This is a genomic window from Actibacterium sp. (genome assembly GCF_055134745.1).
The window spans coordinates 1-48,982 of record NZ_JBSRVX010000003.1; the positions used below are offsets into that span (position 1 = coordinate 1).

The following is a 48,982-nucleotide window of genomic DNA, read 5'->3' on the forward strand; positions in this document are numbered from 1 at the left end:
CCGATGGCGAGAGACAGGAAGTGGAAGCCGTGCTGGGACAGTCGGTGATGCGCGCCGCTGTGGACAACAACATTCCCGGAATCGACGCCGATTGTGGCGGCATGTGCGCCTGCGCCACCTGCCACATCGCCGTTGACGAGGCCTGGCTGGCAAAAACCGGCAACCGCTCCGAGGCGGAAGAGTCGATGCTGACTTTTTTGCCCGAGGTTGATTTTCGCGGTCGGCTGGGATGCCAGATCGAGATGACCGAGGCCCTGGACGGGCTGGTCGTTCATCTTCCGATCGAGCAATTCTAGGCGACCATCTAGAATTATTTTCTAGGCGACCATCAGAATTCTTTGGGAGGAGAATAAAATGGCCCAATCTGCACTGCATGACAGCTCTATCAACGATATCCCGCTGAGCGAGCTTGACCCATCCGTACAACAGCGTTTCGTGGACGAAACCCAATGGCAGGTCTTCGATCGTTTTCGCGCCGAAGCGCCGATCTATTACCACACCAAGTCGCAATACGGCCCCTATTGGTCGATCACGCGATACAAGGACATCATGGATGTGGAAATGAACCACAAGGTATTTTCCAACGATGCCTCGGTCGGGGGCATCTGGATCAAGGAAATGCCGCAGGATGTCATCCGCAAAAGCTTTATCACGGCTGATCCGCCGGTGCATGACGAACAGCGCAAGGTGGTCAACCCCATCGTGTCGCCGTTCAACCTCAAGCGGCTGGAAGAAGAAATCCGCCACGAGATCTGCGAGGTTCTGGACGGGCTGCCGATCGACGAGGAATTCGATCTTGTGCCGCGGGTTTCGGTGGAAGTCACAGGCCGGGTTCTTGCCAGACTGATGGATTTCCCGATGGAAGACCGCCTTCTGCTGACCGAGTGGAGCGACCTTGTGAACCTTGATCTGGCCAGCCAGACCGAGATCAAGGACGAATATGACAAGCTCGCGCGAATGAAACCCTGCATCGAGTATTTCAAACGTCTGTATGACGAACGCAAGAACCTACCGCCGCAGCACGACCTGATTTCCATGCTGGCCCATTCACCGGCCACCTCCGATATGGAACCCCAGCAGTTCTTCGGCATGATGGTCTTGCTGATGGTGGGCGGTAATGACACCACGCGCAATTCGATCTCGGGCGGGGTGGCCGCGCTGAACGAATTCCCCGAGGAATACGCAAAGCTGCGCGCCAATCCCGAACTGGTCGACAAGATGGTGCCGGAAATCATCCGCTGGGTGACGCCGGTGGCCCATATGCGCCGCACTGCGGTCGCCGATATCAACTTCAAGGGGCACGACATCAAGAAGGGTGACAAGGTGATCCTGTGGTATCTGTCGGGCAACCGCGACGAAGACATGATCCCCGAGCCGTATCATTTCCGGGTTGACCGCGATAACCCGCGCCAGCATGTCGCCTTTGGCTTTGGCATTCACCGTTGTCTGGGCAATCGTCTGGCCGAGATGCAGCTGCGCATCCTGTGGCAGGAACTTCTGTCGCGCGGGCTGACGGTTGAATCACTGTCGCGTCCGGTGCGCCGGTTTTCGAACTTCGTTGTGGGGATCGACAGCCTGCCGGTGATTTTGCGCCGCACCTGAGCGCTTGGTTCATGACCTGAAGGAATGGCGCGGCGGTGCAGATCGTCGCGCCGTTTCTTTATGGCGTGTCCGTGAAGAGATATTCGCGATGCCTTATGGGGTATTTTAATACCATTATTTTAATGCATTGAAATCAAACAATTTATTAAAGGCGATGGCGCTTGACTGTGCCGCGGAAATGCTTAGAACCGGCGCATCAAAGTTTGCGGGCGGCCGTGGTGCCGTTTCGATCACAACCCCGATAGGTCCAAGATATGAAAACCTTTACCGCTACCCCGGCGGATATCGACAAGAAATGGATCCTGATCGACGCCGAGGGCGTCGTTCTGGGCCGTCTTGCCTCGATCGTCGCCATGCGCCTGCGCGGCAAGCACAAGCCGTCTTTCACGCCCCATATGGATATGGGCGATAATGTCATCATCATCAACGCCGACAAGGTGCAGATGACTGGCAAGAAGCGTGATGACAAGAAATACTTCTGGCACACCGGCCATCCGGGCGGCATCAAGCACCGCACCGCGCGCCAGGTTCTGGAAGGCGCCCATCCCGAGCGCGTCGTGACCAAGGCCGTGCAGCGGATGCTGCCGGGCAACAAGCTGTCGCGCCAGGTTATGACCAATCTGCGCGTCTATGCCGGAGCGGAACATCCGCATGAGGCCCAGCAGCCCGAAGTGCTGGACGTCAAATCCATGAACCCGAAAAACACGCGGAGCGCATGATGACCGAGCAAATGAATTCGCTGCAGGATCTGGCCGCCGTGTCAGGCGATGTCGCCCCGGCCGTTGAAGCCCCCCGTGAACCGGTCCGCGATGCGCTGGGCCGCTCCTATGCCACCGGCAAGCGCAAGGATGCGGTCGCCCGCGTCTGGATCAAGCCCGGTTCGGGCAAGGTTGTCGTCAACGACAAGGAAATGGCCGTCTATTTCGCCCGCCCGGTGTTGCAGATGATCCTGCGTCAGCCGTTCCAGGTGGCCGGTGTCGATGGTCAGTTCGACGTTCATGCCACCGTCAAGGGCGGCGGTCTGTCCGGCCAGGCCGGTGCGGTCAAGCACGGCATCTCGAAGGCCCTGCAACTCTATAACCCCGAACTGCGCGCCGCGCTGAAGGCCGCCGGTTTCCTGACCCGCGACAGCCGCGTGGTGGAACGCAAGAAGTTCGGCAAGGCCAAGGCCCGCAAAAGCTTCCAGTTCTCCAAGCGCTGAGGGCAGCCAAAGTCATGCGAAAGGCCCGCCATTGCGCGGGCCTTTTTCATATGGTCAGGATTCTTTCGGCCTAAGCCGCAGTTCCGAAAGAACCGCCTTGCCGATCAGCCGCGCACCTTCGGGGGCGAGATGCCCGTAATCGGTCAACAGCACATGCCCGTCCAGCATCGGGAAGCATTTCGGCCGGTCACCGCACAGGATGGGGGCAATCGGGATCACGCGGACATTGGCGGGCAGGTCGATCTGCGCGACAGACTGGTTGAACGCCTCTGCCGCGGACATGTCCAGCCGCAGGGCAGGGGCCATGTCGGGCCCCAGGAACGGATAGATCCTGTGCAGTTCCGGAAATTCCGGCATCGGCCCCATCAGGATGACATGGTCATAGCGCTTGGCCCAGTCGTTCACGACCGCCTGGATATAGGCGGGCGTGCGCTCGCCCCCCAGATAGCGGTTGCCAAGGATCACCATTGTTTCGCCATCGGCCGGAACACGCTGCGGCACAACCCGGTGAAAACCGGCCAGCAATTGGCGGCAGTCATGTGAAATCCAGAAATCTGCCAGCATCGAACAGCCATTGCCGGTCATCTGGCCCACGTCAAAACCAGCCATGCGCAGCGCATAGGCAAGGTTGGCGGCGTGGCTGTCACCGAAGACCACGATGTTCAGATCAGGCAGCGCCGGGTCGCGCCTTCCCAGGCAGGCCCAGTTTTCCATGAAAGGCCCGATGCGCTGATATTTCCCGCGTCCAGTGAAATGGCATTCACCGTCACGCAGGATCGCGGTGCGGTCTTCCTCCATCTTTATCAATTCGGCGAAGCGGTCCATCACGGCGGGCGGCAACCGGCCAGGTGCGGCTGGCGCCAGGCTGAACCAGATACCGATTGCGATCATTGCCGCCCCTGCGACGCCCGACGCGGCAAAGACACTTGCCCGGCGCGCAAAAAACGGCGCGGGCTTGGTCCGAAACGGCTGTTCGACAAAGCGCCAGCTGAACCAGGCCAGAACCAGGGCTGCGGCTGCCAGTGACATCATCAGCGCCATCGACGGTTCGCCGAATGTGCGAATACGCGCGAAGGCGAACAGCGGCTGATGCCACAGATAGGCCGAATAGCTGATCAGCCCCAAGCCGACGAAGGCGCGCAGCGACAAAAGGCGCGCCACCAGGGTTCCCGGCCCGGCAAACAGGATGATCAGCGCAGTGCCGCCCACCGGCGCCAGGGCATAAAGTGACGGAAAAGGTGTGCGTTCGTCATAGGCGAAGATCGCGAGCAGGATAAGCCCAAGACCGGCCAGCGACAGCATGTTACCGGCGCGCTGGGGGCGGCCGACCGACAGAAAGGCGCAGGCCGACCCGGCCAGCAATTCCCAGGCGCGGGTGGGCGGCAGAAAGAAATTGGCAACCTTGTAGGCGCGCGCGGCATATTCCGACAATCCCAGGCTAAGCACGGCAATCACCGCCACCGCCACGAAGACCCGCCGCCGCCCCAGGCGCCACAACAGCAGCAGGAACAGCGGGAACAACAGGTAATATTGTTCCTCGACCGCCAGTGACCAAGTGTGCAACAGCGGCTTTTCTGCGGCCGCACCATCGAAATATCCACTTTGCGACCAGAACAGGATATTCGATCCGAACAATGCCACGGCGACCAAGCTGTTGCCGAATTGCGAAAACTGCCAGGGCGTCATCCAGGCCCAGGCAAATGGTATGCAGCAAGCCATGACGACAAACAGCGCCGGCAGGATGCGCCGGGCGCGGCGTTCATAAAACCGCAGGATCGAGAAATCGTGGCGCTCCAGCTCGGCGATCAGGATCGCGGTGATCAGATAACCCGAGATGACAAAGAATACATCGACCCCGACATAGCCGCCGCTGAAAACGTTCAACCCGGCATGGAACAGGATCACCGGCAGCACCGCCACCGCGCGCAGACCGTCTATCTCGCGTCTGTATCGCATATTGCTTCCAGATATCTTCGCCCCGCCCGGGCAGATTGACCCACCTGTGCGCGAAGGCAAGTTTGGCATGATCCGCCACGCGAATTGATCTGCCGGGCCAGACAATCGCCAGCAGGATATGCGATTGTTCGGGCTGTCGGTCAGTTTTCAGGCAGCCCGGGAAACTGGTCCGCAGGCAGGATATCAGACAGTGCCGCGGCGATTTTCGGCCCCATCATCCGCGCGCCGGCCTGCGACAGGTGGCTGTGGTCCTGCAACAGGGTCTGGCCATTCAGGATCGGGTCGCAATCGGGGCGGGTGCCGCAAAACAGGGCCAGCGTATCAATGATCGTGACATTGGCCGGGATACGAAGCTGCGGCACCAGCCGCGCGAAGCTGTCTGCCGATGTCAGATCGCGCCGGATAAAGCGGCCAACCTTCGGGCCCATACGCGCATAGATGGTGGGATAATCGGGGAATTCGGGCATGGGTGAAAACCAGATCACGCGCGCATATCGGGCCGCCCAGTCATCCAGAACCGCCTGCAGATAGGGCAGGCTCAGTTCGGGGCCATCCAGCGCGTTGGCGATCAGCACCGTGGTCGCCCCCAGCGCGGCCATCCGGTCGTGAAACTCGCCCAGCAGGCGGCGGCAAGCATTATCGGTATCGCGCATGGCCAGCAACGGGCAGCTGTTGCCGGTCATCTGCCCGACATCAATACCGACCGAATGCAGGGCAAACACCTTGTCGGCGGCATGGCTGTCGCCGAACACCATGACGCGTGAGGGGCGCAGCGCCGACTCATCATCGGCAAGGCAGTACCAATGCGCCAGAAACGGACCGATCGTTGTATAGGTGCCATTCCCGCTAAAATGGCACTCGCCGTCACGGATCAGGGTATCGCGGGTACGATGCAGCTTCTTGATCTCGGCGGTGCGGGCATTCACCGCCTCGGGCACACGAAACTTCAGCCCCTCGCCCAGATGCACCCAGATCGCCACCGCGCCCAACACCGCCGCCACCGCGCCCGCCGATGCGAAAAGCGGGCCGCGCCGGGGCAGCAATCGGGCCGGTCTGCCGCGAAAGGGCTGTTCGACAAAACGCCACGTCCCCCAGGCCAGAACCAGCGCCGCAGCCGCCAGCGCGGTCATCACGCCGCGCCCGGGGTCGTATATCGAATGAATACGCGCAAAGGCGAACAGCGGCTGATGCCACAGATAGGCCGAATAGCTGATCAGCCCCAAGCCGACGAAGGCGCGCAGCGACAAAAGGCGCGTGGACCAGGTTTCGGGGCCGGAAAACAGGATGATCAGGGCTGTGCCCCCCACGGGCGCCAGCGCATAAAGCGACGGAAACGGCGTGGTGTCGTCAAAGGCGAAGATCGCATACAGGATCAACCCCAGCCCCGCCAGCGACAGCACCTGATGCCCGCGCGGCGCGCGCCCCGCCAGCACAAAGGCGCAGGCCGATCCGGCCAGCAATTCCCATGCGCGGCTTGAGATCAGAAAGAAGTTCGCCCCCGACCATTGCCGCCAGCCATATTCGGCGATGATCAGGCTGAGGGCGCCCAATGCGGCGGTGGCCCAGAAAGCCCGCTTGCGCCCAAAGCGCCAGATCAGGGCCAGAAACAGCGGGAACAGCAGATAATACTGCTCTTCGACGGCCAAAGACCAGGTATGCAACAGTGGCTTGAGATCGGCGGCCTGATCGAAATAGCCGCTTTGCAGCCAGAATATGACGTTCGACACGAAGAACAGAACCGCGATCAGGCTTTGCGCGAACTGGTCGAACTGCCAGGGCGCCATCCAGGCCCAGCCAAAGGGCAGGCTGCAGGCCAGAACGGTGAAAAGCGCGGGCAGGATGCGCCGCGCCCGGCGTTCATAAAAGCGCAGGACAGAGAAATCGCCGCGCTCCAGTTCGGCAATCAGGATCGAGGTGATCAGATAGCCGGAGATGACGAAGAACACGTCGACGCCGACATAACCGCCGCCAAACACCTGAAATCCGGCATGAAAAAGAATAACGGGGATGACGGCAATGGCCCTCAGCCCGTCAATTTCGCGCCTGTATTGCATGATATCGATTCTGTTTCGTTCCGGCCTGGCGATGGTTGTGTCAGTTTGCCCGGCGGACAAGGCGATAATTTGACAGAACCCCGCCTGACTGCGTCAATCCGCCGGAATTTGCCAAGCCATACAGCGCAAAGGCGCGGCCCGCGTGACTTGACTTGAAAGGCAGAGGGGGCATTATCGGGGCTGTAGCGCGAATTGCTGTGCCGCAATTTCAGGGCCGGGCGGGCTTTGCCGACCATGCGCAAGGGGTATGGGGCCTGTTGGCTGTATTGTTCGACAAATCATTCGGGGGATGACCATGACCGATATCACACACCCAACCCGGCTACGGGCGCCGTTCAGGCTGATCGGCCGTATCGCATCGGCCGCCGCGCTGATCCTTTCGGCGGCCGCATCGGGGGCCAGCGCCCAACAGGCCGATGAAATGCCGCTGCGCACGGCGGATGGGCGCATCATCGTGTTCTCGAATTTCTATAACCCCAAGGTTCAGGATCAGAACCTTTATAATTACAGGGTCGGCCGCCTTGCCGCGCTGAGCGCCCTGAGCGGCAATGCCGAGATCCTCAAACAGGATAATGTCGCGGTCAGCGCGCTGTCATTGTTCGAGCCGCAGCAAATCCGCGATATCGTCTATTCCAGCGCGGATAATCTGAACCAGTATATCACACGCAATCTGGACAATAATCCCTTGCAGGCGGCGATGGGCAATCAGTTGTTCAGTCAGCTGACCCCGTTCCAGGCCCGGCGGGTGGGCGACAAGGTGCGTGCCGGGCTGCCCAAGATCATCGAAAGCGAGGGCAGCACCGGTGAACTGGCCGTGCGCGTCTATTGCCAGATCCCGCTGGGTGTCTACGATTTCACTCAAGAGGCCTATCCGCTGTCGGGCAATCCGAACTATACCCAACAGGTTTGCGCCAATCCCTCGATCGGGATGCCGCTGACGGTTCAGGGCACGATCCGTGCCCAGCTTGCGCCGTTTCCCGCCGTTCTGAAAATGCCCCCCGAGAAGGCCGAAGCCCTGCTGACCGCACTGAACAACCAGCCCAATGTCATCGTCGGCTATGATGCAACGATCAGCCCAAGCTGGAACACACAGAATCCGCAATATCCCAGTGTCGAATTCAGGCTGACCGGGCAGGGGCCATACCGCCTGTTTACCCCCGACGATCTGATGAGCGAACAGTTCACCGTGCCCGTATCGGGGCAATAGCACATCGCGCGCCCGCCACATCGCACCGGTTCTGCGGGCGCGCAATTTTCCATTTGCACTTGCCGCGATTTGGGTGAAATCATCCGGCTGGAAACGGGGATCGGGGCGATGGGGTCTGATGGCTGAACTGGGCGGCAGACTTGGGCGTTGGCGCAGGGGCGACGCGGCCAGTGGCTATCTTTTGATCAGCCCGCCGCTGATCTACACGTTTGCCCTGCTGGCGGTGCCATTGGCGACGATCGCCTTGTTCAGCTTCTGGACGCAGGATTACCTGACCATCATCAAGACCCCGACGCTGGCCAATTACCGCGAGGCGCTGACCGATCCGCTGTATCGCGAATTGATGCTGCGCTCGTTGTTGATCTCGGGATCGGTGACGGTGGCCACGGTGCTGCTGGCCTTTCCGATTGCCTATTTCGTGTCGTTTCACGTGCCGCCCGCGCGCAAATCGCTGTGGATCTTCCTGATCACCATCCCGTTCTGGACATCCTATCTGATCCGAGTATTCCTGTGGAAGGTGATCCTTGGCTATAACGGCGTGCTGAACACCACGCTGCAAGGCGTTGGATTGATTGACGAACCACTGACGGTGATCCTGTATAACGCCAATGCGGTCGTCATAACGCTGGCCCATGCCTATGCGCCCTTTGCCATCCTGCCGATCTTCGTTGCGCTGGAAAAGATCGACCGCTCGCTGCTGGAGGCCTCGCTTGATCTGGGTGAAAACCGGGTGACCACCTTCCTGCGGGTGACGTTGCCGCTGGCGATGCCGGGCGTGGTGGCGTCGGTGCTGATCGTGTTCATCCCGACTATCGGCGATTATGTCACGCCGCGACTGGTGGGCGGGCCGGGCGGGCTGATGATTTCCAACATGATCCAGACCCAGTTCCTGAAACTGAACAACGCCCCAATGGGGGCGACGCTGGCCATTCTGGCGATGCTGATCGTGGGGGCCATCGCGCTGATCTTCGTCGCGCTGAACCGCCGGTTTCTGCGAGGTGCCCGATGAAGGGCGGCTGGCTGCGGTTCTATGCCGTCTTTTATCTGCTGTTTTTATATGCGCCGATCCTGCTTTTGCCGGTTTTTGCGTTCAACAGTTCAACCATCATCGCTTTCCCGCTGTCGGGATTCACGCTGGACTGGTTCGCGCAACTGGCCGAAATCCCGGCCCTGCATGCCGCCGTTCTGAACAGCCTGGCTATCGCGGTGACCACTGCGATTCTGGCGACCGTGCTGGGCATCTGCGCCGCACGGGCCGGCGCGCGCTATGAATTTCCCGGCAAGAAGGGCATCACCGGCCTGATCATGCTGCCGCTGGTCATGCCCGAGATCATCGTGGCCGTGTCGCTGCTGGTGGTGCTGACCAAGGTTCTGGGCATCAACCCGTCAAGCTGGACAATCATTGCCGGGCATGTGCTGATGTGCACGCCCTTTTCCATCGCGATCCTGAATTCGGCCTTCCAGAACCTGGACCGGTCGCTGGAAGAGGCCGCCATAGACCTGGGTGAAACCCCGTGGAGCACGTTTCGCCTGATCACGCTGCCGCTGGTCATGCCGGGGATCGTGTCGTCGCTGCTGATTTCCTTTACCATCAGCCTGGACGAGTTCATCATCGCCTTTTTTCTGTCGGGCAGCGAGCCGACCTTGCCGGTCTATATCTGGAGCCAGCTGCGCTTTCCCCAGAAGCTGCCGGTGATCATGGCCCTTGGCACCATTCTGGTGGCCTTGTCGGTGATCCTGCTGACAGCTGCGGAATATTACCGGCGCCGGGGCGTCAAACGAACGGGCGGCCAGGATACAGGGGGCTTCTTGTGAAAAGACCGATGATCGAGCTGCGCGACGTGCAGAAATATTATGGCGACTATCACGCGCTGCGCGGCATCAATGCCACCATCAGAGCGGGCGAGTTTTTCTCGCTGTTGGGGCCGTCGGGCTGTGGCAAGACCACGCTGTTGCGGGTGATCGCCGGGTTCGAGGCCGTGTCGGAAGGTGTCGTGCTGATCGACGGGCGGGATATGGCGACCGTGCCGGCCAACCAGCGCCCGACCAATATGGTGTTTCAGTCCTATGCGATCTTTCCGCATCTGAGCGTGGCGCAGAATGTGGGGTTCGGGTTGCGGCGCGAACCGGGCACCGCGGCCGAGAAAGCCGCGCGTGTGGCCGAGGCGCTGGATATGGTCGGGCTGGGGGGGTATGGCGCGCGCGCGGCCCATGCCCTGTCGGGCGGGCAGCGCCAGCGGGTCGCGCTGGCCCGCGCGCTGATCCTGAAACCCAAGGTGCTGTTGCTGGACGAGCCGCTTTCGGCGCTGGACAAGAAAATGCGCGAACAGATGCAGGTCGAACTGATCAAGCTGCAGCGCCATGTCGGGATCACCTTCATTCTGGTGACTCATGATCAGGAAGAGGCGCTGGTGATGTCGGACCGGATCGCGGTGATGTTCGACGGCCAGATCGCCCAGATGGACGACCCCGAGGTGCTGTATCGCCGCCCCAATTCACGCCGGGTGGCCGATTTCATCGGGGTGATGAACTTTCTGCCTTCACAGGTAGTGTCGCAGACCGGCGACCAGTTCGAGGTCGAGGTGGGCGGGCTTGGCCGTTGCACGATTCCCGCCGCGCAGGCCGCCGCCGCCATTGCCGGGGGCGAGGCCAGCGTTGGCTTTCGCCCTGAAACGCTGACCTTGCTGTTCGAGGGCCAGAAGGGCACGGCCCGCGAAACCCCGGGCGTGGTCGAAGAGGTCGTCTATTACGGCGACATGACCTATTACGATGTGCGGCTGGACGGGGTGGCGCGGCCGGTGCGGATTTCGATGCGCAATGTGATCGGGCGCGATGTTCTGGCGGTGGGCGCACGCACCCGTGTGGGCTGGGATGAACGCGCGCTGGTGCTGTTCCGCTAACATGGATCGGCGAAGAATTTTCTCGAAAATTCTTCCATGCGAAAAATCTTCGGGAAGATTTTTCCGCCCGTCTCAGGCGTCGGGCGCGATCAGGCCCAGCCCGCGCAGATAGATCCCGATGCCGGTTTCCAGCAATTCCTCGGGTGGAAAGGGCGTGCGCGCGCCAGGTGTGCCGCGGGCGTATAGTTCGACGACGCCGTGGCTCATCGCCCAGATATGGGCCGAAAACATTGCCGCCGGTGGGCGTTTTTCAGGGGGGATATGTTTGGTCAGATCGCCGGCCGCCCGTTCCAGAATGCCGTTGGCGCGCATCGCGACCCGCGCCAGTTCGGGGTTGGTGTTGACCGATATCCCGCTTTCGAACATCGCCATGTAATGGCCGGGATATTTGCGGGCAAAGGCCAGATAGGCGCGTCCGGTGGCCTCGAAGCTGGCCAGGGCCGATGGCTGGCCTTTCTCATAGGCGTATTCCATCAGATCGGCAAAAATTTCATATCCTTGCCGTGCCGCTTCGGCGATCAGGTCTTCACGGCCCTGAAAATGGCGATAGACCGCCGCCGGGGTCACGCCGGCCACCTTGGCGGCCTCTGACAGGGTAAAGCCTTGCGGGCCCTTTTCCTCGATCAGCGACAGTGCTGCATCGACAAGGGCCTGCCGCAGATTTCCGTGATGATAGCCGCGCTTAGACATCCCAGATATCGGGGCCTCCGACGATGGCGGGGTCGGGCGCGTGAACGACCTTGTGCGATTTTCCGGGATAGTCGAACCCGTGCAGCACAAACCGGATCGCCTCGACCCGGGCGCGGCGCTGATCGTCGGCGCGCACGATGGTCCAGGGGGCCTGATCGGTATGGCTGCGCTCGAATGTTTCCCGGATCGCGGCGGAATAGGCATCCCATCTTTTCAGCCCGTCAATGTCGATCTGCGACAGTTTCCATTGTTTCAGCGGGTCTGATTCACGTTCCAGAAAGCGTTTGAGCTGTTCGGCGCGCCCGACATTGAGCCACAGCTTGACCAGATGCAGGCCTTCCTCGACCAGCATGCCTTCGAAGTCGGGCAACTGGCAAAAGAAGTGTTCGCGCTGTGTGGGGGTGCAAAAGCCGAAGACATGTTCGACCACCGCCCGGTTATACCAGCTGCGGTCGAAAAACGCGATTTCACCCGCACTGGGCAATTGCGCGACATAGCGCTGGAAATACCATTGCCCGGCCTCGCGATCGGTTGGCTTGGACAGGGCCACGATACGGGCGACACGAGGATTAAGATTTTCGCTGAACCGCTTGATCGTGCTTCCTTTTCCTGCTGCATCACGGCCTTCGAACACGATCACGACACGCTGGCCGGTTTTCTGGACATGGGCCTGGAACTTGGCCAGTTCGATCTGCAGATCGTCGAGCTGGTCCTGATAGTCATCCTTGTCCATGACCTTGTCATAGGGATAGCTGTCGGACAGGATATCTTTCTTGCCGCCGTCCCGCAGGGCCTTGCGGATCTCCTTGGGGGCCTCGTGTTCGGCAAAGGCGCTGATGGCGCCGTCAAAGGGCAGTGTCATGGCCGCGCTCCCTCATCTTGTTTGTGCCAGTATGAACGCCGTTGCATGGCGCGGCAATCCACCCTCAGGTGCCGATCAGCGACGGATCGAACGGGGTCGACTGGTAGATCTCGTTGATCCAGTTGCCATACAGAAGATGTGCATGGCTGCGCCAGCGGTTCAGCGGCGGGCGGCTGGGGTCGTCATCAGGATAGTAATTCTGCGGCACGTTGATCGGGGTGCCATTGGCGATGTCGCGGTCGTATTCCTGTTTCAGGGTGTCGCTGTCATATTCAAAATGATTGAATATATACAATGCCCTGTGCGCCGTATCTTCCACAAGGCAGGGGCCGGCCTGCTCGCTGCCCAGCAGGGTGACAAGGCCCGCAACCGCGTCGATCTCTTCCTGGCGCATCTCGGTCCAGCGACTGACCGGTATCACGAAATCATCCGAAAACCCGCGCAGATAGGGGCTGGATGGGGCCAGGTTGGTATGGCGGAAACAACCGAACAGCTTGTGATCCAGCAGGTGCTTCTTGACTCCGTGGAAATGGTTGATCATCGCCATCCCCCCCCAGCAGACGCCAAAGGTTGAATGAACATGCGTCTGCGTCCAGTCGAATACCTGCTTCAACTCATCCCAATAAGTTACTTGATCGAAAGGCAAATGCTCTATCGGGGCACCGGTGATGATCAGCCCGTCGAATTTCTCGCCGCTGGCCAGAACGTCGCAAAACGGACGATAAAAGGTTTCCATATGTTCTGCGGCGGTATTGCGGGCCTGATGTTCCGACATGCGGATCAGCGATAGTTCGATCTGCAACGGCGTGGCCCCGATCAAGCGGGCGAACTGGGTTTCGGTCTGAATTTTTCGGGGCATCAGGTTCAAAAGCCCGATCCGCAGTGGCCGGATTTCCTGTTCGGCCGCGCGCCCTTCCTCCATCACCATGACCCCTTCGCGTGTCAGCACGTCGAAGGCGGGCAGGGATGAGGGCAGCTTTATGGGCATCGGACGATCCTGAATTATGCGAAAGCATCAGTTATGTGGTTTTGGCGCTGGCCTCAAGGGATCGGGAAATCAATGCCGTAAAGTCATCTTGTGTGGTGACTTTGGCCACATCATGCGCGCTGATGCGTATGCCCCAGTGATCGGCCATCGCACGATAGCGCGGCGCGCGGTGGGCTAGGGCGCGCGCATAGGTCCAGCGCACGAAGGCATCGGGGTCAACCTGGGCTTCCGTCTGGCCGTGTCGGGCAAGATAGTCCTGCCAGCACTGCACCAGGAATTCGGGCTGGTAATACATCGGCTTTGGCGCGCGATCAAAGCGGCGGATCAGGGCGTCGGTATGGGCCTCGTCGCCCTCGATCCAGACCAGCAACAGGTTTTTGGCCAGCGTTGTCAGAACCGGGTCGGCGGGGTCGTCGGGGTCGACCACCTCGCAGATTGATCCGCCGCTGTCGCAGATGAAATTGTCATAACCATACAGATCCTGCGCGCGGTCGATGAAATGCGGCGTGTCCAGCAGCGCGTTAATTTCAGCAACGCGGTGCTGTTCCTGGCGTTTCTGGTATTCGGCAAAGCGCAGCCCGCCCTTGGCCGGATCGCCCGGCTTGCCCAGATAGGTGGACAACGGCGCCAGATTGTCGAAGGTGATGTTGGACTGGATGAACACGCTGTCGGTCATCAGCAGATCGCGCAACAGCGGCACGCGCATCGCTTCGCGTTTGAAATTGTCGGCGATATGTTCGCCCATGTATCGGGTGCCGATCCGGTAATCGATCGAATAATGGAACCAGCCCCCCGCATCGCGCAGCAGGGTTGACAGATGGGTTTTGCCCAAGCCCGACATGCCGAACAGCAGCACCCGCTTGCGGTCTGCCGCCTGCCAGTCTTTTGCCGATTGGTAAAGCATCGCCTGATCCCGTTTCTGCCCCGGCCCATGTGGTAGCCATCAGGCGCAAGCCGGTCAATGGCGCGGGATCATTCCCATTCGATCGTGCCCGGCGGTTTGGAGGTGATATCATAGGTCACGCGGTTGATGCCCTTGACCTCGTTGATGATCCGCGTCGCGGTTTCACCCAGAAAATCATGGGTGAAGGGATAGTAATCCGCCGTCATCCCGTCCACCGATGTCACCGCGCGCAGGGCGCAGGCGAAATCATAGGTCCGCCCGTCGCCCATCACGCCCACGGTGCGCACCGGCAGGATGGCGACAAAGGCCTGCCAGATGTCATCATACAGCCCATGGCGGCGGATCTGGTCGATATAAACCGCGTCGGCCTTGCGCAGGATTTCCAGCTTTTCGCGGGTGATCTCGCCCGGGCAACGGATCGCGAGGCCGGGGCCGGGAAACGGATGGCGGCCGATGAAGCTGGCGGGCAGGCCCAGTTCGTGGCCCAAGGCGCGGACCTCGTCCTTGAACAGCTCGCGCAGCGGTTCGACCAGTTTCAGGCCCATCTTTTCGGGCAATCCGCCGACATTGTGATGCGATTTGATGGTGACCGACGGGCCGCCGCTGAAGGACACAGATTCGATCACATCAGGGTAAAGCGTGCCCTGGGCCAGGAATTTCGCGCCGCCGACCTCGGCCGCGTGTTTCTGGAACACGTCGATGAACAGCTTGCCGATGGTCTTGCGTTTTGTTTCCGGGTCGGAAACGCCATCCAGCGCCGACAGAAACAATTCCTGCTCATCGGCATGGATAAGCGGCATGTTGTAATGGTCGCGGAACATTTTCACGACCTCTTCGGCCTCGCCCTGCCGCAACAGCCCGTGATCGACGAAAACGCAGGTCAGTTGATCGCCGATGGCTTCGTGGATCAGCACGGCGGCCACCGATGAATCGACCCCGCCCGACAGCCCGCAGATCACCTTGGCATCGCCGACCTGTTCGCGAATCTTTCGGATCGCCTCGTCCTTGTAGGCATCCATCGTCCAGTCGCCGGTAAAGCCCGCCAGCCGGATGAAATTCTCGTACAACGTCTTGCCATTCGGGGTGTGATGCACCTCGGGATGGAATTGCACGGCATAAAAATTGCGCGACAGATCGGCGGTTACCGCAAAGGGTGCATTGGGCGAGGTGCCGTAAACCGCAAAGCCGGGCGCGATGGCCGATACGTGGTCGCCATGGCTCATCCAGACCTGTTCGCGCCCTTCCAGAAACCAGCCGGTCAGCAGGTCTATCCGTTCATCCGCGGGGGTGACATAGGCGCGGCCAAATTCGGCGGTGCCATGGCCGCGCTCGACCTTGCCGCCCAGCATCTGCATCATCACCTGCTGGCCATAGCAGATGCCAAGGATCGGCACGCCCAGATCAAAGACCGAGGCCGGCGGGCGCGGCGATCCGGCGTCGATCACGCTGGCCGGGCCGCCCGACAGGATCACCGCCTTGGGTCCGAAATCGGCCAGAAAGGCATCTGTGACCTTCTGGAAGGGGTGAATTTCGCAATAGACGTTCAGCTCGCGCAGGCGGCGCGCGATCAGCTGCGTCACCTGGCTGCCAAAGTCGATGATCAGAAGGCGGTCATGCGATGGATTTGTCATGCAGGGCTGATAATGCGCAGCCCTGCAAAGCGCAAGTAGGACCGGCTAGCCAGGGCCGGTATCAAGCCTCGTTCTGGTGCTGGGGCTGCGGGATCAGCCGCGCTTCGGCCATCATCGCGATCAACAGGTCGATATGATGCGCGATGCAATAGCTCGACTGGCCCGCCCGGCGCGATTGTTCGATCTGCTCCTCCTGCTCCAGCAAAACGCCCAGCGCCTGTCGCGGCGGCAGCAACCGGGACGGCCGCACAAGCCGCGTCAGGTCACGCTCTCGCCGGTATTCGGCCAGACCGCAGCGGGCGGCGCGGATCAAAAGCCGTGGGCGGCGCAGATTGCTCAAAAGGGTTATCGGATCGGTCATCTTTGTCTCCTGCGACTGCTGAGACATGCATGGTTATACAACTTTGGGTGGTGTTGCGTTTTGCGGCTTGTCTGCGTTCGCACCGATCAGAAAAGTTTATCATTTTATAACAATTGTAACTGCAGGGCCCGGCATTAACACCTTGGTAACAAAAACAACCATAGCGTGCATATTGCCGGTTTATCGCAGGTCGTCCGGACGGGCGGATATCATGGGGGCGTCGCAAGGGTGAAAATGCGTCAGATGGCAAAATGCGGGGCGGACTCGCCGGCATGGGTGCCGGCCCCGGCGCTGTGGTATCTGTCGCATACAACCGCCCGATGTTCGATCCGGGCGCTGGCGCGGCAGGAAAACCGCCATGCCTCGACGATCCTGCGCCACGTCCGGCGGCTGGAACAGCGCCGGGACGATCCCCTGATCGACACCGGCCTCGAAAGGCTGGGCCGGGTTCTGTTTTCCGAAATATCAGACAAGGATTGCATAGAGATGACGGCACAAACGCGTTCTTCGGCCCGGCTTGCAGATGAAACCACGATCGAACGCGAGGCCCGGCGCATCTTGCGCCGCCTGTCGGAACCGGGCGTCTTTCTGGCAATCGCCCCCGATCTGGAAAATGCGGTTCTGTTGCGCGATATCCCCGGCGGCGACCCCGCGCGCCTTGCGGTTCTGACGCGCAATATCGCCGAGGCTTTCGCGTTGAAAGACTGGATCGCTTGCGCGCGCCCCGGTCGCGTGGCCACCTATCGGATCACGCAGGCCGGGCGCGCCGCGCTCAAGCGTCTGCTGGCCGCCGACCCGGCGCAACAGCATGGCTTTGCCGAGGCCCCGGCGCCCTTTGCCGACCAGCATCGCGACTGGGACAGCCGCCAGATGACCGCCCCCGACGAGGATCAGCCGCGCCGGATGCGCTATAACGCGGCGGAATCGCCGCTGGCCCTTCTGGCGCGCCGCCGCGACAGGGATGGCACCCCTTTCCTGAGCCCCGAGATGGTCAGCGCCGGCGAGCGCCTGCGCGAGGATTTCGAACTGGCGCAGATGGGGCCGCGCGTGGCCCAGAATTGGGACAGATTCCTGACCGGCGCGGATCGTGGGGCCTTCAATCCGGCATCCGGCCCCGCTCGCGGCCCGCAGGGCGCGCGCGACCGGGTGGCGGCGGCACTGCGCGATCTGGGTCCCGGCCTGGGCGATGTCGTGCTGCGCTGCTGTTGTTTTCTGGAAGGAATGGAAGCGGCCGAAAAACGCATGGGCTGGTCGGCGCGCTCGGGCAAGATCGTGCTGCGCATCGCGCTGATCCGCCTGGCGCGCCATTACCGGGAACTGGCCGGATCGGATGCCGATCTGATCGGCTGAGGGCAAGGGGGCAGGGACGTTATCGCGTCTCGCCCGTTTTTGCGGCCCGCCGTGAGGCGCGGGAATTGCGGCAATGCGCAAATCGCTGGTTACATTTGCGCCGCGGGCGGTTACTTATTGGCCAACCAAGAGGCCCGTCATGCGTGATCTGAAAATTCCCGGCCAGCGCCACCCCGAAAAGGCGCATCGCGCCGATACCGCCCGCCTGCCCAAACCCGACTGGATCAGGGTCAAGGCGCCGACCTCGGCCGGATATCGCGAAACCCGCGACATCATGCGCGAACACAAGCTGACAACTGTCTGCGAAGAGGCCGGCTGCCCCAATGTCGGCGAATGCTGGAGCCAGGGCCACGCCACCATGATGATCATGGGCGAGATATGCACCCGCGGCTGCACCTTTTGCAACGTGGCCACCGGCCGGCCCGATGCGCTGGACGTGTTCGAGCCGGGCCGTGTGGCCGATGCCGTCAAGAAGCTGGGCCTGAATCATGTGGTGATCACAAGCGTGGACCGCGATGATGTGGCCGATGGCGGGGCCGAACATTTCGCCCAGACCATTCGCGCGGTCCGCCGCCAGGCCCCCGGCACCACCATCGAGATCCTGACGCCCGATTTCCTCAAATGCGGACCCGAGGCGCTGGAAACGGTGGTGGCGGCCAAACCGGATGTATTCAATCATAACCTGGAAACCGTGCCGGGCCTCTATCCGCAGGTCCGACCGGGCGCGCGCTATTTCCATTCGCTGCGACTGTTGCAGCGTGTCAAGGAACTTGACCCGACCATGTTCACCAAATCGGGCATAATGGTCGGTCTGGGCGAGGACCGGCAGGCCGTGCAGCAGGTGATGGATGACATGCGCGCCGCCGATATCGACTTTCTGACCATCGGCCAGTATCTGCAGCCGACATCCAAACACCATGCGGTGCATCGCTTCGTCACGCCCGAAGAATTCGCCGCCTATGAAAAGGCCGCCTTCGGCAAGGGGTTCCTTATGGTGTCGGCCACGCCGCTGACCCGGTCGAGCTATCACGCCGGCGATGATTTTGCCCGCCTGCGCGCTGCCCGGCTGGCAAAGCTGGGCCTGGCCTGATTCAGCGTCAAGACATCCGTCTGTGCAGGCAGGGGTTCAGTCGCGCTCCGCGCGGGGGTATTTGCACCAAGAATAAGCCCCATGTTTATTCTTGGCAAAAATACCCATTCATCTGTGCCGGGGTCGCTGCATCAGCGCGGGGGCGCCAGGGCCTTCAGATAGGCGGCCAGCGCCGCGCGGTCAGTGGCGGGCAGATGCGCCATGTTTTCGACCACGGCCGCCATATGGCCGCCGACGGTATCGAATTCGGGGGTAAAGCCGGTTTCGAGGTAATAGGCGATCTCGGCTTGCGACCAGTCCAGCGCGCCGGGGGTAATGTCGGGGATGGTGCCGCTGCCATTGGGGTTGGGCGCGCCTGACAGCCAGCTGTCGCGGCGCAGCCCGCCCAGGGCGTTGCGCGGCGTGTGGCATTCGCCGCAATGGGCCAGGGCTTCGGCCAGATATCTTCCACGGCTTTCTTCGGCGGTCAGATCGCCCGACACCACCGGACCCGGGCGCAGGAACAGCAGTTTCCAGCCGCCCAGGCTGCGGCGGATATTGAAGGGAAAGCCCACCTTGTGCGGCTGGCTGGCGGTGGCGTCCGGCGGCAGGGTTGCCAGATAGGCATGGAGATCAGAGATATCCTGCGGCGTGGCATTGATATAGGCGGTATAAGGCAGCACCGGATAAAGATGTGCGCCATCGGGCCTTAGCCCGCGTTGCAGCGCGTTGCCCAGATCAAGCACCGACCACGCGCCGATCCCGTGGATCGGGTCGGACGAGATATTGGGCGCCACGAAGGTGCCAAAGGGGCTTTGAAAGTGCTGCCCGCCGCTGAGGATCAGCTTGTCGGGGCCTGTGGCCCCTTCGGCGGCGTGGCACGAAGCACAGCCGCCCGCCCAGAACACCTGTTCGCCGCGCTGCGCTTCGCCGGTCAGGCCGGCATAGGTGTCGGCGGGCAGGGGGCGCGGGCGGGTGACGGCCCAGCCGGTGACAAGGCCGATCACGGCCAGCAGGGCAAAAACGCGGGCTATCCGTCGCATCGCTTGTCCCCCGGTTGGGATGATCCGGACGGCCGGATACGACCGGCCGGATCAAGGATCATTCCGGCGCGCGATAGGCCTTGTGGCAGGCGCCACAGGCCTGACCGACCGGGCCAAGGGCGGCCTGCAGTGCGGCCAGATCGGTGGTGGCGGCCGTTTCAAGGGCTGCGGCGGCCTCCGCCAGATCCCTGGCCATCTTGCCGACATCGCTGCCTGCTTCCCAGATGGCGGGCAGGGCGCGGGTATTGTCAGCCGACATGTTATCCGACCCCGGCAGCCAATAGGCCATGCCGTTCAGTGTGGTCAGTTTGGCCAGGTTTCCGGCCGCCGCCCCGGCCTGTGCCGCGTCATAGGGAATTTCACCCTTGGCCATGGCCCCCAAGGCGCCAAGATTGAAGGCGTAAAGATCCATCTGGGCCTGGCGCGCCTTGATCGCGGCCTGAATGGCCTTTTCGTCAGCACTTTGGCCGATTGCGGCCCCGGCCAGCAGGCCAAGCCCAATACCGGCGGCAAGAAGGGTGCGGAAAACAGTCATACCAGTCTCCTGACAAAAAGTTGTGTATGACCAAAACTGTAGCTGTGCGAATAGAAAATAACAGTCGTCAATAATGCAGTGCGGATGTGTGAAAATGCGCAAGGACAACTGGGATGATCTGCGATTTGTGCTGGCGGTGGCCGAAAATGGCACGGTCAGCGCGGCGGCGCGCGAACTGGGGGTGAACCATGCCACGGTTCTGCGCCGTGTGGCCGCCTTCGAGGAACGCCACGGTGCGCCGGTCTTTGATCGCACCGCGCAGGGCTATGCCATTCGTCCCGACCGGCTGCGGCTGATCGAGGCGGCGCGGGGGGTGGAAACGGCCGTTCTGTCGGTGGCCCGGATGATCGGTGGGGATGACACGCCGGTGGCCGGTGATGTGCGGGTGACATCGACCGATACCTTCTGTCTGTCGGTATTGCCCGGCATGCTGGCCGCCATCCAGGGGCAGTTCAGCGGATTGCGGGTGTCGTTGCTGTGTTCCAACGATCATCTTGATCTGTCGCGCATGCATGCCGATATCGCCGTGCGCCCGGCCGAGCGCCTGCCGGACGGGGTATTGGGCGAGGTGGCCGCGCAACTGGGGTTTGGCATCTATGCCGCACCTGGGATCGGCGAGAGCTGGCTGGGCATCAGCGGTGCGCCGGGGCGTGCGCCGGTGGGGCGCTGGCTGGCCGCGCATCTGGACGGGCGGCCGGTGGCCGGGATGTCGGACAGTTTTCCGGTGCTGCGCGAAATGGCGGCACGTGGCCTGGGGCGGGCGGTGTTGCCGCGCTGCCTGGGGGACGGCGATGACCGGCTGCAGCGGGTGATGCCGCAGACAGATCTGCCTGCGGTGAACATCTGGGTGGCCAGCCATGCCGATCTGGCTGATGTGCCGCGCATCGCCGCATTGCGCCGCGCCCTGACCGGGGCGCTGCAGGCGGCGGCGCCGCAACTGGCCGGTGCGGACTGATCAGCGCCCGTGAAACACCGGTGCGCGTTTTTCGACAAAGGCGGTCATGCCTTCGCGGGCGTCGTCCATTTCGATGCAGATGTTCTGGACCAGCGTTTCGCGGTCCAGCGCGGCCTGCAGGCTGGGCGCATCGACGCATTCGCGCAGGCTTTGCTTGGCAAAGCGGATCGCCATTGGCGGCCCGGCAGCGATACGTTCGGCCAGCGCCATGACGGTTTCCATCAGATCGGCGGCGGGCAGAACCCGCGATACCAGACCTATGCGAAGGGCCTCGTCGGCGTCGATCAGGTCGCCGGTGAAGATCAGTTCGGCAGCCTTGGCATGGCCGACGATACGCGGCAGGAAATAGCTGGCCCCGAAATCGGGATGCACGCCGCGTTTGACGAAAGCCTGTGAAAAACTGGCCGTATCGGCGGCATAGCGGATATCGGCCGCCAGTGCGAGGCTCATCCCTGCACCGGCAGCCGCGCCGTTGACGGCGGCGATCACCGGTTTGGTGCTGTCATGAATGGCGTGCACCATCCGGTCGCGGATGGGGGCGTATTTTTCGATGAAGGGGCGCGGGGTGCCTGCCGCAAAATCGCGGGCGAAATCCTTGACATCGCCGCCTGCGCAAAACCCGGCACCCGCGCCGGTCAGAACGATGACCCGCACGGCATCATCCGCCTCGGCCCTGGCAAAGGCGTCGATGAAATCCTGCCGCAGCGTGCCGCCAAGGGCGTTGCGCCGGTCGGGGCGGTTCATGGTCAGCACGGCGACATGGCCGCGCAGCTCGTATATCAGGTTTTCAAAGCTCATCTTGGTCTCCTCCTTGATCTGTAAAGGCGGGCGTCAGCGGTTGATGATCCGGCCGCGCACCGGCTGATCCAGTGTCAGCCAGTCTGGCCAGCCGATAACCCGCTCAAACGCCAGCAGGATCAGGCAGGCCGCCACGACGCCCAGCACCAGCTTGACCCGCTTGGCCGAAGGCGGGTTGCGCGCCCATCGCGACATGCGCAGAAACTGGCGGGGGTTCATGGGGTCTCCGGCGGCGTGTCATGCCTGAAAGGGGGCGGGGTGTTCATACACCCAATGCCTGCCCGAAACCCGCCGCAAGGGCAAGCCCCGCACCGGTGTCATCAGCCCTTGCGGGGCAAGCGCCGCACGATCAGGAAACTGGCAGCCGCCATCACGCCCGCCGTGCCAAGGCACAGCGGCAGGCCGCCGATCTGATAGCTGAGGCCTGACAGAAGCGTGCCCAAAAGCCGCCCCGCCGCGTTCGACATGTAATAGAATCCGACATCCATCGTCACCCGTTCGGCCTTGGTAAAGGCCAGGATCAGATAGGAATGGATCGAGGAATTCACCGCGAAGACAAAGCCGAAGACCAGCAGCCCGATGACCAGCGTGATGGTCAGCCAGCCTTGCGGCGACCCTGCCGCCAGCGCGGCCAGCGCCAGCGCAAAGGGGATCAGCGTCAGCCAGCCCGCCCAGCCCGATGCCAGCGCGGCGATCTGGGACAGCGATTTGTCGCGCGCGCCCAACAGGCGCGGCGCGGCAGCCTGCACCGCGCCATAAAGGATGATCCAGATCGCCATGAAACTGCCGATCAGGAAAAAGGCGTTGCGGTTTCCCGCCACCGTGCCATCCGACAGCACCGCATAGAAATAGATCGGGATGCCGACCACAAACCACACATCGCGCGCGCCGAACAGGAACATGCGCGCCGCCGACAGCCGGTTGATGTTGGCGTCCTTGGAAAAGACCTGTGAAAATTTCACCCCCTTGGTGCCGCGCGGCAGGCCTGCGGGCATGAACAGCGCCACCGCGGCCAGGATCACCGCCAGAACCGCCGCCATCGCCAGCACCGATGCCGTAAAGCCCAGCAGCCCCAGCAGCGCGGTGCCCAGCAGGAACCCCAGCCCCTTGACCGCGTTCTTCGATCCGGTCAGCGCCGCGACCCAGCGAAACAACGCGCCCTCGGACGGGGCCAGCAGCTTGACGGCGGATTTCGACGACATCTTGGCCAGATCCTTGGCCACGCCCGATGCGCCCTGCACCGCCATCACGAAGACCACCGATGTTGCCACCGACCAGCCCGGGTCAAGCCGCGACAGCGCCAGCAATGCGCCGACCTGCAGCGCCAGTCCGGCATAAAGCGTGGCATTCAGGCCAAAGCGTGCCGCCACCCAGCCCGCCGACAGGTTGGTGACCATGCCCATGAATTCGTAAAGCAGAAAGAGATAGGCCAGCTGGACCGGCGAAAAGCCCAGTTCATGAAAATGCAGCAGCACCAGCATCCGCAGCGCGCCATCGCTGAGCATGAAGGCCCAATAGGCGGCCGTGACCGCGATATAGGCCGCCATTCCGTCGCGCGGTTTCGCGGCCACGCTCACATCCGCCCCGCGACCAGACGCGCCACATCGGCCAGACGGCAGACATAGCCCCATTCATTGTCATACCAGGCATAGATCTTCACCTGGGTGCCGTTCACCACCATCGTGCAGCCCGCATCGACGATCGAGGACCGCGGATCGTTCAGATAATCGGCCGAGACCAGCGGCCGCGTCTCGTATCCCAGAATGCCTTTCAGCGGCCCGGCGGCGGCGGTGGCAAAAAGGGCGTTGACCTCATCCACGCTGGTCTTGCGTTTCACCTCGAACACGCAATCGGTCAGGGATGCATTCAGCAGCGGCACCCGCACCGCATGGCCGTTCAGCCGGCCCGCCAGTTCGGGATAGATCAGCGTGATCGCGGTGGCCGATCCGGTGCTGGTCGGGATCATCGAATTCAGCGCCGATCTTGCGCGGCGCATGTCCTTGGCCGGGCGGTCGATGATGGTCTGGGTATTGGTCACGTCATGGATCGTGGTGATGGACCCGTGTTCGATGCCCAGGCTTTCATGGATCACCTTGACCACCGGGGCCAGGCAGTTCGTGGTGCAACTGGCCGCGGTCACAAGGTCCTGGCTGCCGTCGTAAAGGTGATGGTTGACGCCATAGACCAGGTTCAGAGCGCCGCCATCCTTGACGGGCGCCGATACCACAACCTTTTTCACCCCCGCCGCGTAATAGGGCGCGATCTTGTCGGCGGTCTTGAAAACCCCCGTGCAGTCGATCACCAGATCGACGCCCAGTTCCCTCAGCGGCAGGTCTTCGATCCGCCGCTCATGCGTCAGGCGCATTGTGTGGTCGTTCACCGTCAGGGTTTGCGACCCATGCGCGATCCGCCCCGGCCAGCGCCCATGCACCGTATCGAATTCCAGCAGCAGCGCATGCTGTTCGGGCGAGCCTGTGGGATCGTTCAGCAGAACGATATTGCCCGGAAGCCCCGCATCGAACAGGGCGCGCAGCAGCAGCTTGCCCATCCGGCCCAGACCGTTGATGGCGATGTTGACCATTGGATCGTCCTTCATGCGGGTTCGTCTGACATCTGCCCGATATCGTCGAGCCGGGCTTGCAGCGACAGTTTATCAAGCTGTGATATCGGCAATGCGACAAAGGCCTGAATGCGGCGGCGCATCTGGGCATAGGTCGCGGCAAAGGCCAGCGCCTTTTCGGCATCGCTGCCCGTGGCCTTGACCGGATCGGGCAGGCCCCAATGGGCGGTGACGGGCTGGCCGGGCCAGGGGGGGCATTCCTCATTGGCGGCGCCGTCGCAGACGGTGAACACGAAATCCATCACCGGCGCGGTGCCGGTCTGAAATTCGGCGATGTTCTTGGCGCGCAAGGTGCCGATATCATGGCCATTGCGGCGCAGCAGATCGACCGCAAAGGGGTTGAGTTCGGAATAGGGCCGGGTTCCTGCCGAAAAGGCATGGAAGCGGCCGGCACCCTCTTTGGCCAGAATGGCTTCGGCAAAGATCGACCGGGCGGAATTGCCGGTGCAGATGAAAAGAACGTTGAAGGTTTTATGGGGCATGACCGGTTCCTGCGACAGAAGGCGTGCGGTTCGTGGTGCGCACAGATCGGGACGGCCGCGACAGCAATCGGCGACCAGAAAGTCGATCAGACCGCCCATGCGGGCGATGTGAAGGCTGTAATATATGGATGTGCCGTCGCGCCGCGACGTTACCAGCCCGGCGCGATCAAGCGCCCCCAGATAGACCGACAGCGTGCTGAGCTTGATCCCCAGCGCCTCGGCGATCTCGGTGGGGCGCACGCCATCGGGGGTTCGGCGCGCCAGAAGGCGCAGCACCGACAGCCGCCCTTCATGGGCCAGAGTCGAGAGAATCAGGGTGGCTTCATTCGTTTCCATAATTCATGAATATATGAAATAAAGGGTGAGGCAAGAACAATCGCACCGTCGCGACAGTGACTATATCGCAACGCCGATCACAATTCAGATATCGCATCTGATTTCTCCCCTCTGGTGCCATAGTTGTGTGGTGCCGTCCGCTTGCAACGTCACCCAACGAGGAGTAACGGGTGCGCCCAGAGGCAGTCAGGCATATCAAATAGCCTGTTCAAGGAAAAAGAAGATGGCAACGCAGACCCTGAAACAGATCAAACCGGCGCCGCAACCCGTCGCCGCAAAGCCCGCCCAGCCGATCGCCGCGCCCAAGCCGGTGATCTATAAGGATTGGGCCAGCATCTGATCCGCGCCGGGCTTTTCGGATGACGCGCAGGCGGATATGATCGCCCTGCCATCCAGCGCCGAGGCCCGATGACAACGCCGATTTCGACCATCCGCAATCTAGGCCCGGCAACCGAGGCCGCCTTTGCCCGTGCCGGAATTCATTCGGCCGAAGAGCTGCGCGCATTGGGGGCGGATGTCGGCTATGCGCGGCTGTTGCAGGCGGGCGAGCGGCCGCATTTCATCGGCTATTACGTGATCGTGATGGGGTTGCAGGGACGGCCCTGGACCGATTGCAAGGGGGCCGAAAAAGCGGCCCTGCGCAAACGGTTCGACGCGCTGAAGGCTGAACATGGCACGGGCGGGCAAAGCGCGCTGGAAACCATCCTGAACGAGATCGGCGTGGTGGCGCGGCGCTGACAAGAAAATTCACGAATTTTCCTGACCGGTTTTTCTGCGAAAAACCGGGCCTGCGGCGCGGGTATTTTGGCAAGGATAAACGGGGGCTGCCGCAGGGTGGACAGCCCCCGGGCGGGATCAGCCGACCAGTTCGAGGCCTGCGAAGAAATAGGCGATCTCGACCGCCGCGGTTTCGGGCGCATCCGAACCGTGAACCGAGTTTTCGCCGATCGACAGCGCGAATTCCTTGCGGATCGTGCCCGGCGCGGCATCGGCGGGGTTGGTGGCGCCCATCACGTCGCGGTTCTTTGCCACGGCGTTTTCGCCTTCCAGCACCTGAACCACGATCGGTTCCGAGGCCATGAATTCGCACAGCTCGTCATAAAAGGGGCGTTCCTTGTGAACGGCGTAGAAAACGCCTGCCTGGGCCTTGGTCAGGTGGATACGCTTTTGCGCGACGATGCGCAGGCCGGCTGCTTCCAGCTTGGCGTTGATCGCGCCGGTCAGGTTGCGGCGGGTGGCGTCGGGCTTTATGATGCTGAAGGTGCGCTGAAGGGTCATGTCGGTGTTTTCCTGTCTGGTGCCGCATCGCGGCGAATGTCGCGGGTCTGCTAGCATGGGGGCGCGGCGTTGAAAAGCCGCGATTGACGGCGCTGCCGCATTGCGGCACACCGCGCCCATGCTCAAAATCAGCGATATCAGTTACTCTGTCGAAGGCCGTCCCCTGTTTGAGGGGGCATCGGCCACTATTCCCACCGGCCACAAGGTCGGCCTGATCGGACGCAACGGCGCGGGCAAGACCACGCTCTTTCGCCTGATCCGGGGCGAATTGGCGCTGGAGGGCGGCACGATCACCCTGCCCGCCCGCGCCCGCATCGGTGGCGTAGCCCAAGAGGTGCCATCCTCGGGCACAAGCCTGATCGACACGGTTCTGGCCGCCGATACCGAACGCGCCGCCCTGCTGGTTGAGGCCGAGACCGCGACCGATCCGCACCGGATCGCCGAGATACAGCATCGGCTGACGGATATTGATGCCTGGTCGGCCGAAGGGCGCGCGGCGTCCATCCTGAAGGGTCTGGGGTTTGACGACGACAAACAGACCATGCCCTGTTCGGCGTTTTCGGGTGGCTGGCGGATGCGCGTGGCGCTGGCCGCCGTGCTGTTCGCCCAGCCCGATTATCTGTTGCTGGACGAACCGACCAACTATCTGGATCTGGAAGGCGCGCTGTGGCTTGAGGCCTATCTGGCGCGCTATCCCCATACCGTGCTGATCATCAGCCACGACCGGGCGTTGCTGAACCGGGCGGTGGGCGCGATCCTGCATCTGGAAAACCGGCAGTTGACCTTCTATCAGGGCCCCTATGACCAGTTCGCGCGCCAGCGTGCCGAACAGCGGGCGGTTCTGGCCGCGCAGGCGAAAAAGCAAAGCCTGCAGCGCGCGCATCTGCAAAGTTTCGTGGACCGGTTCAAGGCCAAGGCATCCAAGGCCAAGCAGGCGCAAAGCCGGGTCAAGATGCTGGAAAAGATGACGCCGATCACCGCGCCCGAAGACGTGGCGCGCACGGTCTTCACCTTTCCCGAACCCGAGGAACTGTCGCCCCCCATCATCGCCTGCGAAGGCGTGGCGGTGGGCTATGGCGACCGCGCGGTGCTGCATAATCTCGATCTGCGCATCGATCAGGACGACCGGATCGCGCTGCTGGGGCGCAATGGCGAAGGCAAATCGACCCTGTCCAAGATGCTGTCGGGCCGGTTGCCGGTGATGGCCGGTAAAATGGTGACATCGAGCAAGCTGCGGATCGGATTTTTCGCCCAGCATCAGGTGGACGAGCTTTATATCGACGAAACCCCGCTGCAGCATATGCTGCGCGTGCGCCCCGCCGAGGGGCAGTCGAAACTGCGCGCACGGCTGGCCAGTTTCGGCCTTGGCCCCGATCAGGCCGAAACCGTGGTGGGCCGCCTGTCGGGCGGGCAAAAGGCGCGGCTGTCGCTTTTGCTGGCCACCATCGACGCCCCGCATCTGCTGATCCTGGACGAACCCACCAACCACCTCGATATCGAAAGCCGCGAGGCGCTGGTCGAGGCGCTGACCGCCTATTCGGGCGCTGTCATCCTGGTCAGCCATGACATGCATCTGCTGAGCCTGGTCGCCGACCGGCTGTGGCTGGTGCAGGGCGGGCGGGTGACGCCCTTCGAGGATGATCTGGAGGCCTATCGCAAGCTGTTGCTGACCCCCGACAAGCCGGAAAAGCCGAGCACCCCGGTGGTCAAGCCCAAGCCCGTCAGCCGCGAGAACATGCAGGCCCTGCGCGCCGAGCTGCGCAAATGCGAAGAGCGGCTGGAAAAGCTGAATCAGATGCGCGACAAGCTGGCCAAGAAACTGGCCGACCCAAACCTGTATGAACCCGAAAAACTGGGTGAGGCGCAGGTCTGGCAGAAGAAATACGCCGAAGTGATGGAGGCCCTGGACCGGGCCGAGGCGATGTGGCTGTCGGCCAGCGAAAAGCTGGAAAAAGCGGTGGCCTGATCACGTGTCGGGTGCCTGGATCGGGCCGCAGGGCGCGAACGCGCTGACCGTGCGGGGCCGTTTTTGACAATCAGACCCTGCCAATGCCGCAAGGAGTGCCTACATTGGGATCAGGAATGGGCCCAGGATGACCGGCGACCAGATTGCACAACTGATCTATCTTGTCTTGCTGACCAGCGCGGTTGGCGGATTCTTCATCATGCAAAACCGCCGCAATATGGGCCGCATGGCCCAACAGGCCGCCATATGGGGGTTTATCTTTCTGGGGGTGATCGCCGGTGTCGGGCTGTGGGGCGATATCCGCAGCACGGTGGCGCCGCGTCAGGCGGTTTTTGCCGATCAGGGCCGGATCGAGGTGCCGCGTGCGCCCGACGGGCATTATTACCTGACGCTGTCGATCAACGATGTGCCCGTGCGCTTTGTCGTCGATACCGGCGCATCCGATCTGGTACTAAGCCGGGCCGATGCCGCCCGGGTGGGCATCGACGCGGGTACACTGGCGTTTTCGGGGCAGGCCAATACGGCAAATGGCGTGGTGCGCACCGCCCGTGTGCGTCTGAACAGCGTGCAGGCCGGGCCGCTGCGTGACAATGATATCGCCGCCTGGGTCAGTGGCGGCGATATGGACAGCTCCTTGCTGGGCATGGCCTATCTGGGGCGTTTTCAGCGGCTGGAAATCAGCAATGGCAAGATGATCCTGACCCGTTAATGCCGGGTCTTATCCCAGTGCCGCCACGCCGGGCAGGGTCTTGCCCTCCATCCATTCCAGAAAGGCACCGCCGGCGGTCGAGATATAGGTGAAATCATCCGCCGCACCCGCGACGTTCAGCGCCGCGACCGTATCGCCGCCACCGGCGACCGAGATCAGCTTGCCCGCCTTTGTCAGCGCCGCCGCCATTGCGGCCGCCGCATTGGTGGCCGCGTCAAAGGGCGGAATTTCAAAGGCGCCCAGCGGGCCGTTCCAGATCAGCGTCCTGCAGGTGGCGAAGACCTGTTCGATCTGGGCGACCGTGGCCGGGCCTGCGTCCAGGATCATCGCATCCGCCGGGCAGGCATTGGCAGGCACGGTTTCGTTTGCCGCACCCGCCTTGAATTCACGCGCCACGACCACATCGACGGGCAGCACGATCCGGCATCCGGCGGCTTGCGCCTTGGCCATGATCTCAACCGCTGTGCCGGTCATGTCATGTTCGGCCAGCGATTTGCCCACGTCGATGCCCTGGGCGGCCAGAAACGTATTGGCCATGCCGCCGCCGATCACCAGATAATCGACCTTGCCCACCAGATTGCCCAGCAGGTCCAGCTTGGTGGATACCTTGGCCCCGCCCACAACGGCGGCCACGGGGCGTTGCGGTTTGCCAAGGGCCGCTTCCAGCGCCCCCAACTCCTCGGCCATCAGCCGACCGGCGCAGGAGGGCAGCCGGTGCGCCACCCCTTCGGTCGAGGCATGGGCACGATGCGCCGCCGAAAACGCGTCGTTCACATAGATATCGCCAAGGCTGGCCAGAAAATCGGCGATGGCGGGGTCGTTCTTTTCTTCGCCGGGGGCAAAGCGGGTGTTTTCGACCAGAACAACGGTGTTCTGCGGCAAGGCATCCAAGTCTGCCCGGCTGGGCCGTTCGACAAATTCGACTGACCGCCCCAGCGCCGCCTCAAGCACGGGCAGGGTGACGCGCAGCGACATTTCGGGCACGACCTTGCCCTTGGGCCGGTCGAAATGCGCCAGCAGGACCGGTTTGCCGCCCTTGGCCAGAATGTCGGTCACGGTGGGCACGATCCGTTCGATCCGGGTCGCGTCGGTGACACGCCCATCTTCGACCGGCACGTTGATATCGACGCGCACCAGCACCGTCTTGCCGTTCATCTCCATTTCGTCCAGCGTTTTCCAGCCCATGGTCAAATCCTCTGCGTATCGGTTCGGCGTTCATAGACCGCAAGCACACAAAGGCGTCAACAGCCGAGACGCGCTTGACCCTTTTCATCGGCGCGCGCGCGCACTAGGGTCCGGCCAAATTATTGCAAAAGGAGCCCCCGATGGCCGAGATCAAAGACCCCGAAAACACCATCCTGATGGAACTGAAAGGCGGCACCGTCACGATCGAACTGCTGCCCGCCGTGGCGCCCAAACATGTCGAACGGATGAAGGAACTGGCCCGCGCCGGCGCCTATGACAATGTGGTGTTCCACCGGGTGATCGACGGGTTCATGGCCCAGACCGGCGATGTCGCCAATGGCAATGCCGAAAAGGATTTCAACCTGCGCCGCGCCGGAACCGGCGGATCGGACCTGCCGGACCTGCCGGCGGAATTTTCCAAACTGCCGCATGATCGTGGCACCATTGGCGCTGCGCGGTCGCAAAACCCCAATTCGGCCAACAGCCAGTTCTTCATCAACTTTTCGGATAACAACTTTCTGAACGGACAATATACCGTTTACGGGCGCGTTGTTTCCGGAATGGAACATGTCGACGCGATCACCCGCGGCGAGCCCCCCGCGAACCCCGACCGCATGATCAGCGTCAAGGTGGCCGCCGATGCGTAAGCTTGCGCTGCTGTTTGCGGTGCTGGCCAGCCCGGCACTGGCCACGACGTTGCAGATTGATGTGCAGGGGCAGGCCAATGGCCGTATCACCATTGACTTGCTGGATGATGTGGCCCCCGCGCATGTCGCCCGCATCACCCAACTGGCCCGCGCCGGGGCCTATGACAATGTGGTGTTTCACAGGGTCATTCCCGGTTTCATGGCTCAGACCGGCGATGTGGAATTCGGCAAGCTGGGCAGCGACATGCGCCTGGCGGGTCGGAGCGGATCGGACAAGCCCGATCTGAAGGCCGAATTTTCCGACATCCCGTTTGAACGCGGCGTGGTCGGCATGGCCCGGTCGAACGATCCGGATTCGGCCAACAGCCAGTTCTTCATCATGTTCGCCTCAAAACCGCATCTCAACGGGCAATACACCGTTGTCGGGCGGGTGACTGACGGCATGGATGTGGTCGACGCCATCAAGAAAGGTCAGGGCGAAAGCGGTGCCGTTATCGGTGCGCCGGATGTCATGACCAAGGTGACGGTCGGCGACTAACGCCACCATGGAAACCGACTGTTTCATTCCTTTGAACAGTCGGTTTCAAGAAACTGTTATGCAAAGCCCCTAGAACGAACGGGAAATCAGATTTCCCGGGGGCTTTCATGACACGTCTTGTTCTTCTTTCCGCAGTCAGCGCGCTGCCGCTGCTGGTGACACCGGCCTTTGCCGCCTGCGCGCCCGATTCGCCCGTCAGCGGTGCCTTCGTGCTGTGCACGGCCACCGATACCGACGGCTTCGATTTCGACACCCTGAACGACATCAACCTGACGGTGATCGCGGGTGCCAGCGTCACCAACAGCGGCGAGGCCGTGAAAACCGCCGATTATCTGACCCTGCTGAACCTTGGAGTGATCGAAAGCACCGGCGATGATGCGGTGCAAACCGATAACGGGCTGACCCTGACCAATGCGGGCACGATCAACAGCCTGGCCAAGGATGGCGTGAATGCGGGTGACGATGCGATGGTGCTGAACCTTGGCACCATCACCGGCCTGGACGAAGGTGTGCAGGGCGGCAACAACCTGACCGTCACCAATTCCGGCACGATCATCGGCCAGGACGAGGGCGTGACCGGCGATGATGGATTTACGCTGACCAATCTTGCCGGCGGCGTGATCCAGGCCAATGACGATGCGGTGCAGATCGCCAATGGCGCGCGGATCTATAATTCGGGCCTGATCGAGAATATCGGCACCGACCTGTCCGATCCGCAGGATGCCGTCGACATCGATTCCGGCGAGGTCTGGAATTTCGCCACCGGCACCATCCTGTCGACGCTGGATGCAGCCATTGATTTCGACAGCGGAGAAACCGGCGGCGGCATCGTTCAGAACTTTGGCAAGGTGTCGGGCACGATCGGCGTTCTGGTCGATCCGGGCAATCTGTCGGCGCAGGATGTCACGAACCATGCAGGGGCGTTTCTGGAAGGCACCTCGGGCATCGCGGTCGATCTGGCGGGGGGCAATGACAGCCTGACCCTGTTTGCGGGTTCGACCATGCTGGGTGGCGCGCTGATGGGCGATGGCGATGATACGCTGGCGCTGAACGGATCGGCCTTTGGCCAGATCGCGGGCGGTGCGCTGCTGGACGGCGGGGCGGATACCGACACCGTGACCTTCACCGATTACCTTTTCGCGGATATCACCAAGGTCAGCGTTGATGACACCGGCATACTGGGGCTGAGCTTGGCAAACAGCCTGGGATCGGCGCAGTTGAACCTGTTCGGCTGGGAAATCTTCACCTTCGGCGATGGCAGCTATGCGCTGGCCGATATCACCGCGCTGGCCCCGGTGCCGCTGCCGGCGGGCGTGCTGCTGCTGGGGGGGGCGCTGGCCGGTCTGGGCCTGATGCGCCGACGCCGCGGCTGATTTTCAAGAACCAGGTGATTTAAGCCAGCCCGTCCCCAACCCCGGGGGCGGGTTTTTCATTCGGCCAGCACGACCAGCGCATGGCGTTTCCTGCCCGCGCTCAGCTTGATCGGCTGCGCCAGATCGCTGGCCCCGATCATCAGGGCGGCATCGGTCAGCGGCGCGTCGTTCAGGCGTGCGCCATTCTCGGCGATCAGACGCTTGGCATCCTTGCCCGATTTGGCCAGCCCGGCGCGGGTCAGCACCTGAACGATGGAAATGCCATCGGCAAGCTCGGCCGCACTTAACGTCAGGGTGGGCAGATCGTCGCCCGTGCCGCCATTTTCGAACACCTCGCGCGCGGTGGCCTCGGCGGCCTCGGCGGCGGCGCGGCCATGGGCCAGGGTGGTGACCTCATTCGCCAGAATGATCTTGGCGGCGTTGATGTCTGATCCGGCCAGCGCGCCCAGACGGTCACATTCCTCCAGCGGCAATTCGGTATACAGTTTCAGGAACCGGCCCACATCGGCATCGGTGGTGTTGCGCCAGAACTGCCAGAATTCGTAAGGCGACAGCATGTCGGCATTCAGCCAGACCGCGCCATCGGCACTTTTGCCCATCTTCTTGCCATCGCTGGTGGTCAGAAGCGGCGAGGTCAGCCCGAACACATGGGTGTCCAGCACCCGGCGCGTCAGGTCGATCCCGTTCACGATATTGCCCCACTGATCCGATCCGCCCATCTGCAACAGGCAGCCATAGCGGCGGTTCAGCTCCATGAAATCATAGGCCTGAAGGATCATGTAGTTGAATTCAAGGAAGCTCAGCGATTGTTCACGGTCCAGCCGCGACTTGACGGATTCGAACGACAGCATCCTGTTGACGCTGAAATGCCGCCCGATATCGCGCAGGAATTCCAGATAATTCAGACCATCCAGCCATTCGGCATTGTTGACCATCACCGCATCGGTCTTGTCATCGCCAAACTGAACATAATTGGTGAAAACCCGTTTGATCCCGTCGATATTGGCGTCGATCTGGGCGGGCGTCAGCAACGGGCGTTCATCGGCGCGAAAGCTGGGATCGCCTACCTTGGTGGTGCCGCCGCCCATCAGCACGATCGGCTTGCCACCGGTCTTTTGCAACCAGCGCAGCATCATGATCTGGATCAGGCTGCCCACATGCAGCGATTTCGCCGTGGCATCGAACCCGATATAGCCCGGCATCGCGCCCGCCATCAAGGCATCGTCCAGCCCCTGATAATCGGTGCAATCGGCAAGGAAGCCGCGGTTCATCATCACGCGCAGGAATTCCGATTTGGGCTGATAGGTCATAAGGTCTTGTCCGCAGTCAGGGATTTGGCCAGAGATATACCGAGGCAGTCACGGAAGGGAAAGGCCATGTTGCGCACGGGGCCTGTCACGGCGCTGGGAACGATGTCGGGCACTTCGCTGGACGGGGTGGACGCGGCGGTCGTCATCACCGATGGCGAAACGATTTTCGAATTCGGCGACAGCGCCTATCGGCCCTACAGCGCGGCCGAGCGCCAGGTGATCGCCGCCGCCCTTGGCCGCTGGCCCGGTCAGGAGGGGGTCGAGGCCGCCGCCGAAGTGGTCGAGACCGCCCATGCCGAAGTATTGTCGCGGTTTTCCGGCATTGATCTGGTCGGCTTCCACGGCCAGACGCTGGCCCATGATCCGGGCCGAGGCCGCACGCATCAGGCCGGTGACGGCGATGTTCTGGCCCATGCGCTGGGCCTGCCGGTGATCTGGGATTTCCGCAGTTCCGACATGCAGATGGGCGGGCAGGGCGCGCCGCTGGCCCCGTTTTTTCACTTTGCCTGCGCACAGTGGATCGGGGCCGCCGCGCCGGTTGTGTTTGTTAATCTGGGCGGGGTTGGCAATCTGACCTGGGTCAACCCGGCGCATATATCCCCCGATGCGCCCGGGGCTTTGCTGGCGTTTGATACCGGCCCGGCCAACGCGCCGCTGAACGATCTGATGCAGGCGCGCCGCGGCATGGCGTTTGACCGCGACGCCGCGCTGGCCGCCCAGGGCGCCGTGAACGAAGATCTGGTGCAAGAGGTGTTGCAGCGATCCTATTTCATGAAAATGCCGCCCAAGTCGCTGGACCGCGACGATTTTGCCGATGTTCTGGGCCTGGTGGCGGATTATTCCGACGCTGATGCTGCGGCGACACTGACCGCGCTGGCCGCCGCCTCGGTGGCACGCGGGCTGGAACATTGTCCCGAACACCCGGCGCAATTGCTGGTCACGGGCGGCGGGCGCAAGAACCCGCTGATGATGGAGATGCTGATCGAACGCTGCGGCCTGCCCGCCCGACAGGTCGAGGCCGTGGGCCTGAACGGCGACATGCTGGAGGCACAGGCCTTTGCCTTTCTGGCGGTGCGGGTGCTGGCCGGGCTGCCGACCAGCGCACCGGGCACCACGGGCGTGGGGGCGGCCATCGGTGGCGGGCGAGTCAGCCGCCCGTCGGCGCAATAATCGGACCATTTGACGCAGGTTCGCGCATTTTTCCACCGCGCCCCCTTGGCCCGCCGCGCCCCACATCGTAAAGCGGATAGAACCGCCCTCGGCGGACATGGAGAGGAGTCCAGCATGTCACAGGAAGAATTCGATTTCATCGTCGTCGGGGCGGGGTCCGCGGGATGCGTTGCCGCCAACCGTCTGTCGGCCGATCCCAAGGTGCGGGTCGCCCTGATCGAGGCTGGCGAAAGCGATCGCAAGTTTCCCCTGAAGCTGAAGACCATGCTGCCTTTCGGCAATATCTTCGTGCTGCCCGATGCGCGCTATAACTGGAGCTACAAGTTCGATGCCTCGGAGGCGGTGAAGGGGCGCGAGATCGGCTGCCCGCGCGGGCGATTGATGGGCGGATGCAGTTCGCTGAACGGAGCTGTCTATAACCGCGGCCATGCCAGCGACTATGACGACTGGGAGGCGCAGGGCCTGGAAGGCTGGGGCTATTCCGAAGTTCTGCGCGCCTTCAAGGCGCATGAAAACTGGCAGGGGCCGAACAGCCAGTTCCACTCCACGGGGGGAGAGCTGGACGTGACCCTTCCCCGTTCGCCCAATCCGATTTCCTTGGCCTTCATCAAGGCAGCCGAACAGGCCGGTTATCCGCTGACCGACGATTTCAACGGTGCCCAGCAAGAGGGTTTCGGGTTTTACCATGTGAACCAGAAACGCGGCATTCGTCAGTCAACGTCGCGGGCGTTCATCGACCCGGTTCTGAACCGCCCGAACCTGAAGGTGTTCGACCGCACGATGGTCGACAGGATCGAAATAACCGATGGGGCCGTAACCGGCCTGCGGCTGAAACGGGATGGGCAAACCTTCGGGCTGCGCGTGCGGCGCGAAGTCATCCTGTCGGGTGGGACGATCAATTCGCCGCAATTGCTGATGTTGTCGGGGATCGGCCCCAAGGAAGAACTGCGCAAGCATGGCATTGACGTTGTCGTTGATCTGCCGGGCGTGGGGCAGAACCTGCAAGACCATCCCAGCGTCGGTCTGGCCATGACCGATCCGTCACATGAAAGCATGGCGTTGAACATGCGGGCTCTGCCCAAGATCGGTATCGCCGGTGCCCAGTATATGCTGACACGCAACGGCATGTTCAGCTCGAACGCCTCAGAGGCCGGGGGGTATCTGCGGACCTTGCCGGGCCAGACGCGGCCGGATGTGCAGATGACATTGCTGATCGGCCTGAAAACCAGTGCCGACCGCCTGCCCAATGAACATGGAATCGTGCTGCATTCCAACATCTGCCGCCCCGAAAGCCGGGGTCGGGTCTATCTGAAATCGGCTTCGGGGAATGACAAGCCGGGCATTTATTCCGGGTTCCTGACCTCTGATGACGATCTCCAGACCCTGGTGCGCGCGCTGAAGGCCGGGCGTAATATCCTTTCACAACCCGCATTCGCGCGCCATCGCGGAACAGAGCTGACACCCGGCCCGGCCCGGGTCAGCGACGAAGATCTTGCCCTGACCGTGCGCGAAAACCTGGCCACGCTGTATCATCCGGTGGGCACCTGCAAGATGGGGGTCGCCACGGACAAGACGGCCGTTGTCGACAACAAGTTGCGGGTCATGGGCGTGCGCGGCTTGCGTGTCGCCGATGCCTCGGTGATTCCGCGCATCATGGGCGCCAATACCAGCGCGCCCTCGATGATGATCGGCGAGCGGGTCGCGGCATTCGCGATGGAAGACGCAATGGCGATGGCGTGACCGGTCAGCGCGGGATGTCAAAATCCGGCGCGGCCATTTCAAACCCGTCAAAGGTAAAGCCCGGCGAAACGGTGCAGCCCACCAGCGCATAGTCGCCCGTGGGCTCTGCCATTTGCCAGTGACGGGCCGGCACGACGATCTGCGGCGCCTGACCCGCACCCAGATCGGGGCCAAGGATATGATCCCGCGCAGGGCCGGTTTCGCTGGCCGACAGGCGCAGCAACAGCGGATCCCCCGCATAGAAATGCCAGATCTCGGCGGCATCGACCCGGTGCCAATGGCTGCGCTGGCCCCGTTCCAGCAGGTAATAGATACAGGTGCCAGGCGGGCGGCCATCAGGTCCGTCTGCCACCCAGGTCTGGCGATACCACCCGCCTTCGGGATGCGGTGCAAGGTTCAGGCGGGCGATAAGGTCGGCGGGCGTCATGGCAATTCACCCCTTCAGGATGCTCCGCCCGGCATATTCCGCCGTCTCGCCCAGCATTTCCTCGATCCGGATCAACTGGTTGTATTTCGCCAGCCGGTCAGAGCGCGACAGCGATCCGGTCTTGATCTGCCCGCAATTGGTGGCCACGGCCAGATCGGCGATGGTGGCATCCTCGGTCTCGCCCGAACGATGGCTCATCACATTGGTGTAACGCGCGCGGTGCGCCATATCGACGGCGGCAAGGGTTTCGGTCAGCGTGCCGATCTGGTTGACCTTGACCAGCATCGAATTGGCCACGCCGCGCTTGATGCCATCGGCCAGACGCGCGGGGTTGGTCACGAACAGATCATCGCCCACCAGTTGCACCTTTGCCCCCAGCGCATCGGTCAACAGCTTCCATCCGTCCCAGTCATCCTCGGAACAGCCATCCTCGATGCTGATGATCGGGTAATCGGCGCAAAGGGCCGCCAGATAGGCGACGTTTTCGGCGGCACTCAGCGATTTGCCTTCGCCCGTCATTTCATACTTGCCGCCCCGGTAATATTCGGTCGCGGCGCAATCCAGCGCCAGATAGATATCCTTGCCCGGTTTATACCCGGCCTTTTCGATGGATTTCAGAATGAAATCCAGCGCTTCGCGGCTGGAGGACAGGTTCGGGGCAAAGCCGCCCTCATCGCCGATACCGGTATTGTGGCCGGCGGCATGCAGTTCCTTTTTCAGGGTATGAAACACCTCGGACCCCATGCGCACCGCATCGCGGATGTCATGGGCGGCCACCGGCATGATCATGAATTCCTGAATGTCGATCGGGTTGTCGGCATGTTCGCCGCCATTGATGATGTTCATCATCGGCACCGGCAGCACACGGGCGGATGTGCCGCCGATATAACGATAAAGCGGCTGCGCGGTGAAATCGGCGGCGGCCTTGGCACAGGCCAGCGACACGCCCAGAATGGCATTGGCGCCCAGCCGGCCCTTGTTATGGGTGCCGTCCATTTCGATCATCGTGGCGTCGATTGCCATCTGTTCGGTGACATCAAAGCCCACCAGCCCCTCGGCCAGTTCGCCATTGACGGCCGCCACCGCCCCCAGCACGCCCTTGCCCAGATAGCGCGCCTTGTCGCCGTCACGTTTTTCCACCGCCTCATGCGCGCCGGTCGAGGCGCCCGAGGGCACGGCGGCGCGGCCCATGGTGCCGTCCTCCAGAATGACATCCACCTCGACGGTCGGGTTGCCCCGGCTGTCCAGAATTTCACGGCCGATAATGTCGATGATGGTGCTCATGGAATGATCCTGTCTTGCTGAAATCCGAAATTTGCGCCCTTCTAGCGCCCCTTTGCGCGCGAGGAAAGAGCACGCTGCCGCGCGAATGTATAAAGCCCCGACCCGATGATCACCGCCCCGCCCAGCAGGGTCAGCGCGTCGGGATGTTCGCCAAAGGCCAGCACACCCACCGCCAGCGCGAATAGCAGCCGCACGTAACGAAATGGCGTCACGACCGAAACTTCGCCGGCGCGCATCGCCTCGACGATGCCGTAATAACCCAGAACCCCCATCGCCAGCGCCCCGGCCATTTGCGCCCATGCCGCGCCGTCCATCGCAACGGCGTCCGGGCCGAACAGAACCATCGCGGCCCCCAGCGGGATCAGCGCCGCAAAGCCATAGGATGACAACTGGAACGAACTCATCCGGCGCGGGGCGGTGCGGGTGGCCAGATCGCGCAGCGCCAGCCCCATCACCCCCAGAACCGCAAACAGCGATGCGGGCTGAAACCCCTCCAGCCCCGGGCGCAGGATGATCACCACCCCGGCAAAGCCCACCAGGATCGCGCCCCAGCGCCGCCAGCCCACCTTTTCGCCCATGAACAGGGCTGCCCCCAGCACCACCACCAGCGGCGTGGCCTGCAAGATCGCCGAAGCGCTTGATATGGGCGTGCGGGCCAGCGCGCTGACAATGCCGAAGGTGCCCATCATTTCCCCCAGCGCCCGCAACAGGACCGGCCGGGCCAGCGCATCGCGCGAGATCAGCCGATCACCGCGCCGCAAGGCGGGCAGGGCGAAGACCACCGCGCCGCCAATGCCCAGCATCAGCAGGATCTGACCGATCGGAAGGGTCGCGCTCAGCCGCTTGATGAACATGTCCTCAAGCGAAAAGAACGCCATAGAGGCGATCATCATCAAAATGCCACGCAGATTGCCCATTCGCCCGCCCGAAAATCCTGCCCCCGCCTATCCCCGTCACGTGCGGCGCGAAAGCAAAAAGCGCCTTGCCCCATCACCTTGGCGCAAATACTCGCCCGCGGCAGCGCACCGAGCGCCCGCAAGGGCGCGAGACATGGCAATGGCCCGCGCCAGCGGGCCGCGATCGGATCAGCGTTTCTTCAGGGGCACGCCATACAGTTCCAGCCGATGCCCCTTCAGCCGATACCCCAGCCGCGCGGCGATCTTGTCCTGCAGGGCTTCGATCTCTTCGTCGAAAAACTCGATCACCTCGCCGGAATTCATGTCGATCAGATGGTCGTGATGCTCTCGGTCGGCATCCTCATAGCGCGCGCGCCCGTCGCCGAATTCCAGCTTGTCCAGAATCCCGGCCTCTTCGAACAGCTTGACGGTGCGATACACGGTTGCAATCGAAATGCGGGGATCCACGGCGGTGGCGCGGGCATACAGCTCCTCGACATCGGGGTGGTCGTCGCTGTCTTGCAGGACCCGCCCGATGACGCGGCGTTGTTCGGTCATGCGCAGGCCCTTGGCTTCGCAGCGTTCGATGATTGTGTCTGCCATCCTGGGCCTCATATCGTGCTTTGCGCGTCCTAGCGCAGCCGGGGTGAAAACGGAACCTTAAAACGGCAGCCTCAGAACCAGCGCAGCCAGCGGAACACAAGATACAGAACCACCCCGATCAGCGCGGTCACGCCGCTCAGCACGGCAAAGGCCGGGGTCCATGTCAGGCCCGGCATTCCGGCCACGTTGACGCCGAACAACCCGGTCAACAGGGTCAGCGGCAGGAAGATCGCCGCCACCACCGACAGCACATAGCCATTGCGCCCGATCCGCGCCGTGTGTTCCGCATAAAGATGTTCCTGCAAGGCTGCCAGACGGGCGGAAATGGCGTCCAGCTCCTCGACGCTGCGGGTGGCGCGGTTTGCGGTTTCGGCCAGCAATTGCTGATCGCCGCGCGCCACAAAGGGCAGATCGACCGCCGCCAGCCGCATCAGCGCCTCGCGCTGGGGCCAGACATAGCGACGCAGGCGGATCACGGTGCGCCGCGTGGCCGCCAGCCGGTCGGCCTCGGCTGCGGATTGATCGAATATGGCCTCTTCCAGCGCGTCGGTGTCATCCTCCAGCCGCACGGATACCTCTTCCAGCCGGTCCATCAGCTTTTCGGTCAACCGTTCCAGAAAATCACCGGGATCTGCGGGGGCATCGCCTGCGGCAGCCTCGGTGCGCAGGGTTTCCAATGCGAAAACACGCCGTTTGCGCACCGTCACCACCAGTTGATCGGTGGCCCAGATCCGCAGGCTGACCATATCCTCGATCTCGTCGCCGGGGTTCATGTTGATGGCGCGCAGGTTCAGGATCAGCCCGGTGCCATGCACATCGCAGCGTGGCCGGGTTTCGGCCTGCAACAGGGCCGCGGCGGCAACCGGCGGCAGATGCGCATCGGCCCAGTCGGGCAGGGCGGGGCTGGTCAGATCCAGATGCAGCCAGCGAAACAGGGCCCCCGGTTCGGGCGTGGCGCCGGGATCGGGATCAGGCAGCGCCCGCACGACGCCACCGGGCAGCACATCACAGGCGAAAAGCGGCTCCAGCATGATCGTTCTCCTACATCAGGCCCGGCTCGCGGCCCAGGCGGCGGGCCAGCGGCGCGATGGTCAGCCCTTGCACGATGATCGAGAAAACCACCACCACATAGGTCGCCGTCAGGATCAGCGGTTTCCATTCGCCGGTGGGCAAGGCCAGGGCCAGTGCGACGGAAATGCCGCCCTTCAGGCCGCCCCATGTCATGATAGGAATCACATCGCGGCCAAAGCTGCGGAACGGGCGCAACATCAGGATCGGCACGGCCACGGCCAGCAACCGCGCCACCAGCCCCAGGATAACGGCAAAAACGGCCGCCCAGACATAGGACATATCGAAGGCCACCGCGAAAACCTCGATCCCGATCAGCAGGAACAGGATCGCGTTCAGGATCTCGTCCACCATGCTCCAGAACGCGTTGACATAGTTGCGGGTGATCTCGCTCATCCCGTATTTCATGCCGACATCGCCGATCATCAGCCCGGCCACAACCGCCATGATCGGGGCCGATACATGCAGCCCGATGGCCAGTTCATAGCCGCCAAAAGCCAGCGCAAGGGTGATCAGCACCTCTAGCGCGTAATCGTCGATCCGGCGCATCACCCGGAAGGTCAGCCAGCCCAGAACTGCCCCCAGCGCCGCCCCGCCAAAGGCTTCCTGCGCGAACAGTGCCAGCGCATCCAGCGTGGCATTGTCAGAGGCGTGATCGGAACCATGCCCGCCTGCGCCAAAGGCCAGCCCGATCAGGATCAGATAGACGACATAGGCCACCCCGTCATTGAACAGGCTTTCCCCGGCAATCTTGGTTTCCAGCGATTTGCGCAGATTGGCCGCGCGCAGCACCCCCAGAACCGCAACCGGATCGGTCGGCGAAATGATCGCGCCAAACACCAGCGCCACCAGCAGCGGCATGCCGGTCATCCAGCTGAACCCGACCCCGACCACAGCCACCGACAGCGCCACGCCGATGGTGGCCATCAACAGCACCACCCATGCCTGGGCGCGCAAATCGTCCATCTTGACATGCAGCGCCCCGGCAAACAGCAACAGCCCCAGCATCCCTTCCAGCAGCGCGTCGGAAAAGTCGATCTCCAGCACCATGGCGCGCAGGGTGGCCGACAGGCCCAGATGCGGAAAGGCCAGATCGGTCAGCATGGCGGCGGCAGAGGCCAGCAGCGCCACGATCAGGATGCCGATGGATTGGGGCAGGCGCAGGAAAAAGTAATTCAGACAGCCAAAGCCCGCAGCCAGCACGATCAGCAACGACGCGATCTGAAGAATTGTCATCGGCTGCGGCCCTTTCGTCTGCCCTGCCTTGCTCTAGCATGGCTTGACAGTCCGGGCGAGAGTGCAAAGGGTGAGCCAGGGACAGGGGGGATCATGGCGCGCAAAGATCATATGGACGCGATCGGCGCGGCGGCGCTGGTCCTGTTTTCGGCCGTATACGGGTTCAATCAGGTTGTCATCAAGGTTGTGAATGCGGGCTTTCAGCCGGTGTTCTTTGCCTGCCTGCGCTCGATCGGGGCGGTGTTCTGCATCTGGGCCTGGATGCGGTTTCGCGGTTATCCCATCACGGTGACGCGCGACACGATCCTGCCCGGGATCGCGGTGGGCGCGCTGTTCGCGGTGCAGTTCATCTTTCTGTTCGTCGCGCTGGACATGACGACCGTGACACGTTCGTCGGTGCTGTATTATTCGATGCCGCTCTGGCTGACGCTGGCGGCGCATTTCATGCTGGCGGGGGATCAGATCAGCCTGCGCAAGGTGGCGGGGCTGATCGCGGCCTTTGGCGGCGTGGCCTGGGCGCTGTTTGATCGGGCCAGCCCGGGCGGGCAGGCCAATCTGCTGGGGGATATCTTTGCGCTGGCCGCGGCGATCTGCTGGGCGGTGATGATCATCATCCTGCGGGTCAGTCGCCTGAACCGGGTTCGCCCGGAAATGCAACTGATGTGGGAGGTGGCGATATCGGTGCCGATCCTGATGGTGGCCGCGCCGTTCTTTGGCCCGTTCATCCGTGACTTGCAGCCCGTTCACCTTGCCGGGCTGGCCTTTCAGATCGTGGTGATTTCCAGCGCCGGGTTCATCTTCTGGCTGTGGCTTCTGACGATCTATCCCGCCTCGGGCGTGGCGAGTTTCAGCTTTCTGTCACCGCTGTTCGGGGTGATGTTTGGTTGGCTACTGCTGGACGAACATCTGGGCCGGGCGGTGATCGGCCCGCTGGTGCTGGTGGCGGTGGGTCTGGTGTTGATCAACCTGCCGGGCCGAAGGCCGGTTCAGGTGCCACAATAGGTTTTCGTGACCTGCTGTTCGGGGGTCGGCGGTGACATATAGCCGGCATTTTCAGGTTGCAACGCATAGGGTTGCGTGACGATCCTGAACAAATGTTCGAACGTCGTGAAATCGCCATTCACTGCATCGGCGATGGCTGCTTCGATGCGGTGATTGCGCGGGATATAGGCCGGATTGACCGATTGCATCTGTGCGGCGGCCGTGGTGCTGCCGCTGACGCGGGCTTGCCAATCTGCCTGCCATGCGTCGAAACCGGCGGCGGCGCGCAGGCCGGATATATCATGTTCATCAGAGAGTGAGCGGAAACTGTTGGTAAAATCCAAACCGTTGGCCGCGATTATATCCAGCAGGCGCTGGATCAGGTCGGTGTCCTGATCCACCGGCTGGGCGATTCCGATTTTCGCGCCAAACACCGCCAGCCATTCGCGTTTGAACAGATCTGGAAAATCATCCAGAACCGCCGTGGCGGCGGCGATTGCGGCATTCCGGTCGGGTCCCATCAGCGGCAACAGCGCGCTGGCCAGTTGCGCCAGGTTCCACAGCATGATGTCGGCCTGCCGGTTATAGGCATAACGCCCGCCGCGGTCGATCGAGCTGAACACGGTTCCGGCGTCATACTGATCCATGAAGGCACAAGGCCCATAATCAATCGTTTCACCCGAAATCGACGTGTTGTCGGTATTCATCACCCCAAGATGAATCCCACGCCCATCCAGCGGGCCACCAGTCGCGCCTGCGCGCCCATCACGGCGCGCAACAACCCCAGCGCCCCCTCGGCCGTGGGATAGTGGCGGGCAATGGCATGGTCGGTCAGGTGCTGCAGCGCGTCGATATCGCCACGTGCGGCGAAATACTGGAACGTGCCGACCCGGATATGGCTGGCGGCGACGCGGGTCAGCACCGCACCGGGCAGGGCGGTTTCGCGAAACACCTGTTCGCCGGTTGCCACGGCCGCCAGGGCGCGTGTGGTGGGGATACCCATGGCATGCATCGCCTCGGACACCAGATATTCCCGCAAGACCGGCCCCAGCCAGGCCCGCCCGTCGCCCCCGCGCGAAAACGGGGTGCGGCCTGCGCCTTTCAGATGGATGTCGCGGCGCTGGCCCGCTGTGTCAATCACTTCGCCCAGCAGCACCGCGCGCCCGTCGCCCAGTTGCGGCACCCAGCCACCAAACTGATGCCCCGCATAGGCCTGCGCCAGCGGAGTGGCGCCCTGTGGCACCAGATTGCCCGCCAGCATCGCGATGCCGTCGGGGCTGCGCAGCGCGTCGGGGTCCAGCCCCAGTTCGCGCGCCAGCCCGTCATTGAGGGCGATCAGACGCGGTGCACGCACCGGGGTCGGCGCCTGCGCGGCAAAGAACCGGTCGGGCAGGCGGGCATAGGAATTGTCAAAGGCGATATGCAATGTCATCCCCCTTATATAGCGACGATACCGGGGTTTTGCAGGGGCAAAGACAACGCCCGCCGAATGGTCCGGCGGGCGTATGAAAGGCAATCTGGCAATCCGCCGGGATCAGCCGTCGAAATTGACCTCTTCGACAAGGCGAAGCGCGACGGGCTGGTTCTTGGCCAGTGCGGTCAGGTCAATGGGGTCGGGTGTGGGGATGCCCCAGCCGGCCACCAGATCAGAGGGCTTGCTGTCAAGCGCGACAGGGTATTCGTAATTGACCTGGGCATAGATTTCCTGCGCATGCGGCGAAGACAGGAATTCCATCAGCTTGATCGCTTCGTCGCGATGCGGTGCGGCCTTGGTCAGCGCCATGCCCGAGATGTTCATATGCGTGCCGCCATCTTCGAAGGTGGGGAACAGCACATTGACGGAATTGGCCCATTCGGCCTGTTCGGGATCGGCCAACATCTGGCCCATGTAATAGGTATTGCCCAGGCTGATATCGCATTGTCCGGCCCAGATCGCCTTGACCTGTGCGCGGTCATTGCCTTCGGGTTTGCGCGCCAGATTGGCCTTGACGCCTTCCAGCCAGGTTTTCACTTCGGCCTCGGTGTGATGTTCCAGCATCGCCGCGACCAGCGCCAGCGTATAGGAATGCGTGCCCGAACGGGTGCAGATACGCCCCTTCCATTTAGGGTCGGCAAGATCTTCATAGGTGGTGATCTCGGCGGTATCGACGCGTTCTTTCGAGGCATAGACGATCCGCGCGCGGCTGGTGACACCAAACCAGTGGTTGTCAGGGTCGCGGAACACGGCCGGAATGCGGTCGGCCAGGCTTGCATCGGCCAGGGGCTGGGTCACGCCGGCCTCTTCGGCCTCGACCAGACGGGCGACATCGGTCGTCAGGATCAGATCGGCGGGCGAGCGGTCACCCTCGGCCAGCAGACGCTCCACCATGCCCTTGTTCAGGAACACCATATTGGTGCTGATGCCGGTTTCGGCGGTAAAGGCGTCCAGCAGTGGCTGAATCAGGTCAGGCTGGCGATAAGAATAGATATTCACATCGGCCAGTGCCGGTGCGGCCCCTGCGCCAAGGGCTGCGGCGATGGTCATTTTGACAAGGACGTTCATGTTCGCTTCCTTCGGTTTTGATGGGGCACATAAAGCCGAGTCTTTTGGTCGGGTCAATACCTGAATTTATCAGTCAGGTTTTTCTGCCCGTTTCACCGCATCCCACAGCGCGTCCATTTCCGCCAGATCGCTGTCGGCGGGCGTCTTGCCCATGGCGGCCAGCCGGTCTTCTATGGCGGCAAAGCGGCGTTCGACCTTGGCATTGGTGCGGCGCAGGGCGGCCTCGGGGTCGACGCCCAGATGCCGGGCCAGATTGGCCATCACGAACAGCAGATCGCCGAATTCATCCTCGATCGCATCTGCCGACAGGCTGTTGCGGGCCTCGACAAGTTCGCGCGATTCTTCCACGATCTTGTCCAGCACATCGCCTGTATCGGCCCAGTCGAACCCGACCCGCGCCAGCCGTTTTTGCAGCTTGACCGCCCGCGTCAGGCCGGGCAGGCCACGCGCCACACCCTCCAGGGTGCGGCGCTCGCCCCTGGCGGTGCGTTCGGCGGCCTTTTGCGACTCCCAGTCGCGGGTCTGCTGGGCGGCGGTCTTGTCGCGGTTTTCGTCCCCGAACACATGCGGGTGGCGCGCGACCATCTTGTCGGAAATGGCATTAGCGACGCTGTCAAAGGTGAACAATCCGGCCTCGGTGCCCATCTGGGTGTGATAGACGGTCTGCAACAGCAGATCGCCCAATTCGCCCTCCAGATCGCGCCAGTCCTGCCGTTCGATCGCATCGGCGACCTCATAGGCCTCTTCGATCGTATAGGGGGCGATGCTGGCGAAATCCTGTTCGATATCCCAGGGACAGCCGGTTTGCGGGTCGCGCAAGCGGCGCATGATTTCCAGCAGGCGGGGCAGGCCGCCATCGGGGTCGTGGATCAGGGTGTCAGTCATGGTGATACCTTCCGCCTGCGGGTTCGACGGCGGTCAGGCGATCCGCCCGGCGGCACCGCCGGGCAGCGCCCGAACCGCCCCCACGGGGCGGGCGCTTTGCACCCACCCCTCGGTTCGGGCGCTGCCCTTGTCGCCGCTGTCATATGTCCATCTCGACCCAGACCGGCACATGGTCTGAAGGCTTGTCGCGGCCCCGGATATCCCTGTCGATCTGGCAATCGACCAACAGATCGGCGGCCTGCGGGGTCAGCAGCAGATGATCTATGCGGATGCCGTCATTGCGGTTCCAGGCCCCCGCCTGATAATCCCAGAACGAATAATGCCCCGGCCCGGGATTGCGCACCCGGAAGGCCTCGGTAAAACCCATGTTCAGGATACGGCGGAACGCCTCGCGGCTGGCCGGCATCCCCAGTGCATCGTTGCGCCACGCCTCGGGACGGGCGGCATCCTCATCCTGGGGAATGACGTTGTAGTCACCTGCCATCAGCGCCGGTTCCTCTGCCGTCATCAGCGCCTGTGCGCGGGCCTGCATCCGTTCCATCCAGGCCAGCTTGTAATCGTATTTCGGCCCCGGCGCGGGATTGCCATTGGGCAGATACAGCCCGCAAACGCGCAGCGCCCGCTTGCCGATCACAGTTGCCTCGATCCAGCGGGCCTGTTCATCCGTATCATCGCCGGGCAGGCCGCGCGTGACATCCTCCAGCGGCAGCTTCGACAGGATCGCAACGCCGTTGAACCCTTTTTGCCCATGGGTTTCAACATGATAGCCGCGATCTTCGAACAGGTCGCGGGGAAACCCCTCATCGACGGTCTTGATCTCCTGCAACAGCACGACATCGGGCGCGGCCTCGTCCAGCCAGTCAAGCAAGGCCTGCACCCGCGCCTTGATACCGTTGATGTTGAATGTCGCGATCTTCATGATGTCTCCCGGCTTGCTGCGGCCAGACTATCCCCGCCAAGGGGGCGAAAGTCCATGGGGCTGTGCGGACCGCGCCGGGCCGTTATTGGCCGCGTGGGGCAGAAAACGGTGCTACAATCTTGGTTCGGGGCAACATCGTGTTGCACTTGCCGCAAAAACGGGGGCACACAGCCCCAAAAGCGATGGAAGCGGAAGATGACCGGGCCTGAACACCCAGCAGACCATGGAAAACCAGACCTGATCCGGGCCGCCCGTCTGTCTGTGGCCCCGATGATGGATGGTAGCGATTTCGGTAGGATTTCAATGGTTTGAGCGACGTCGTGTGCAGCACATGTTCATGTTGTGATCGCGTGATATCGTGTCCCGTCGCACACTTTAGCAATCCGCCCTCGTGAGCCGGGTCCCGTGCAATGATGTGGACTGCTGGTGAACGGAATGGCTTCGCCTTCACGCTGGCCTGCTACGTGTTTACGCAAACGGAAAAACAGTGGCGTAGCTTGGGTGCGACGCGGCGCGGGCTTGCCCAAGCAAAGGACCACTCATTCTGCGTCGATGAGCACGGGCCTTCCATCCTCGCGCCATTCCGGCAGACCGCCTTCCAGTCGCCGCGCGTTGAGCCCGTGGCGGCGCAGCGTTGCGACGGCCTGGTGGGCGTAGACGCAGTAGGGGCCGCGGCAATAG

Annotated in this window: 47 protein-coding genes and 1 pseudogene; 20 read left to right on the top strand and 28 right to left on the bottom strand. The window is 62.5% G+C overall.

Annotated elements, in window-relative coordinates; all coding sequences use genetic code 11:
* The 4 genes from ACTCHC_RS00530 to rpsI all read left to right on the top strand — a co-directional run.
* A partial coding sequence (locus ACTCHC_RS00530) for a 2Fe-2S iron-sulfur cluster-binding protein (RefSeq protein ID WP_463020490.1) occupies nucleotides 1-296 on the top strand: 296 nt, incomplete at its 5' end.
* Between the two features lie 58 nt (nucleotides 297-354).
* Complete coding sequence (locus ACTCHC_RS00535; protein ID WP_463020491.1) at nucleotides 355-1,602, top strand: cytochrome P450; 1,248 nt, start codon at nucleotides 355-357, stop codon at nucleotides 1,600-1,602.
* A gap of 254 nt (nucleotides 1,603-1,856) precedes the next feature.
* The gene (rplM, locus tag ACTCHC_RS00540; protein WP_463020492.1) at nucleotides 1,857-2,321 is read left to right on the top strand and encodes a 50S ribosomal protein L13; all 465 of its coding nucleotides are present in this window, start codon (nucleotides 1,857-1,859) and stop codon (nucleotides 2,319-2,321) included.
* On the top strand, nucleotides 2,321-2,803 hold the full coding sequence (rpsI, locus tag ACTCHC_RS00545) for a 30S ribosomal protein S9 (protein ID WP_463020493.1): 483 nt from the start codon (nucleotides 2,321-2,323) through the stop codon (nucleotides 2,801-2,803). The genes rplM and rpsI overlap by 1 nt, the downstream gene beginning before the upstream one ends.
* Before the next feature lie 54 nt (nucleotides 2,804-2,857).
* Here the strand turns inward: rpsI and ACTCHC_RS00550 are convergent, their stop codons facing one another.
* Both ACTCHC_RS00550 and ACTCHC_RS00555 read right to left on the bottom strand, forming a co-directional pair.
* Nucleotides 2,858-4,759, bottom strand: coding sequence for an acyltransferase family protein (locus ACTCHC_RS00550; RefSeq protein WP_463020494.1), 1,902 nt, complete (start codon nucleotides 4,757-4,759; stop codon nucleotides 2,858-2,860).
* A 140-nt stretch (nucleotides 4,760-4,899) separates the two neighbouring features.
* Entirely contained in the window at nucleotides 4,900-6,813 is a 1,914-nt protein-coding gene (locus ACTCHC_RS00555) for an acyltransferase family protein (RefSeq protein ID WP_463020495.1), read from the bottom strand.
* 295 nt (nucleotides 6,814-7,108) lie between these two features.
* Here ACTCHC_RS00555 and ACTCHC_RS00560 point away from each other — a divergent pair, with 295 nt between their 5' ends.
* From ACTCHC_RS00560 to ACTCHC_RS00575, 4 genes are all read left to right on the top strand, one after another.
* Nucleotides 7,109-8,020 carry a hypothetical protein gene (locus ACTCHC_RS00560; RefSeq protein ID WP_463020496.1) on the top strand — a complete coding sequence of 304 codons (912 nt, stop codon included), beginning with the start codon at nucleotides 7,109-7,111 and terminating at the stop codon, nucleotides 8,018-8,020.
* Between the two features lie 118 nt (nucleotides 8,021-8,138).
* The gene (locus ACTCHC_RS00565) at nucleotides 8,139-9,029 is read left to right on the top strand and encodes an ABC transporter permease (protein ID WP_463020497.1); all 891 of its coding nucleotides are present in this window, start codon (nucleotides 8,139-8,141) and stop codon (nucleotides 9,027-9,029) included.
* On the top strand, nucleotides 9,026-9,835 hold the full coding sequence (locus ACTCHC_RS00570) for an ABC transporter permease (RefSeq protein WP_463020498.1): 810 nt from the start codon (nucleotides 9,026-9,028) through the stop codon (nucleotides 9,833-9,835). Before ACTCHC_RS00565 ends, ACTCHC_RS00570 begins: the two co-directional genes overlap by 4 nt.
* An 8-nt stretch (nucleotides 9,836-9,843) precedes the next feature.
* Entirely contained in the window at nucleotides 9,844-10,920 is a 1,077-nt protein-coding gene (locus tag ACTCHC_RS00575; RefSeq protein WP_463020535.1) for an ABC transporter ATP-binding protein, read from the top strand.
* Between the two features lie 72 nt (nucleotides 10,921-10,992).
* Here ACTCHC_RS00575 and ACTCHC_RS00580 read toward each other — a convergent pair whose 3' ends face one another.
* The 6 genes from ACTCHC_RS00580 to ACTCHC_RS00605 all read right to left on the bottom strand — a co-directional run bounded on the left by ACTCHC_RS00580 (nucleotide 10,993) and on the right by ACTCHC_RS00605 (nucleotide 16,356).
* Entirely contained in the window at nucleotides 10,993-11,610 is a 618-nt protein-coding gene (locus ACTCHC_RS00580) for a TetR/AcrR family transcriptional regulator (RefSeq protein ID WP_463020499.1), read from the bottom strand.
* Nucleotides 11,603-12,472 carry a polyphosphate kinase 2 gene (ppk2, locus tag ACTCHC_RS00585; protein ID WP_463020500.1) on the bottom strand — a complete coding sequence of 290 codons (870 nt, stop codon included), beginning with the start codon at nucleotides 12,470-12,472 and terminating at the stop codon, nucleotides 11,603-11,605. The genes ACTCHC_RS00580 and ppk2 overlap by 8 nt, the downstream gene beginning before the upstream one ends.
* Nucleotides 12,473-12,536: 64 nt before the next feature.
* On the bottom strand, nucleotides 12,537-13,460 hold the full coding sequence (gene metA / locus ACTCHC_RS00590; RefSeq protein ID WP_463020501.1) for a homoserine O-acetyltransferase MetA: 924 nt from the start codon (nucleotides 13,458-13,460) through the stop codon (nucleotides 12,537-12,539).
* 31 nt (nucleotides 13,461-13,491) lie between these two features.
* Nucleotides 13,492-14,364, bottom strand: coding sequence for an ATPase (locus ACTCHC_RS00595; RefSeq protein ID WP_463020502.1), 873 nt, complete (start codon nucleotides 14,362-14,364; stop codon nucleotides 13,492-13,494).
* A gap of 68 nt (nucleotides 14,365-14,432) precedes the next feature.
* Nucleotides 14,433-15,995, bottom strand: a complete 1,563-nt coding sequence (gene guaA, locus ACTCHC_RS00600; RefSeq protein WP_463020503.1) for a glutamine-hydrolyzing GMP synthase — start codon at nucleotides 15,993-15,995, stop codon at nucleotides 14,433-14,435.
* Between the two features lie 61 nt (nucleotides 15,996-16,056).
* Complete coding sequence (locus ACTCHC_RS00605) at nucleotides 16,057-16,356, bottom strand: DUF6477 family protein (RefSeq protein ID WP_463020504.1); 300 nt, start codon at nucleotides 16,354-16,356, stop codon at nucleotides 16,057-16,059.
* 234 nt (nucleotides 16,357-16,590) lie between these two features.
* On the opposite strand from ACTCHC_RS00605, the gene ACTCHC_RS00610 reads away from it, so the two are divergent.
* Both ACTCHC_RS00610 and lipA read left to right on the top strand, forming a co-directional pair.
* On the top strand, nucleotides 16,591-17,706 hold the full coding sequence (locus ACTCHC_RS00610) for a DUF6456 domain-containing protein (RefSeq protein ID WP_463020505.1): 1,116 nt from the start codon (nucleotides 16,591-16,593) through the stop codon (nucleotides 17,704-17,706).
* A gap of 139 nt (nucleotides 17,707-17,845) precedes the next feature.
* Complete coding sequence (gene lipA / locus ACTCHC_RS00615; protein WP_463020506.1) at nucleotides 17,846-18,796, top strand: lipoyl synthase; 951 nt, start codon at nucleotides 17,846-17,848, stop codon at nucleotides 18,794-18,796.
* 131 nt (nucleotides 18,797-18,927) lie between these two features.
* Here the strand turns inward: lipA and ACTCHC_RS00620 are convergent, their stop codons facing one another.
* Complete coding sequence (locus ACTCHC_RS00620) at nucleotides 18,928-19,818, bottom strand: c-type cytochrome (RefSeq protein ID WP_463020507.1); 891 nt, start codon at nucleotides 19,816-19,818, stop codon at nucleotides 18,928-18,930.
* 58 nt (nucleotides 19,819-19,876) lie between these two features.
* A complete protein-coding gene (locus ACTCHC_RS00625; protein WP_463020508.1) occupies nucleotides 19,877-20,353 on the bottom strand; it encodes a c-type cytochrome in 477 nt (158 codons plus the stop codon).
* 94 nt (nucleotides 20,354-20,447) lie between these two features.
* Between ACTCHC_RS00625 and ACTCHC_RS00630 the strand changes: the two genes are divergently transcribed.
* The gene (locus ACTCHC_RS00630) at nucleotides 20,448-21,308 is read left to right on the top strand and encodes a LysR family transcriptional regulator (protein WP_463020509.1); all 861 of its coding nucleotides are present in this window, start codon (nucleotides 20,448-20,450) and stop codon (nucleotides 21,306-21,308) included.
* On the opposite strand, the gene ACTCHC_RS00635 is transcribed toward ACTCHC_RS00630, so the two are convergent.
* The 5 genes from ACTCHC_RS00635 to ACTCHC_RS00655 form a co-directional block, all read right to left on the bottom strand.
* Nucleotides 21,309-22,106: an enoyl-CoA hydratase-related protein gene (locus tag ACTCHC_RS00635; RefSeq protein ID WP_463020510.1), complete on the bottom strand. Its 798-nt coding sequence runs from the start codon at nucleotides 22,104-22,106 to the stop codon at nucleotides 21,309-21,311.
* A 33-nt stretch (nucleotides 22,107-22,139) separates the two neighbouring features.
* Entirely contained in the window at nucleotides 22,140-22,325 is a 186-nt protein-coding gene (locus tag ACTCHC_RS00640) for a hypothetical protein (protein ID WP_463020511.1), read from the bottom strand.
* Between the two features lie 101 nt (nucleotides 22,326-22,426).
* Nucleotides 22,427-23,653, bottom strand: a complete 1,227-nt coding sequence (gene arsJ, locus ACTCHC_RS00645) for an organoarsenical effux MFS transporter ArsJ (protein WP_463020536.1) — start codon at nucleotides 23,651-23,653, stop codon at nucleotides 22,427-22,429.
* 26 nt (nucleotides 23,654-23,679) lie between these two features.
* On the bottom strand, nucleotides 23,680-24,687 hold the full coding sequence (locus ACTCHC_RS00650) for an ArsJ-associated glyceraldehyde-3-phosphate dehydrogenase (RefSeq protein WP_463020512.1): 1,008 nt from the start codon (nucleotides 24,685-24,687) through the stop codon (nucleotides 23,680-23,682).
* Nucleotides 24,688-24,698: 11 nt separating this feature from the next.
* A complete protein-coding gene (locus ACTCHC_RS00655; protein ID WP_463020513.1) occupies nucleotides 24,699-25,544 on the bottom strand; it encodes a metalloregulator ArsR/SmtB family transcription factor in 846 nt (281 codons plus the stop codon).
* Between the two features lie 408 nt (nucleotides 25,545-25,952).
* Between ACTCHC_RS00655 and ACTCHC_RS00660 the strand changes: the two genes are divergently transcribed.
* Entirely contained in the window at nucleotides 25,953-26,282 is a 330-nt protein-coding gene (locus tag ACTCHC_RS00660) for a TfoX/Sxy family DNA transformation protein (protein WP_463020514.1), read from the top strand.
* Nucleotides 26,283-26,399: 117 nt separating this feature from the next.
* On the opposite strand, the gene ndk is transcribed toward ACTCHC_RS00660, so the two are convergent.
* A complete protein-coding gene (gene ndk / locus ACTCHC_RS00665) occupies nucleotides 26,400-26,822 on the bottom strand; it encodes a nucleoside-diphosphate kinase (RefSeq protein WP_463020515.1) in 423 nt (140 codons plus the stop codon).
* A gap of 118 nt (nucleotides 26,823-26,940) precedes the next feature.
* Here ndk and ACTCHC_RS00670 point away from each other — a divergent pair, with 118 nt between their 5' ends.
* A complete protein-coding gene (locus tag ACTCHC_RS00670) occupies nucleotides 26,941-28,788 on the top strand; it encodes an ABC-F family ATP-binding cassette domain-containing protein (protein WP_463020516.1) in 1,848 nt (615 codons plus the stop codon).
* Nucleotides 28,789-28,915: 127 nt separating this feature from the next.
* Nucleotides 28,916-29,497 carry a retropepsin-like aspartic protease family protein gene (locus ACTCHC_RS00675; protein WP_463020517.1) on the top strand — a complete coding sequence of 194 codons (582 nt, stop codon included), beginning with the start codon at nucleotides 28,916-28,918 and terminating at the stop codon, nucleotides 29,495-29,497.
* A 9-nt stretch (nucleotides 29,498-29,506) separates the two neighbouring features.
* Here ACTCHC_RS00675 and ACTCHC_RS00680 read toward each other — a convergent pair whose 3' ends face one another.
* The gene (locus tag ACTCHC_RS00680) at nucleotides 29,507-30,682 is read right to left on the bottom strand and encodes a phosphoglycerate kinase (RefSeq protein ID WP_463020518.1); all 1,176 of its coding nucleotides are present in this window, start codon (nucleotides 30,680-30,682) and stop codon (nucleotides 29,507-29,509) included.
* Nucleotides 30,683-30,822: 140 nt separating this feature from the next.
* On the opposite strand from ACTCHC_RS00680, the gene ACTCHC_RS00685 reads away from it, so the two are divergent.
* The 3 genes from ACTCHC_RS00685 to ACTCHC_RS00695 all read left to right on the top strand — a co-directional run bounded on the left by ACTCHC_RS00685 (nucleotide 30,823) and on the right by ACTCHC_RS00695 (nucleotide 33,240).
* Complete coding sequence (locus tag ACTCHC_RS00685; protein ID WP_463020519.1) at nucleotides 30,823-31,329, top strand: peptidylprolyl isomerase; 507 nt, start codon at nucleotides 30,823-30,825, stop codon at nucleotides 31,327-31,329.
* A complete protein-coding gene (locus tag ACTCHC_RS00690; RefSeq protein ID WP_463020520.1) occupies nucleotides 31,322-31,867 on the top strand; it encodes a peptidylprolyl isomerase in 546 nt (181 codons plus the stop codon). The genes ACTCHC_RS00685 and ACTCHC_RS00690 overlap by 8 nt, the downstream gene beginning before the upstream one ends.
* Nucleotides 31,868-31,974: 107 nt before the next feature.
* Complete coding sequence (locus ACTCHC_RS00695; protein WP_463020521.1) at nucleotides 31,975-33,240, top strand: VPLPA-CTERM sorting domain-containing protein; 1,266 nt, start codon at nucleotides 31,975-31,977, stop codon at nucleotides 33,238-33,240.
* A gap of 56 nt (nucleotides 33,241-33,296) precedes the next feature.
* Here ACTCHC_RS00695 and tyrS read toward each other — a convergent pair whose 3' ends face one another.
* Nucleotides 33,297-34,550: a tyrosine--tRNA ligase gene (gene tyrS, locus ACTCHC_RS00700; RefSeq protein ID WP_463020522.1), complete on the bottom strand. Its 1,254-nt coding sequence runs from the start codon at nucleotides 34,548-34,550 to the stop codon at nucleotides 33,297-33,299.
* A gap of 66 nt (nucleotides 34,551-34,616) precedes the next feature.
* Here tyrS and ACTCHC_RS00705 point away from each other — a divergent pair, with 66 nt between their 5' ends.
* Both ACTCHC_RS00705 and ACTCHC_RS00710 read left to right on the top strand, forming a co-directional pair.
* Nucleotides 34,617-35,720: an anhydro-N-acetylmuramic acid kinase gene (locus ACTCHC_RS00705; RefSeq protein WP_463020523.1), complete on the top strand. Its 1,104-nt coding sequence runs from the start codon at nucleotides 34,617-34,619 to the stop codon at nucleotides 35,718-35,720.
* Nucleotides 35,721-35,834: 114 nt separating this feature from the next.
* Nucleotides 35,835-37,460, top strand: a complete 1,626-nt coding sequence (locus ACTCHC_RS00710; protein WP_463020524.1) for a GMC family oxidoreductase — start codon at nucleotides 35,835-35,837, stop codon at nucleotides 37,458-37,460.
* Between the two features lie 4 nt (nucleotides 37,461-37,464).
* Here ACTCHC_RS00710 and ACTCHC_RS00715 read toward each other — a convergent pair whose 3' ends face one another.
* The 6 genes from ACTCHC_RS00715 to ACTCHC_RS00740 all read right to left on the bottom strand — a co-directional run bounded on the left by ACTCHC_RS00715 (nucleotide 37,465) and on the right by ACTCHC_RS00740 (nucleotide 42,974).
* Nucleotides 37,465-37,887 (bottom strand): cupin domain-containing protein, encoded by a 423-nt coding sequence (locus ACTCHC_RS00715; RefSeq protein ID WP_463020525.1) that lies wholly within the window; start codon nucleotides 37,885-37,887, stop codon nucleotides 37,465-37,467.
* Nucleotides 37,888-37,893: 6 nt separating this feature from the next.
* Nucleotides 37,894-39,171 (bottom strand): phosphopyruvate hydratase, encoded by a 1,278-nt coding sequence (gene eno, locus ACTCHC_RS00720; protein ID WP_463020526.1) that lies wholly within the window; start codon nucleotides 39,169-39,171, stop codon nucleotides 37,894-37,896.
* Nucleotides 39,172-39,212: 41 nt separating this feature from the next.
* Nucleotides 39,213-40,088 (bottom strand): DMT family transporter, encoded by an 876-nt coding sequence (locus ACTCHC_RS00725; protein WP_463020527.1) that lies wholly within the window; start codon nucleotides 40,086-40,088, stop codon nucleotides 39,213-39,215.
* Between the two features lie 168 nt (nucleotides 40,089-40,256).
* Nucleotides 40,257-40,670, bottom strand: coding sequence for a Fur family transcriptional regulator (locus tag ACTCHC_RS00730; RefSeq protein ID WP_463020528.1), 414 nt, complete (start codon nucleotides 40,668-40,670; stop codon nucleotides 40,257-40,259).
* 71 nt (nucleotides 40,671-40,741) lie between these two features.
* Nucleotides 40,742-41,701, bottom strand: coding sequence for a zinc transporter ZntB (locus ACTCHC_RS00735; protein WP_463020529.1), 960 nt, complete (start codon nucleotides 41,699-41,701; stop codon nucleotides 40,742-40,744).
* A gap of 10 nt (nucleotides 41,702-41,711) precedes the next feature.
* Nucleotides 41,712-42,974, bottom strand: a complete 1,263-nt coding sequence (locus ACTCHC_RS00740; RefSeq protein ID WP_463020530.1) for a cation:proton antiporter — start codon at nucleotides 42,972-42,974, stop codon at nucleotides 41,712-41,714.
* A 93-nt stretch (nucleotides 42,975-43,067) separates the two neighbouring features.
* Between ACTCHC_RS00740 and ACTCHC_RS00745 the strand changes: the two genes are divergently transcribed.
* The gene (locus ACTCHC_RS00745) at nucleotides 43,068-43,976 is read left to right on the top strand and encodes a DMT family transporter (protein WP_463020531.1); all 909 of its coding nucleotides are present in this window, start codon (nucleotides 43,068-43,070) and stop codon (nucleotides 43,974-43,976) included.
* Here ACTCHC_RS00745 and ACTCHC_RS00750 read toward each other — a convergent pair.
* From ACTCHC_RS00750 to xth, 4 genes and pseudogenes are all read right to left on the bottom strand, one after another.
* Nucleotides 43,961-45,387 (bottom strand): annotated as a pseudogene (locus ACTCHC_RS00750) (protein adenylyltransferase SelO). The gene ACTCHC_RS00745 and the pseudogene ACTCHC_RS00750 sit on opposite strands and share 16 nt — an antisense overlap.
* Nucleotides 45,388-45,489: 102 nt before the next feature.
* A complete protein-coding gene (locus ACTCHC_RS00755; RefSeq protein ID WP_463020532.1) occupies nucleotides 45,490-46,497 on the bottom strand; it encodes a Fe(3+) ABC transporter substrate-binding protein in 1,008 nt (335 codons plus the stop codon).
* A gap of 69 nt (nucleotides 46,498-46,566) precedes the next feature.
* Nucleotides 46,567-47,382: a nucleoside triphosphate pyrophosphohydrolase gene (mazG, locus tag ACTCHC_RS00760; protein WP_463020533.1), complete on the bottom strand. Its 816-nt coding sequence runs from the start codon at nucleotides 47,380-47,382 to the stop codon at nucleotides 46,567-46,569.
* Nucleotides 47,383-47,521: 139 nt separating this feature from the next.
* Complete coding sequence (gene xth, locus ACTCHC_RS00765; protein WP_463020534.1) at nucleotides 47,522-48,301, bottom strand: exodeoxyribonuclease III; 780 nt, start codon at nucleotides 48,299-48,301, stop codon at nucleotides 47,522-47,524.
* Nucleotides 48,302-48,982 lie beyond the last annotated feature (681 nt).

What these genes read in the sequence shown, in the direction of transcription:
- ACTCHC_RS00680 (WP_463020518.1), bottom strand. Translation starts at nt 30,682, where the DNA reads ATGGGCTGGAAAACGCTGGACGAAATGGAGATGAACGGCAAGACGGTG.
- ACTCHC_RS00560 (WP_463020496.1), top strand. Translation starts at nt 7,109, where the DNA reads ATGACCGATATCACACACCCAACCCGGCTACGGGCGCCGTTCAGGCTG.
- ACTCHC_RS00735 (WP_463020529.1), bottom strand. Translation starts at nt 41,701, where the DNA reads ATGCTGGAGCCGCTTTTCGCCTGTGATGTGCTGCCCGGTGGCGTCGTG.
- ACTCHC_RS00725 (WP_463020527.1), bottom strand. Translation starts at nt 40,088, where the DNA reads ATGGGCAATCTGCGTGGCATTTTGATGATGATCGCCTCTATGGCGTTC.
- mazG (WP_463020533.1), bottom strand. Translation starts at nt 47,382, where the DNA reads ATGACTGACACCCTGATCCACGACCCCGATGGCGGCCTGCCCCGCCTG.
- ACTCHC_RS00710 (WP_463020524.1), top strand. Translation starts at nt 35,835, where the DNA reads ATGTCACAGGAAGAATTCGATTTCATCGTCGTCGGGGCGGGGTCCGCG.
- ppk2 (WP_463020500.1), bottom strand. Translation starts at nt 12,472, where the DNA reads ATGACACTGCCCTTTGACGGCGCCATCAGCGCCTTTGCCGAACACGAG.
- arsJ (WP_463020536.1), bottom strand. Translation starts at nt 23,653, where the DNA reads ATGGCGGCCTATATCGCGGTCACGGCCGCCTATTGGGCCTTCATGCTC.
- ACTCHC_RS00675 (WP_463020517.1), top strand. Translation starts at nt 28,916, where the DNA reads ATGACCGGCGACCAGATTGCACAACTGATCTATCTTGTCTTGCTGACC.
- ACTCHC_RS00565 (WP_463020497.1), top strand. Translation starts at nt 8,139, where the DNA reads ATGGCTGAACTGGGCGGCAGACTTGGGCGTTGGCGCAGGGGCGACGCG.
- ACTCHC_RS00685 (WP_463020519.1), top strand. Translation starts at nt 30,823, where the DNA reads ATGGCCGAGATCAAAGACCCCGAAAACACCATCCTGATGGAACTGAAA.
- ACTCHC_RS00650 (WP_463020512.1), bottom strand. Translation starts at nt 24,687, where the DNA reads ATGGTCAACATCGCCATCAACGGTCTGGGCCGGATGGGCAAGCTGCTG.
- ACTCHC_RS00610 (WP_463020505.1), top strand. Translation starts at nt 16,591, where the DNA reads ATGCGTCAGATGGCAAAATGCGGGGCGGACTCGCCGGCATGGGTGCCG.
- ACTCHC_RS00640 (WP_463020511.1), bottom strand. Translation starts at nt 22,325, where the DNA reads ATGAACCCCCGCCAGTTTCTGCGCATGTCGCGATGGGCGCGCAACCCG.
- guaA (WP_463020503.1), bottom strand. Translation starts at nt 15,995, where the DNA reads ATGACAAATCCATCGCATGACCGCCTTCTGATCATCGACTTTGGCAGC.
- ACTCHC_RS00705 (WP_463020523.1), top strand. Translation starts at nt 34,617, where the DNA reads ATGTTGCGCACGGGGCCTGTCACGGCGCTGGGAACGATGTCGGGCACT.
- ACTCHC_RS00575 (WP_463020535.1), top strand. Translation starts at nt 9,844, where the DNA reads ATGATCGAGCTGCGCGACGTGCAGAAATATTATGGCGACTATCACGCG.
- tyrS (WP_463020522.1), bottom strand. Translation starts at nt 34,550, where the DNA reads ATGACCTATCAGCCCAAATCGGAATTCCTGCGCGTGATGATGAACCGC.
- ACTCHC_RS00745 (WP_463020531.1), top strand. Translation starts at nt 43,068, where the DNA reads ATGGCGCGCAAAGATCATATGGACGCGATCGGCGCGGCGGCGCTGGTC.
- ACTCHC_RS00715 (WP_463020525.1), bottom strand. Translation starts at nt 37,887, where the DNA reads ATGACGCCCGCCGACCTTATCGCCCGCCTGAACCTTGCACCGCATCCC.
- ACTCHC_RS00550 (WP_463020494.1), bottom strand. Translation starts at nt 4,759, where the DNA reads ATGCGATACAGACGCGAGATAGACGGTCTGCGCGCGGTGGCGGTGCTG.
- ACTCHC_RS00605 (WP_463020504.1), bottom strand. Translation starts at nt 16,356, where the DNA reads ATGACCGATCCGATAACCCTTTTGAGCAATCTGCGCCGCCCACGGCTT.
- ACTCHC_RS00635 (WP_463020510.1), bottom strand. Translation starts at nt 22,106, where the DNA reads ATGAGCTTTGAAAACCTGATATACGAGCTGCGCGGCCATGTCGCCGTG.
- ACTCHC_RS00655 (WP_463020513.1), bottom strand. Translation starts at nt 25,544, where the DNA reads ATGGAAACGAATGAAGCCACCCTGATTCTCTCGACTCTGGCCCATGAA.
- ACTCHC_RS00580 (WP_463020499.1), bottom strand. Translation starts at nt 11,610, where the DNA reads ATGTCTAAGCGCGGCTATCATCACGGAAATCTGCGGCAGGCCCTTGTC.
- rpsI (WP_463020493.1), top strand. Translation starts at nt 2,321, where the DNA reads ATGACCGAGCAAATGAATTCGCTGCAGGATCTGGCCGCCGTGTCAGGC.
- ACTCHC_RS00570 (WP_463020498.1), top strand. Translation starts at nt 9,026, where the DNA reads ATGAAGGGCGGCTGGCTGCGGTTCTATGCCGTCTTTTATCTGCTGTTT.
- ndk (WP_463020515.1), bottom strand. Translation starts at nt 26,822, where the DNA reads ATGACCCTTCAGCGCACCTTCAGCATCATAAAGCCCGACGCCACCCGC.
- ACTCHC_RS00730 (WP_463020528.1), bottom strand. Translation starts at nt 40,670, where the DNA reads ATGGCAGACACAATCATCGAACGCTGCGAAGCCAAGGGCCTGCGCATG.
- ACTCHC_RS00695 (WP_463020521.1), top strand. Translation starts at nt 31,975, where the DNA reads ATGACACGTCTTGTTCTTCTTTCCGCAGTCAGCGCGCTGCCGCTGCTG.
- ACTCHC_RS00595 (WP_463020502.1), bottom strand. Translation starts at nt 14,364, where the DNA reads ATGCTTTACCAATCGGCAAAAGACTGGCAGGCGGCAGACCGCAAGCGG.
- lipA (WP_463020506.1), top strand. Translation starts at nt 17,846, where the DNA reads ATGCGTGATCTGAAAATTCCCGGCCAGCGCCACCCCGAAAAGGCGCAT.
- ACTCHC_RS00555 (WP_463020495.1), bottom strand. Translation starts at nt 6,813, where the DNA reads ATGCAATACAGGCGCGAAATTGACGGGCTGAGGGCCATTGCCGTCATC.
- ACTCHC_RS00620 (WP_463020507.1), bottom strand. Translation starts at nt 19,818, where the DNA reads ATGCGACGGATAGCCCGCGTTTTTGCCCTGCTGGCCGTGATCGGCCTT.
- ACTCHC_RS00535 (WP_463020491.1), top strand. Translation starts at nt 355, where the DNA reads ATGGCCCAATCTGCACTGCATGACAGCTCTATCAACGATATCCCGCTG.
- rplM (WP_463020492.1), top strand. Translation starts at nt 1,857, where the DNA reads ATGAAAACCTTTACCGCTACCCCGGCGGATATCGACAAGAAATGGATC.
- ACTCHC_RS00740 (WP_463020530.1), bottom strand. Translation starts at nt 42,974, where the DNA reads ATGACAATTCTTCAGATCGCGTCGTTGCTGATCGTGCTGGCTGCGGGC.
- ACTCHC_RS00755 (WP_463020532.1), bottom strand. Translation starts at nt 46,497, where the DNA reads ATGAACGTCCTTGTCAAAATGACCATCGCCGCAGCCCTTGGCGCAGGG.
- ACTCHC_RS00630 (WP_463020509.1), top strand. Translation starts at nt 20,448, where the DNA reads ATGCGCAAGGACAACTGGGATGATCTGCGATTTGTGCTGGCGGTGGCC.
- xth (WP_463020534.1), bottom strand. Translation starts at nt 48,301, where the DNA reads ATGAAGATCGCGACATTCAACATCAACGGTATCAAGGCGCGGGTGCAG.
- ACTCHC_RS00690 (WP_463020520.1), top strand. Translation starts at nt 31,322, where the DNA reads ATGCGTAAGCTTGCGCTGCTGTTTGCGGTGCTGGCCAGCCCGGCACTG.
- ACTCHC_RS00670 (WP_463020516.1), top strand. Translation starts at nt 26,941, where the DNA reads ATGCTCAAAATCAGCGATATCAGTTACTCTGTCGAAGGCCGTCCCCTG.
- ACTCHC_RS00625 (WP_463020508.1), bottom strand. Translation starts at nt 20,353, where the DNA reads ATGACTGTTTTCCGCACCCTTCTTGCCGCCGGTATTGGGCTTGGCCTG.
- ACTCHC_RS00660 (WP_463020514.1), top strand. Translation starts at nt 25,953, where the DNA reads ATGACAACGCCGATTTCGACCATCCGCAATCTAGGCCCGGCAACCGAG.
- eno (WP_463020526.1), bottom strand. Translation starts at nt 39,171, where the DNA reads ATGAGCACCATCATCGACATTATCGGCCGTGAAATTCTGGACAGCCGG.
- metA (WP_463020501.1), bottom strand. Translation starts at nt 13,460, where the DNA reads ATGCCCATAAAGCTGCCCTCATCCCTGCCCGCCTTCGACGTGCTGACA.